The organism is Streptococcus zalophi (assembly GCF_016481285.1).
GTDB lineage: Bacteria > Bacillota > Bacilli > Lactobacillales > Streptococcaceae > Streptococcus > Streptococcus zalophi.
This window is the reverse complement of sequence record NZ_JAENBP010000002.1, coordinates 173,015-230,685: the sequence shown is the minus strand read 5'-3', so window position 1 is coordinate 230,685 and position 57,671 is coordinate 173,015. Positions and strand designations below refer to the sequence as shown.

At 33.9% G+C, this 57,671-nt stretch carries 49 protein-coding genes and 6 pseudogenes (2 of these 55 running past the window's edge); 48 read left to right on the top strand and 7 right to left on the bottom strand.

Annotation, left to right across the window (positions count from 1 at the left end):
* The 3 genes from lepB to JHK64_RS02635 all read left to right on the top strand — a co-directional run.
* Positions 1 to 70: the end of a signal peptidase I gene (lepB, locus tag JHK64_RS02645; RefSeq protein ID WP_199567455.1), read on the top strand. 488 nt of this gene lie to the left of the window's left edge; 70 of the gene's 558 nt are visible here — the last part of the coding sequence; the start codon falls outside the window, past its left edge; its stop codon occupies positions 68 to 70.
* 158 nt (positions 71 to 228) lie between these two features.
* Complete coding sequence (gene glmS, locus JHK64_RS02640) at positions 229 to 2,046, top strand: glutamine--fructose-6-phosphate transaminase (isomerizing) (RefSeq protein WP_199567454.1); 1,818 nt, start codon at positions 229 to 231, stop codon at positions 2,044 to 2,046.
* Positions 2,047 to 2,166: 120 nt separating this feature from the next.
* Positions 2,167 to 2,499, top strand: a complete 333-nt coding sequence (locus JHK64_RS02635; protein WP_199567453.1) for a zinc ribbon domain-containing protein YjdM — start codon at positions 2,167 to 2,169, stop codon at positions 2,497 to 2,499.
* 23 nt (positions 2,500 to 2,522) lie between these two features.
* Here JHK64_RS02635 and JHK64_RS02630 read toward each other — a convergent pair whose 3' ends face one another.
* Positions 2,523 to 3,722, bottom strand: coding sequence for a cation diffusion facilitator family transporter (locus tag JHK64_RS02630; protein ID WP_199567452.1), 1,200 nt, complete (start codon positions 3,720 to 3,722; stop codon positions 2,523 to 2,525).
* 202 nt (positions 3,723 to 3,924) lie between these two features.
* On the opposite strand from JHK64_RS02630, the gene pcrA reads away from it, so the two are divergent.
* From pcrA to JHK64_RS02540, 19 genes and pseudogenes are all read left to right on the top strand, one after another.
* Positions 3,925 to 6,177: a DNA helicase PcrA gene (gene pcrA / locus JHK64_RS02625; RefSeq protein ID WP_199567451.1), complete on the top strand. Its 2,253-nt coding sequence runs from the start codon at positions 3,925 to 3,927 to the stop codon at positions 6,175 to 6,177.
* A gap of 75 nt (positions 6,178 to 6,252) precedes the next feature.
* Positions 6,253 to 7,215, top strand: coding sequence for an aromatic acid exporter family protein (locus JHK64_RS02620; RefSeq protein ID WP_199567450.1), 963 nt, complete (start codon positions 6,253 to 6,255; stop codon positions 7,213 to 7,215).
* Between the two features lie 56 nt (positions 7,216 to 7,271).
* Positions 7,272 to 7,449 (top strand): annotated as a pseudogene (locus JHK64_RS07570) (DUF2130 domain-containing protein); the annotation flags it as partial.
* 173 nt (positions 7,450 to 7,622) lie between these two features.
* A pseudogene (locus JHK64_RS02615) lies at positions 7,623 to 8,522 on the top strand (DUF2130 domain-containing protein); the annotation flags it as partial.
* A 46-nt stretch (positions 8,523 to 8,568) separates the two neighbouring features.
* Positions 8,569 to 9,456, top strand: coding sequence for a tRNA pseudouridine(55) synthase TruB (truB, locus tag JHK64_RS02610; protein ID WP_199567448.1), 888 nt, complete (start codon positions 8,569 to 8,571; stop codon positions 9,454 to 9,456).
* Between the two features lie 43 nt (positions 9,457 to 9,499).
* Positions 9,500 to 10,411 (top strand): bifunctional riboflavin kinase/FAD synthetase, encoded by a 912-nt coding sequence (locus JHK64_RS02605; protein ID WP_199567447.1) that lies wholly within the window; start codon positions 9,500 to 9,502, stop codon positions 10,409 to 10,411.
* Positions 10,412 to 10,534: 123 nt separating this feature from the next.
* Positions 10,535 to 10,951, top strand: coding sequence for a Spx/MgsR family RNA polymerase-binding regulatory protein (locus JHK64_RS02600; RefSeq protein WP_199567446.1), 417 nt, complete (start codon positions 10,535 to 10,537; stop codon positions 10,949 to 10,951).
* Complete coding sequence (locus JHK64_RS02595; protein ID WP_199567445.1) at positions 10,941 to 11,225, top strand: UPF0223 family protein; 285 nt, start codon at positions 10,941 to 10,943, stop codon at positions 11,223 to 11,225. Before JHK64_RS02600 ends, JHK64_RS02595 begins: the two co-directional genes overlap by 11 nt.
* A complete protein-coding gene (locus tag JHK64_RS02590; RefSeq protein ID WP_199567444.1) occupies positions 11,209 to 11,973 on the top strand; it encodes an inositol monophosphatase family protein in 765 nt (254 codons plus the stop codon). Before JHK64_RS02595 ends, JHK64_RS02590 begins: the two co-directional genes overlap by 17 nt.
* A 76-nt stretch (positions 11,974 to 12,049) precedes the next feature.
* Positions 12,050 to 13,357, top strand: coding sequence for an RsmF rRNA methyltransferase first C-terminal domain-containing protein (locus JHK64_RS02585; protein WP_199567443.1), 1,308 nt, complete (start codon positions 12,050 to 12,052; stop codon positions 13,355 to 13,357).
* Between the two features lie 100 nt (positions 13,358 to 13,457).
* Positions 13,458 to 14,333 carry a phosphate ABC transporter substrate-binding protein PstS family protein gene (locus JHK64_RS02580; RefSeq protein ID WP_199567487.1) on the top strand — a complete coding sequence of 292 codons (876 nt, stop codon included), beginning with the start codon at positions 13,458 to 13,460 and terminating at the stop codon, positions 14,331 to 14,333.
* Positions 14,326 to 15,258: a phosphate ABC transporter permease subunit PstC gene (gene pstC, locus JHK64_RS02575; protein WP_199567442.1), complete on the top strand. Its 933-nt coding sequence runs from the start codon at positions 14,326 to 14,328 to the stop codon at positions 15,256 to 15,258. The genes JHK64_RS02580 and pstC overlap by 8 nt, the downstream gene beginning before the upstream one ends.
* The gene (pstA, locus tag JHK64_RS02570) at positions 15,248 to 16,132 is read left to right on the top strand and encodes a phosphate ABC transporter permease PstA (RefSeq protein ID WP_199567441.1); all 885 of its coding nucleotides are present in this window, start codon (positions 15,248 to 15,250) and stop codon (positions 16,130 to 16,132) included. Before pstC ends, pstA begins: the two co-directional genes overlap by 11 nt.
* 12 nt (positions 16,133 to 16,144) lie before the next feature.
* Positions 16,145 to 16,945 carry a phosphate ABC transporter ATP-binding protein PstB gene (gene pstB, locus JHK64_RS02565; protein WP_199567440.1) on the top strand — a complete coding sequence of 267 codons (801 nt, stop codon included), beginning with the start codon at positions 16,145 to 16,147 and terminating at the stop codon, positions 16,943 to 16,945.
* A gap of 16 nt (positions 16,946 to 16,961) precedes the next feature.
* Positions 16,962 to 17,720, top strand: a complete 759-nt coding sequence (pstB, locus tag JHK64_RS02560; RefSeq protein ID WP_199567439.1) for a phosphate ABC transporter ATP-binding protein PstB — start codon at positions 16,962 to 16,964, stop codon at positions 17,718 to 17,720.
* Positions 17,721 to 17,728: 8 nt separating this feature from the next.
* Positions 17,729 to 18,382 carry a phosphate signaling complex protein PhoU gene (gene phoU / locus JHK64_RS02555; RefSeq protein ID WP_199567438.1) on the top strand — a complete coding sequence of 218 codons (654 nt, stop codon included), beginning with the start codon at positions 17,729 to 17,731 and terminating at the stop codon, positions 18,380 to 18,382.
* A 44-nt stretch (positions 18,383 to 18,426) separates the two neighbouring features.
* A complete protein-coding gene (locus tag JHK64_RS02550) occupies positions 18,427 to 20,973 on the top strand; it encodes a M1 family metallopeptidase (protein WP_199567437.1) in 2,547 nt (848 codons plus the stop codon).
* A 158-nt stretch (positions 20,974 to 21,131) separates the two neighbouring features.
* The gene (locus tag JHK64_RS02545) at positions 21,132 to 21,806 is read left to right on the top strand and encodes a response regulator transcription factor (protein WP_199567436.1); all 675 of its coding nucleotides are present in this window, start codon (positions 21,132 to 21,134) and stop codon (positions 21,804 to 21,806) included.
* On the top strand, positions 21,796 to 23,094 hold the full coding sequence (locus JHK64_RS02540; protein ID WP_199567435.1) for a sensor histidine kinase: 1,299 nt from the start codon (positions 21,796 to 21,798) through the stop codon (positions 23,092 to 23,094). The genes JHK64_RS02545 and JHK64_RS02540 overlap by 11 nt, the downstream gene beginning before the upstream one ends.
* Positions 23,095 to 23,119: 25 nt before the next feature.
* Here JHK64_RS02540 and rpsT read toward each other — a convergent pair whose 3' ends face one another.
* On the bottom strand, positions 23,120 to 23,371 hold the full coding sequence (gene rpsT, locus JHK64_RS02535) for a 30S ribosomal protein S20 (RefSeq protein ID WP_199567434.1): 252 nt from the start codon (positions 23,369 to 23,371) through the stop codon (positions 23,120 to 23,122).
* A gap of 52 nt (positions 23,372 to 23,423) precedes the next feature.
* Positions 23,424 to 24,344, bottom strand: coding sequence for a type I pantothenate kinase (gene coaA / locus JHK64_RS02530; RefSeq protein WP_199567433.1), 921 nt, complete (start codon positions 24,342 to 24,344; stop codon positions 23,424 to 23,426).
* Between the two features lie 191 nt (positions 24,345 to 24,535).
* Between coaA and JHK64_RS02525 the strand changes: the two genes are divergently transcribed.
* The 9 genes from JHK64_RS02525 (at position 24,536) to nox (ending at position 33,846) form a co-directional block, all read left to right on the top strand.
* Entirely contained in the window at positions 24,536 to 25,159 is a 624-nt protein-coding gene (locus tag JHK64_RS02525) for a class I SAM-dependent methyltransferase (protein ID WP_199567432.1), read from the top strand.
* A complete protein-coding gene (locus JHK64_RS02520) occupies positions 25,146 to 26,423 on the top strand; it encodes a pyrimidine-nucleoside phosphorylase (protein ID WP_199567431.1) in 1,278 nt (425 codons plus the stop codon). The genes JHK64_RS02525 and JHK64_RS02520 overlap by 14 nt, the downstream gene beginning before the upstream one ends.
* 26 nt (positions 26,424 to 26,449) lie before the next feature.
* Positions 26,450 to 27,112: a deoxyribose-phosphate aldolase gene (gene deoC / locus JHK64_RS02515; RefSeq protein WP_199567430.1), complete on the top strand. Its 663-nt coding sequence runs from the start codon at positions 26,450 to 26,452 to the stop codon at positions 27,110 to 27,112.
* A complete protein-coding gene (locus tag JHK64_RS02510) occupies positions 27,012 to 27,488 on the top strand; it encodes a cytidine deaminase (RefSeq protein ID WP_425507303.1) in 477 nt (158 codons plus the stop codon). Before deoC ends, JHK64_RS02510 begins: the two co-directional genes overlap by 101 nt.
* A gap of 87 nt (positions 27,489 to 27,575) precedes the next feature.
* On the top strand, positions 27,576 to 28,631 hold the full coding sequence (locus JHK64_RS02505; protein ID WP_199567428.1) for a BMP family lipoprotein: 1,056 nt from the start codon (positions 27,576 to 27,578) through the stop codon (positions 28,629 to 28,631).
* 132 nt (positions 28,632 to 28,763) lie between these two features.
* Positions 28,764 to 30,296 (top strand): ABC transporter ATP-binding protein, encoded by a 1,533-nt coding sequence (locus tag JHK64_RS02500; protein WP_199567427.1) that lies wholly within the window; start codon positions 28,764 to 28,766, stop codon positions 30,294 to 30,296.
* On the top strand, positions 30,289 to 31,362 hold the full coding sequence (locus JHK64_RS02495; protein ID WP_199567426.1) for an ABC transporter permease: 1,074 nt from the start codon (positions 30,289 to 30,291) through the stop codon (positions 31,360 to 31,362). Before JHK64_RS02500 ends, JHK64_RS02495 begins: the two co-directional genes overlap by 8 nt.
* Before the next feature lies 1 nt (position 31,363).
* Positions 31,364 to 32,320, top strand: a complete 957-nt coding sequence (locus tag JHK64_RS02490) for an ABC transporter permease (RefSeq protein ID WP_199567425.1) — start codon at positions 31,364 to 31,366, stop codon at positions 32,318 to 32,320.
* A gap of 155 nt (positions 32,321 to 32,475) precedes the next feature.
* A complete protein-coding gene (nox, locus tag JHK64_RS02485) occupies positions 32,476 to 33,846 on the top strand; it encodes a H2O-forming NADH oxidase (RefSeq protein ID WP_199567424.1) in 1,371 nt (456 codons plus the stop codon).
* A 69-nt stretch (positions 33,847 to 33,915) separates the two neighbouring features.
* On the opposite strand, the gene JHK64_RS02480 is transcribed toward nox, so the two are convergent.
* The gene (locus tag JHK64_RS02480) at positions 33,916 to 34,899 is read right to left on the bottom strand and encodes an L-lactate dehydrogenase (RefSeq protein WP_199567423.1); all 984 of its coding nucleotides are present in this window, start codon (positions 34,897 to 34,899) and stop codon (positions 33,916 to 33,918) included.
* 188 nt (positions 34,900 to 35,087) lie between these two features.
* Between JHK64_RS02480 and gyrA the strand changes: the two genes are divergently transcribed.
* The 6 genes and pseudogenes from gyrA to JHK64_RS02450 all read left to right on the top strand — a co-directional run.
* Positions 35,088 to 37,559 (top strand): DNA gyrase subunit A, encoded by a 2,472-nt coding sequence (gene gyrA / locus JHK64_RS02475; protein ID WP_199567422.1) that lies wholly within the window; start codon positions 35,088 to 35,090, stop codon positions 37,557 to 37,559.
* Positions 37,552 to 38,292, top strand: a complete 741-nt coding sequence (locus JHK64_RS02470) for a class A sortase (RefSeq protein WP_199567421.1) — start codon at positions 37,552 to 37,554, stop codon at positions 38,290 to 38,292. The genes gyrA and JHK64_RS02470 overlap by 8 nt, the downstream gene beginning before the upstream one ends.
* Positions 38,293 to 38,393: 101 nt before the next feature.
* The gene (locus tag JHK64_RS02465) at positions 38,394 to 41,399 is read left to right on the top strand and encodes a GBS Bsp-like repeat-containing protein (protein WP_199567420.1); all 3,006 of its coding nucleotides are present in this window, start codon (positions 38,394 to 38,396) and stop codon (positions 41,397 to 41,399) included.
* Between the two features lie 167 nt (positions 41,400 to 41,566).
* A complete protein-coding gene (guaA, locus tag JHK64_RS02460; protein ID WP_199567419.1) occupies positions 41,567 to 43,132 on the top strand; it encodes a glutamine-hydrolyzing GMP synthase in 1,566 nt (521 codons plus the stop codon).
* Positions 43,133 to 43,391: 259 nt separating this feature from the next.
* On the top strand, positions 43,392 to 45,665 hold the full coding sequence (locus tag JHK64_RS02455; protein ID WP_199567418.1) for a hypothetical protein: 2,274 nt from the start codon (positions 43,392 to 43,394) through the stop codon (positions 45,663 to 45,665).
* Positions 45,655 to 45,882 (top strand): annotated as a pseudogene (locus tag JHK64_RS02450) (DNA alkylation repair protein); the annotation flags it as partial. The gene JHK64_RS02455 and the pseudogene JHK64_RS02450, both read left to right, overlap by 11 nt.
* A gap of 213 nt (positions 45,883 to 46,095) precedes the next feature.
* Here JHK64_RS02450 and JHK64_RS02445 read toward each other — a convergent pair.
* From JHK64_RS02445 to JHK64_RS02435, 3 genes and pseudogenes are all read right to left on the bottom strand, one after another.
* A pseudogene (locus JHK64_RS02445) lies at positions 46,096 to 46,248 on the bottom strand (ISL3 family transposase); the annotation flags it as partial.
* A gap of 1,088 nt (positions 46,249 to 47,336) precedes the next feature.
* On the bottom strand, positions 47,337 to 47,885 hold the full coding sequence (locus JHK64_RS02440; protein WP_199567416.1) for a hypothetical protein: 549 nt from the start codon (positions 47,883 to 47,885) through the stop codon (positions 47,337 to 47,339).
* 72 nt (positions 47,886 to 47,957) lie between these two features.
* Complete coding sequence (locus tag JHK64_RS02435) at positions 47,958 to 48,668, bottom strand: DUF1266 domain-containing protein (RefSeq protein ID WP_199567415.1); 711 nt, start codon at positions 48,666 to 48,668, stop codon at positions 47,958 to 47,960.
* Between the two features lie 408 nt (positions 48,669 to 49,076).
* Between JHK64_RS02435 and JHK64_RS02430 the strand changes: the two genes are divergently transcribed.
* The 11 genes and pseudogenes from JHK64_RS02430 to JHK64_RS02385 form a co-directional block, all read left to right on the top strand.
* Positions 49,077 to 49,931: a DUF4428 domain-containing protein gene (locus tag JHK64_RS02430; RefSeq protein WP_199567414.1), complete on the top strand. Its 855-nt coding sequence runs from the start codon at positions 49,077 to 49,079 to the stop codon at positions 49,929 to 49,931.
* 16 nt (positions 49,932 to 49,947) lie between these two features.
* Complete coding sequence (locus tag JHK64_RS02425) at positions 49,948 to 51,006, top strand: hypothetical protein (protein ID WP_199567413.1); 1,059 nt, start codon at positions 49,948 to 49,950, stop codon at positions 51,004 to 51,006.
* Positions 51,007 to 51,133: 127 nt separating this feature from the next.
* Complete coding sequence (locus tag JHK64_RS02420) at positions 51,134 to 52,363, top strand: SPFH domain-containing protein (protein WP_199567412.1); 1,230 nt, start codon at positions 51,134 to 51,136, stop codon at positions 52,361 to 52,363.
* Between the two features lie 101 nt (positions 52,364 to 52,464).
* Positions 52,465 to 54,039, top strand: coding sequence for a TFIIB-type zinc ribbon-containing protein (locus tag JHK64_RS02415; protein ID WP_199567411.1), 1,575 nt, complete (start codon positions 52,465 to 52,467; stop codon positions 54,037 to 54,039).
* A gap of 300 nt (positions 54,040 to 54,339) precedes the next feature.
* On the top strand, positions 54,340 to 54,891 hold the full coding sequence (locus JHK64_RS02410; protein ID WP_199567410.1) for an RDD family protein: 552 nt from the start codon (positions 54,340 to 54,342) through the stop codon (positions 54,889 to 54,891).
* 18 nt (positions 54,892 to 54,909) lie between these two features.
* Positions 54,910 to 55,533, top strand: a pseudogene (locus JHK64_RS02405) (SAP domain-containing protein).
* A gap of 380 nt (positions 55,534 to 55,913) precedes the next feature.
* Positions 55,914 to 56,123, top strand: a complete 210-nt coding sequence (locus JHK64_RS02400) for a helix-turn-helix transcriptional regulator (RefSeq protein ID WP_199567409.1) — start codon at positions 55,914 to 55,916, stop codon at positions 56,121 to 56,123.
* Positions 56,110 to 56,634 (top strand): hypothetical protein, encoded by a 525-nt coding sequence (locus tag JHK64_RS02395; protein ID WP_199567408.1) that lies wholly within the window; start codon positions 56,110 to 56,112, stop codon positions 56,632 to 56,634. Before JHK64_RS02400 ends, JHK64_RS02395 begins: the two co-directional genes overlap by 14 nt.
* 15 nt (positions 56,635 to 56,649) lie before the next feature.
* Positions 56,650 to 56,745 (top strand): annotated as a pseudogene (locus JHK64_RS07565) (type I deoxyribonuclease HsdR); the annotation flags it as partial.
* Positions 56,746 to 56,903: 158 nt separating this feature from the next.
* Entirely contained in the window at positions 56,904 to 57,527 is a 624-nt protein-coding gene (locus JHK64_RS02390) for a TetR/AcrR family transcriptional regulator (RefSeq protein ID WP_199567407.1), read from the top strand.
* Positions 57,528 to 57,544: 17 nt separating this feature from the next.
* Positions 57,545 to 57,671, top strand: partial view of an MFS transporter gene (locus JHK64_RS02385; protein WP_199567406.1) — the 5' end (the start) only. The gene runs 1,160 nt beyond the window's last position; only the first 127 of its 1,287 coding nucleotides appear in the window; its start codon is at positions 57,545 to 57,547; its stop codon lies beyond the right edge, outside the window.

Genomic DNA, 57,671 nt, shown 5'->3' with positions numbered 1-57,671 from the left:
ACAAATTAAAGGAGTAGTGAACTTCCGCATTCTTCCTTTAGATCAGTTTGGATTTATCGAAAATGAATAGGCAACTATTCATTTTTTTATTGTAATTAGACTATACCAATTATTTCTTTGACATTTAATAATTCATGTAATATACTTATATCAGTCGATTATATTGAAATAAATTAGACTATACCAATTTTAAGGAGAGTGTGGTAATCAGTTACCACCAATGAATATATGTGTGGAATAGTAGGTGTTGTTGGCAACAGAAATGCCAAAGATATTTTAATGCAAGGCTTGGAAAAACTAGAATATAGAGGTTATGATTCGTCTGGTATTTTTCTGGTAGATGGCAATAAATCAGCTAAGTTAATTAAAGCTGTTGGTAAAATAGCTTATTTGAGAGAAAAAATAGGGATTGATCTAGCTGGTGATATCGGCATTGGTCACACGAGATGGGCGACTCACGGTAAACCTAGTGTTGAAAATGCCCACCCTCACCAATCGTCAACTAAAGAACTGACCTTAGTGCATAATGGTGTGATTGAAAACTATCTTGAGATTAAAAAATCCTATCTCACTAACCACGATTTTCTAGGAAGTACCGACACAGAAATTGTTGTTCATCTCATTGAGGAGTTAATAAAGGAAGACTCCCTAACAACCTTTGAAGCCTTTAAAAAAGCTTTAACGATTATTGAAGGCTCTTATGCCTTTGCTTTAATTGATAGCAAGCAAGCTGATACTATTTATGTGGCAAAAAATAAATCGCCCCTACTTATCGGCTTGGGAGATGGCTATAACATGGTCTGCTCAGACGCGATGGCGATGATTCGTGAGACAAGTGAATTTATGGAAGTTCACGACAAGGAAATCGTAACGGTCAAAAAAGACAGTATTAGTATTGAAGATTTTGGTGGCAATACTGTTAAAAGAGAGAGCTACACAGCAAGCCTTGATTTATCAGATATCGGTAAAGGGACTTATCCTTACTACATGCTAAAAGAAATTGATGAACAGCCAAGCGTTATGCGTCGTCTTATCAAAACCTACAGTAATGATAAGCAAGAAATCGTTGTGGATGATTCTATTATTGATGCCGTTAAAGCCTCAGATCGTCTTTATATTATTGCTGCTGGAACATCCTATCATGCGGGTTATGCGGCTAAACAGTTTTTAGAACAGTTAACACAGACACCTGTTGAATTGGGGATTGCTTCTGAGTGGGGCTATGACTTGCCGTTAATGAGTGAAAAACCAATGGTGATTCTTTTAAGTCAGTCAGGGGAAACCGCTGATAGTCGACAAGTGCTTGTTAAGGCTAACGAACTTGGTATCCCAAGCTTAACTATCACAAATGTTGCTGGCTCAACCTTATCACGTGAGGCTAGCTATACCATGTTAATTCATGCGGGTCCAGAAATTGCAGTAGCTTCCACAAAAGCCTATACAGCACAAATTGCCACTCTAGCCTTTCTTGCTAAAGCAGTGGGTGATAAGATAGGAAATCCAAAATCTCTTGATTTTGATTTGATTAAAGAATTATCTATTGTGGCGCAATCCATTGAAGCCACCCTATCACAAAAAGATTTGATTGAAAAGAAAACCCAAGAATTATTAGAAACGACACGAAATGCTTTTTATATCGGACGTTCTAATGATTACTATGTTGCTATGGAAGCTAGTTTGAAATTGAAAGAAATTTCATATATCCAGTGTGAAGGCTTTGCTGCAGGTGAGTTGAAACACGGTACCATCTCTCTCATCGAAGACGGAACACCTGTGATTGCCCTATTATCAAACAATAAAGCTGTCTTATCACATACAAGAGGGAATATCTCAGAAGTTATTGCAAGAGGTGCGTCCGTTTTAACCATTGTCGAAGAAGGAGCAGACAAAGCCTCAGATGATATTGTTGTTATGGCAGTCCATCCTTACCTCTCAAGTATAGGCATGGTTGTTCCAACCCAACTGATTGCCTACTATGCCTCACTCCAAAGAGGATTAGATGTCGATAAACCACGAAATCTTGCCAAGTCAGTGACGGTTGAGTAATAATCACTTCTTAACCAGTAAATCTTTTCTTTGTCAATCTAGCAGAAAAGAAGTGAAATCATCTTGCCATCTCACCCAAGATAAAGTAGAATGGTAGTAATTGACGTAAAGGAGATAAAAATGTCACTACCAAATTGTCCAAAATGCCAATCAGAATATGTTTACGAAGATGGTGTCTTACTGGTTTGTCCAGAGTGTGCTTATGAATGGTCTTTAGAAGATGAGACTGTTGAAGAAGGTTTAGTCGTCTTAGACAGTAACGGCAATCGTTTAGCAGATGGCGATACCATCACTGTTATCAAAGATTTAAAAGTTAAAGGTGCGCCTAAAGACATTAAACAAGGAACGCGTGTTAAAAACATTCGTCTTGTTGAAGGCGATCACAATATCGACTGTAAAATTGATGGTTTTGGTGCTATGAAGTTGAAATCAGAATTCGTTAAAAAAATATAGTCATATCAAAGAAAAAACGACTCTTAAAAGAGATCGTTTTTTTTAGTAATTTGATGAAAAATCAATTGCCATTCTTCATGACGACGCCACAAGCTAGTGTGTGAACTCTCTTCAAGTTCATAAGTCACTAGCATTATTTTGGGGGTGATGGTCATCAGTTTAAAATTCTTAAAGTTGTTTGGGAAATGCTCATCTGTTGCTTGTAAGTCATTAAGAGATAGGTATTGACCGCTATTTGCAATCAAATAAAAATCATCTGCTAATAGCTTTTCATAATCAGGAATTTTTGATAAAAACAATTTTTCATTTTTATAGAGTTTCTTAAAAATAAGTTCTTTTTCTCTATCTTCTCGGATTTTAGCAGGTTCCACATGGATATCAATATCGTAAACGCCAAATTTTTGCTTTAACAAAGCTTCCACCTGTTCTGTAATGGCATGACTTTCAAAAACAGATAAATCAGGATGCATTTCTAAAACAAGATCAAGGTAAACATTACTCCCATAAGTTCTTCCCCTTTGGGATTTAACGGATAAAATTTTAGGGATTTTCAAAATTGCCACTTTATATTCAGCAAGGCGCTTGTCATCAAAGCCATCAGAAAGACTAAAGGCACTTGATTTAAAAATATCAAAAGCCGTTTTGATGATAAAAAGGCTGATAATAATGGCAACCATTTTATCAATGACAGGAAACTGCATACGACTAGCTACAATCGCAATAGTTGTTCCAAGTGAGGTGGCGATATCGGTTAAATTATCTTTAGCTGCAGCGATGAGGGCTCCAGATTTGAGCTTTCTAGCCAGTGATTGATTGAAACGATAGACCGCATAAATACAAAGAGCAGAAATCAGCCCAACCAAAGCACCCAAAGGATCAATAGGGGTATGAGTATTTGAAATCATCATTTCTACGGTTTGGACAAGGACTTGAAGACCTACGATAAACATGATAAATGACGTCAACAAGCTAGCCAAATCTTCAATCTTCCAATGACCAAACTTGTGATCGCTGTCAGCAGGTTTTCGAGCCATTCGTAAGCCAATCAATAAGGTAGCATTACCAACAATATCAGACATGTTATTAAAGCCATCAGCAATCAAGGATGAGGAATGAATCAGATAACCGACTAATAGTTTGGCTAAGGACAAGAGCAGATAAACGACAATGCTTAGAATGGGTCCTTTTTCAGCCTGCTTCAAATTTTCTGAAGGGTTGTTCATTGCAGTCTCCTTTCCTTCTTAATCATGCTATTATATCACGTTTGTGGTAAATAAAAAACTAAAATGAGAAAAAACAAGAGACTTAAACGGGTGTCTCATCAGACTTTTAAAGCCTATTAGACAATTTTTGTTAACCAATAGTCTCTTTTTTTGTCATCAAAAAAATGGTATAATTCTTGAATAGACAAGTAAGGGAGAAACAATGAATTCACTATTAAAAGGAATGAACAGTAAACAAAGTGAAGCTGTTCAAACAACCCAAGGTCCATTACTCATTATGGCGGGTGCAGGCTCTGGGAAAACTCGTGTATTAACACATCGTATTGCTTATCTGATCGATGAAAAAGGTGTTAACCCGTGGAATATTTTAGCCATCACTTTTACTAACAAAGCAGCAAGAGAAATGAAAGAAAGGGCTATGGCGTTAAATCCTGCCACACAAGATTCTTTAATTGCTACTTTTCACAGCATGTGTGTTCGCATTCTTAGAAGAGAAGCTGAATTTATCGGCTACAATCGCCAGTTTACGATTATTGATCCAGGTGAGCAAAGAACACTTATGAAACGAGTGATGAAAGAACTCAACATTGATCCAAAACAATGGAATGAACGTAGTATTTTAGGCACCATATCCAATGCCAAAAATGATTTGATTGATGCTAAGACTTATGAAAAGACAGCAAGTGATATCTATCAGCGAGTTGTTGCAAAATGTTATACCCTTTATCAATTAGAATTAAAACAAAGTCAAGCCATGGATTTTGATGATTTAATCATGATGACCTTGCGTTTATTTGACGAAAATCCACAGATCTTATCCTACTATCAACAACGTTATCAATACATCCATGTAGATGAATACCAAGACACAAATCATGCCCAGTATCAGTTGGTGAAATTATTAGCCAGTCGCTTTCATAATATTTGTGTGGTTGGCGATGCTGATCAATCCATTTATGGTTGGCGTGGGGCTGACATGCAAAATATCCTTGATTTTGAAAAAGATTACCCACATGCCAAGGTTGTTTTATTGGAAGAAAACTACCGTTCGACAAAGAGAATTTTACAGGCAGCAAATAAAGTCATTGAAAATAATAAAAATAGACGTCCCAAACGCCTATGGACTCAAAATAATGATGGCGAAGCTATTGTTTATTACCGTGCTAGCGATGAACATGATGAATCCATATTTGTTGTTAGTGAAATCGCTAAATTAATTAAAGAAACAAAAAGAAGTTATCAAGATTTTGCAGTGCTTTACCGCACAAATGCCCAGTCAAGAACGATTGAAGAAGCCCTTTTGAAGGCCAATATGCCATATACCATGGTTGGTGGGACAAAGTTCTACTCTCGTAAAGAAATTCGTGATATTATTGCATTTTTAAATGTTATCGCAAATCCAAGTGACAATATCAGTTTTGAAAGAATTATCAACGAACCAAAAAGAGGTGTGGGTCCTGGTACCATTGATAAATTACGTCAATATGCTTCATCAATTGACTTATCTCTTGTAGAAGCAGCTAGTCAGATAATGATGTCACAGATAAAAGGAAAAGCAGCTCAAGCTATTTTTGATTTATCAAACAATCTCCTTCAATTAAGAGAACAGTTGGATCACTATTCTATGACTGATTTGACTAAAAAAGTGTTAGACATCACAGATTATCTAAGAGCTCTTCAAATTCAAAACACACTTGAGAGTCAATCACGAATGGAAAACATTGAAGAGTTTCTATCAGTAACCCAGCATTTTGACGACTTAGAAAAAGAATCACAAACTGAGTCAGGACTTGATCGTCTCACACGTTTTCTTAATGATTTAGCTTTAATCAGTGATACAGATGAAGGCTCCACAGAAAATGAACAGATTACTTTGATGACCCTTCATGCTGCTAAAGGATTAGAGTTTCCAGTTGTTTTTCTTGTTGGTTTAGAAGAAAATGTCTTTCCTTTATCTAGAGCTCAAGAAGACCCTGATGAATTAGAAGAAGAGCGTCGTTTAGCTTATGTTGGTATCACTAGAGCAGAAGAAGTGCTTTATTTGACGAATGCTAATTCTCGTATGCTTTATGGTAAAACAAATTATAATTTTCCAAGTCGCTTCATTAAAGAAATTGATGATGATTTATTAGACTATCAAGGCTTTGCTAGACCAACTAATAGTTCACGCACAGCTATACCATTTTCTTCTGGTAAAAGCCTTTCCAATCGTCACAATCCTCGTTCATTCAAAAATGAAAGAGCATCTGTTAGATCATTAGCTAGTTCTAATACATCAACAAATGCAACTACCACTACTTGGGAAATTGGTGATATTGCTCTTCATAAAAAATGGGGAGAAGGAATTGTTTTAGAGATTTCAGGTAGCAAAGACTCACCAGAACTTAAAATTAAATTTCCTGAGATTGGTCTGAAGAAAGTATTGGTTAATATTGCACCCATTACAAAAAAATAAGGATTGTCAAACTGGCAAAAAGAGTGAGAATCACTCTTTTTGTGCTAATCCATCAAAGAAAGAAATGGAGTTTCCATGCCTATCTTACAACGAACAATTAAACTAGTTCTAGCAACCAGTATTGCTATTTTTTTAGCAAGCCTGTTAGGTTTATCAAATCCTACATCAGCTGGTATCATTGCCATTCTTAGTATTTTAGACACGAGACGGTCATCTTTTAAAATTGCGAAACAACGACTGTTTTCAACACTTTTAGCACTCTTTATCGGAGCATTAGTATTTGTTGTTCTTGGATTTTCCTTAATCAGTTTAGCGATTTATCTACTCATTTACGTGCCACTAGCCTATCATTTCCAACTAGAAAGTGGCATTGCACCAAGTACTGTCTTAGTAACCCATTTATTATTAGCAGAGAAAATATCGCCACCTTTTTTATTCAATGAATTTTCACTCTTTTTAATTGGGGCGGGTGTTGCGCTTGTTTTCAATCTTTATATGCCATCAAGACAAAAAGAAATTGACGCTTATCATATTAAAGTAGAAACGCTTTTAAAAAAGATTTTCTTAAAATTTGATTGTTTTTTAAGAACAGGTGATGGTAGAAATGATGCAGAACTCATCAACCAATTAGATGCTCTTTTAAAAGAAGCTTTATCCGTTGTTTATCATGATCGAAGAAATCAGTTATTTAATCAAACCAATTACCAAGTTCACTATTTTGAAATGCGAAAAGCCCAGTTGAAAATCTTAAGAGAAATGGCCAAACGCATCAATCATTTTCAACATAAAAGTGCTGAAAGTTATCTTCTTGGTCAACTCTTTGTGGAAGTGTCAGCCCAGCTCAGTGAAAAAAATTCTGCCAAGGGCTTACTAAAAGATATTAATGCCTTTTTAGAGTCCTTCAGAAAAAGAGAACTCCCTAAAACACGGCATGAGTTTGAGACACGCGCTATATTGTTTCTACTCTTATACGATGTTGAGCGGATTATCCAACTAAAAGTCGATTTTTATCATGATTATAACAATGGACAGTTTTAAAAATTGTTAACGCAGTCTAATTATTTTGATAACATAGAAAAACAATGAGGTTAGTAATGAATACAATCAAATGCCCACATTGTGGCACTACATTTACCGTCAATGAAACTGAGTATAGTGAACTCTTAGCACAAGTTCGTGGGGCAGAGTTTGAAAAAGAAATCCATGAGCGTTTGGCAAAAGAAGTTGCTTTGTTAGAAGAAAAGGCTAAAAACCAGCTTCAAAAATCCTTAAGTGAAAAAGAACAAGCAATTATCGCCTTAGAAAACCAACTTAAAACACAAGAAGAGGCAAAAAGCCTTGAAATAGAAGGGTTACTCGCTAAAAAAGAGCAAGAAATTATTACAGTTAAAAATCAACTCAATCAAGTCACGCTTGAAAAAGATTATGAGTTGAAAGAAAAACTCTCTCAGATTGAAAAAGAAAGAGACGAGGCAAAAAATGCTCTTGTTTTGCAAGAACAAAAACAAGAATTAGCTTTGAAAAATATCCAAATTGATTATGCTGCTCAATTAAAAGCAGCCAATGAACAAGTTGAATTCTATAAGAATTTCAAAGCCCAACAATCAACAAAAGCGATTGGTGAGAGTTTAGAAATATATGCAGAAACTGAGTTTAACAAAGTGAGAAATCTTGCCTTTCCTAATGCTTATTTTGAAAAGGACAATCAAGTGTCTCAAAGAGGCTCAAAAGGGGATTTTATTTATCGAGAAACCGATGACAATGGTGTTGAAATCCTTTCCATTATGTTTGAGATGAAAAATGAATCCGACGAAACAAAAACCAAGCATAAAAATGAAGATTTTTTCAAGGAACTTGATAGAGATAGAAACGAAAAAAACTGTGAGTATGCTGTCTTAGTCTCCATGCTTGAAGCAGATAATGATTACTATAATACAGGTATTGTTGATGTCAGCCATAAATATGAGAAAATGTATGTTGTCAGACCACAATTTTTCATTCAATTGATTGGTATTTTGCGTAACGCTTCGATGAATTCACTGAAGTTCAAACAAGAATTGGCTATGGTCAAGGAACAAAATATTGACATCACGCATTTTGAAGAGGATTTAGAAGTCTTTAAAAAGGCTTTTGCTAAAAATTATCAATCAGCAAGTACCAACTTTAAAAAAGCGATTGATGAGATTGACAAAGCCATTAAACGAATGGAAGCCATTAAGGCAGCATTAACAACTAGTGAAAATCAGTTAAGACTGGCAAACAATAAATTAGATGACGTGTCGGTCAAAAAATTGACAAAAAAGAATCCAACCATGAGAGAAAAGTTTGATAATCTTAAACAGTAATCAAAAATGAATCATCACAAAGAAATGGGTGTGCTATAATAAGACTATGATTTCAGGAATAATAAATTTAAAAAAAGTAGCAGGCATGACGTCTCATGATGCGGTTTTTAAACTAAGAAAAATTTTAAATGAAAAAAAGATAGGACACGGGGGGACGCTTGACCCTGATGTTACTGGTGTTCTTCCCATTGCCGTTGGTAAAGCCACCCGCGTCATTGAATTTATGACCGATTCGGGCAAAGTTTATGAAGGTGAAGTGACACTTGGTTTTTCCACCACAACTGAAGATAGTAGTGGTGATCTTGTTGATGTGTCGCCCATTCATTCTAACGAATTAACCGAAGAAAAAGTAGATATCGCTATGAAAAGCTTTATTGGTGAGATTGAACAAGTACCACCCATGTATTCTGCTGTCAAAGTAAATGGCAAAAAATTATACGAGTATGCAAGAAATGGTGAAACAGTTGAACGACCAAAACGACAAGTGACCATTTTTGAATTTGTAAGAACCAGCCCTCTAAGCTTTAAAGAGGAGACCTGCTCTTTTTCATTCAGAGTTAACTGTAGTAAAGGGACCTATGTCAGAACTCTTGCAGTCGATTTAGGAAACCAATTAGGCTATGCTAGTCATATGTCTTTTCTTACACGCACAAGTGCAGCTGGATTAAACTTTCTAGAAAGTTTAACACTTGAGGAGATTGCCGAAAAAGTGACTCAAGAAGATTATTCTTTTCTTTTGCCAATGACCTATGGTGTTTCAGATTTACCAAAGGTTGAATTGACAAAGGAGATGGTCACTGATATTTCTCATGGCCGTTTTATCCAACTTCCTCATAACAAGGAAATGGTTCTTGCTGGTTTTTATGACAATCAATTGATTGCTATTTTAGAAAGTCGAGATAATCTTTATAAACCTAGAAAGGTTCTTATTTAAATTCTTTTGTGCTGTTTCTAGCAAAGTATGATAAAATAACAATATGAAAATTTTCGAAATAACAGATTTTAATGATATCAACCAAAATGACGAAACGGTTTTAGTGCTTGGTTATTTTGATGCTTTACATAAGGGTCATCAAAAACTTTTTATAGAAGCTAGAAAACTAGCAGATAAAAATCATTCTAAGGTTGCCTTAATCACTTTTAAAGAATCACCAAAAGTCGTTTTTGCTCCTTATGAGGAAACACTTTTAAAACACGTTCATTACCCAGAAAAACGTTATGCTAAAATGGCTGAATTTGGTGTCGATTATCTTTATTTAATGGATTTCACCAGTCGTTTTTCAAAGACAAGTGCTCTTGATTTCATTAAAACTTATATTAATAAGCTAAACGCAACAGGTATTGTTGTTGGTTTTGACTATCGTTTTGGTAGTGACTTACAAGATTCGTCTTATCTACAAAGACATTTTTCTGGCCAAGTTGTCATTGTTGATCCAGTTGAAATTGAAGGTATTAAAATCAGCTCTAGTTGGATTAAAGAATTGATTGCCAGTGGTCAAGTTTCTCAGGTTAATAAACTCCTTGGTTTTCCCCTTTCAACAAGAGGTATCGTTTCTCACGGTGAAGCTAGAGGAAGAACTATCGGTTATCCAACAGCCAATCTGGCAATGATTGATAGAACATTTGTACCAACTGACGGCGTTTATGTAACAGATGTCATCGTTCAAGGAAAGAAATACCGTTCTATGACTAGTGTTGGCAAAAATATTACTTTTGATGGTCAAGAATCAACCATTGAAATTCATATCTTTGATTTTAACGGTGACATATATGGGGAACCTATTGAACTTTTCTGGCTTGAAAAAATTCGTGAAATGATTCGTTTTTCAGGCATTGATGCCTTGGTTGTGCAATTACAAATGGATGAAAAGATCGCAAAAAATTGGTAATTATTATTTAAATAGTAGCCTTTATTAGAATTATTGATAATTTTAATAATATTCGTGAAAAACATAGCAAAAGTAGTTTGTTTTTGTTATAATGAAGTAAATAAGTGTAAAGAGGTTAGTATTATGATTACCTTATTTTTATCTCCAAGTTGTACGAGTTGTCGTAAAGCAAAAGCTTGGTTAAAAAAACATGAAGTCGATTTTAAAGAGCATAACATAATCACAAGTCCTTTGAACCATGATGAGTTGATGAGTATTTTGTCATTTACTGAAAATGGTACAGATGACATTATTTCTACGCGTTCAAAAGTGTTTCAGAAATTGGATATCGATGTCGATGATTTATCCATTTCAGAGTTAATTATGTTAATTGGAGAAAATCCTAGTTTGTTAAGAAGACCGATCATCATGAATGATAAAATGATGCAAATTGGTTATAACGAAGATGAGATTAGAGCTTTTCTTTCTCGTAGTTATCGTAAACAAGAATTAAAAGACGCCACTATCAGAGCAGAAATCGAGGGAATAGATGACATCTAATTATTCTTATCCGGTAGATTTGTCTTGGAGTACTGAAGAAATGATATCAGTACTCCATTTTTTGAATCAGGTTGAGAAAGCTTATGAATCAAAAGTTGAAGTTTCACATTTATTGAAGGCTTATGACAATTTTAAGAAAATAGTAACCAGTAAAAGTCAGGAAAAACAAATTGACAAATCATTTGAAAAAGCAAGTGGCTATTCCATTTATCAAGTAATGAAACTAGCTAGAGAAAAAAAGAAGGGCGTGATTTCTTTTGGAAAAAAAATTTGAATTTGCCAAACAATTAATTTTGGAAGCTGGATTGTTTATCAAAAATAAAATGATGGAAAAAATTGAAATCCAGATGAAAGATCGTTTTGATGATCTTGTCACCAATATTGATAAAGATGTTCAAGAACTCATCATCAATCATATTAAAAAAGATTACCCTTCTGATTTTATTTTAGCCGAAGAAAACAATGTTCGACATAAATGGAATAAGGGTAATGTCTGGGTGATAGATCCTATTGATGGAACAGTTAATTTCATCGCTCAAAAAACTGATTTTGTTGTTATGATAGCTTATTTTGAAGAAGGCATTGGACGATTTGGATTAATCTATGATGTCATCAATGATGTTTTGTTTAGTGGTGGTGGTGAATTCTCTGTTTATCGCAACCAAGAACGTCTTTCTCCTTATCAACCCAAAGAACTTCATCAGATGTTAGTCATCAGCAATGCTAAAATGTTTGCTGAAAATGACCATGGAATTGCTGACTTGGTATCACATAGTTTGGGTTGTCGCAATTATGGTAGTGCTGGTTTTAGCATGAGTCGTGTTTTAAATGGACAAGCTTGGGCTTATTTTTCCTATATTTATCCTTGGGATTATGCAGCAGCAAGTATCATGGGAGAAAAACTAGGCTATCAACTCCTCACATTATCAGGTGAAAAACCTAATTTTGAAACACGACAAAAAATGATGTTCTTTCCTAAAGTTGACAAAAAAGTCATTGAACAATATATCAAAGAAACATAGAAAACCCCATCCTGTGGGTTTTTTAATTTATCGTTTCTTCTATGCGATAGTGAGTAAAGTATAGTATAATAGAAATATGAATTTACCTAAAGACTTTGTAGAAAAATATAATCAATTATTACAAGAAGAAGCACCTGCTTTTTTTGCTAGCTTTGATCAACCAGCTATTTCAGGTTTTCGAATTAATCCCTTAAAAAAACAAATACCTGTTTTTCCAGATGCTATTACTGATACACCATGGGGTCACTATGGCAAAGTATCGGGGCATTCTATAGCTCATGTGACAGGACTAGTTTATTCTCAAGAACCCGCGGCACAAATGGTTGGACAAATAGCAGCCCCTAAAAAAGGTGAACGAGTGTTAGATTTAGCTGCTGCACCAGGTGGTAAAAGCACGCACTTGCTTTCTTATCTAAATCAAACAGGCGTTTTAGTCAGCAATGATATTTCGACAAAAAGAAGTAAGATTTTAGTTGAAAATATTGAACGTTTTGGTGGTAGAAATGTTGTAGTGACTAATGAAAGCCCTCAAAAGTTAGCAACTGTTTTTAAAGATTATTTTGATGTCATTGTTTTAGATGCTCCGTGTTCAGGTGAAGGGATGTTTCGAAAAAATCCAGAAGCCACTTCTTACTGGCATGTTGATTACCCATTGGAATGTAGTTTTTTGCAAAGAGAAATCTTAGAAGAAGCTCTTAAAATGCTAGCACCCGAAGGAAGATTAATTTACTCTACCTGTACATGGTCAAAAGAAGAAAACGAAGATATCGTTTCCTGGTTATTAGAAAACTATGATTTTTTAGAATTAGCAACTATTAAAAAAATAAATGGTATGAAAGAAGGGATAGGTCTTTCTGAAACGGCAAGAATGTATCCTCATCATTTTAAAGGAGAAGGTCAATTTGTTGCTAAATTAATTGATAAAAGAGTGAAAATAAAGCGTTCTGTCAAGCCTGGTAAGTCCAATTTATCAAAAGTGCAATTTCAACTTTGGAATGACTTTCAAAAAACACATTTGAAGACATGTTTGGACGGATTGTTACAATGCTTTGGTCAGGAGTTATATCTTTTGCCACTAGATTTACCAGATTTATCAAAACTCAAAATAGCTAGAAACGGTCTTCATCTTGGTACTTTTAAGAAAAATCGCTTTGAACCAAGTTTTGCGTTAGGTTTAGCCTTAACAAGCAATGATGTTATACATACCATTGAAATTGATGACAACGATTTTAAAACATACCTTTCAGGCAACACCATTAACCTAGATAAAGAATATCCAAAAGGCTGGTATCAACTATTGGTTGGTGGAAATGGTCTTGGTTTTGTCAAAATTGTTGGGAAAACCATTAAAAACTTTTATCCAAAAGGGCTACGGCTTCCATAAAACAATCATCTTTATCAATAGATTGATAACTGATTTATTCCATAGACAAAATGTAAAAATAATTTCCTTGGTGTACAAGATGAAAGTAAAAGGTTTAAACATGAATAAAATGAAACACATTCTTAGATTAAGTTTATTAATGCTAGGAATACTATTTTTAGCTTCCTGTTCTAGTTGGATAGATAAGGGAGAATCAACAACAGCTGTTGGTTCAACCGCTCTTCAACCTCTTGTTGAAACAGCTGCAGATGAGTTTTCCAAAGAGCATATCGGTAAGTTTATCAATGTTCAAGGTGGCGGTTCTGGAACAGGCTTATCTCAAGTACAATCAGGAGCAGTAGATATCGGGAACAGTGACTTATTTGCTGAAGAAAAACAAGGTGTAGATGCTTCTATTTTAGTTGATCACCAAGTAGCAGTAGTAGGTGTAACACCTGTTGTTAATTTAGAAGTAGCTGTTGATAATTTATCCGTCGAAGACCTTAGAAAGATTTTTGCCGGAGAGATTACCAATTGGAAGGAAGTCGGTGGAAATGATTTGGAGATTGTTATCATCAATCGTGCTTCTGGCTCTGGAACAAGGACATCCTTTGATAATATTATCATGAAAGGAACACCTTCAAAGAAATCACAGGAACAAGATTCAAACGGGACAGTTAGAAGTATTGTTTCTCAGACACCAGGTGCCATATCCTATCTTTCTTTTTCCTATGTTAATGATACGGTTAAAGCTCTAAGTCTTGAGGGTTATGAACCTACCGAGGAGAATGTTCATGTGAATAACTGGCCAATCTGGTCATATGAGCACATGTATACCAAAGGTGAACCGACAGGTCTCACCAAAGAATTTTTAGACTATATGCTTAGTGATGCTGTTCAAGAAGGTATCGTTAAAGAAATTGGTTATATTTCTATCAACGATATGAAAGTAATCAAAAAAGCAGATGGGACAGTCATGGAGAAATCAAATGAATGATATTTCTAAACGTTTATTATCAAAATCCAAAAATTCTCGTCTTGAGAAAATGGGAAAGACAATCACTTTTCTTTGTCTTTTACTGATTGTTTTTGTGGTGGCTTTAATTTTACTATTTGTGGCTCAAAAAGGCTTGTCTACTTTCTTTGTTAATAAAGTCAATGTCTTTCACTTTTTGTTTGGAACAGAATGGAGTCCATCTCAAAAAGATGATAATGGTCAATATATTTTAGGGGCATTACCAATGATTTTAGGCTCTTTTATTGTTACAATCTTATCTGCCATCCTTGCCACCCCCTTTGCAATTGGTGTCGCCTTATTTATGACAGAAGTATCTCCTAAAAGAGGTGCTAAAATAATGCAGCCGGCAATAGAATTACTTGTCGGGATTCCATCTGTAGTGTACGGTTTTATCGGTTTAACCGTCATTGTGCCTACAGTTCGTTTCTTTTTTGGTGGCTCAGGATTTGGTATTTTATCAGGTGTCTTTGTTTTATTTGTCATGATTCTACCAACGGTTACATCAATGACAGTAGATACTTTAAAATCACTTCCAAGACATTACAAGGAAGCTAGTTTAGCTTTAGGAGCGACTCGTTGGCAAACCATAAGTAGAGTTCTTTTAAAAGCAGCAACTCCAGGAATTCTAACGGCCATCGTTTTTGGGATGGCAAGAGCATTTGGTGAAGCACTTGCGATTCAAATGGTTGTTGGTAATGCAGCTATCATGCCAACAAGTTTGACAACACCAGCAAGCACTCTAACATCCATTTTAACAATGGGAATTGGAAATACAGTTATGGGAACTGTTCAAAACAATGCTCTTTGGAGCCTTGCTATGATACTGCTTTTAATGAGTCTTGTTTTTAATATGTTGATGAAACTCATTACACGTCCGAGAGGAAAGAAAAACTATGCACGCTAAAAAAATTGATCAATTGGCAACCTTTATTTTATACGCCATATCAGGAATTGTTCTTCTTATCCTAATTGGTTTAATAGGCTATATTCTAGTTCAAGGACTTCCTCACATTAGCTGGCAATTTCTTGTTGGTCAGTCTAGTTCATATAAAAGTGGTGGGGGAATTGGTGTCCAACTCTACAATAGTGTCATGCTTTTAGTCATCACACTTTTAATTTCTTTTCCCATTTCCTTAGGGGCAGGTATTTATCTATCAGAATATGCAAAACCCAATCAATTAACGGCCATTATTAGAAATACTATTGAGATTTTAAGTTCTCTTCCTTCTGTAGTTGTTGGCCTCTTTGGCTTTTTAATCTTTGTTGTTCAATTTGGTTATGGTTTTTCGATTATTTCTGGTGCCATGGCATTAACGATTTTTAATTTACCGATGATGACGAGAAATGTTGAGGAAAGTTTAAAATCGGTTCATCATACCCAACGTGAAGCTGGCCTTGCCTTAGGACTTTCTCGCTGGGAAACAATTGTTCACGTTGTTGTGCCAGAAGCTTTACCAGGAATTATTACTGGTATTGTTTTAGCCAGTGGTAGAATATTTGGTGAGGCGGCTGCTCTTATCTATACAGCAGGACAATCAGCTCCTGCACTTGATTGGTCAAATTGGAATCCTCTAAGTGTCTCAAGTCCAATTTCTATCTTTAGACAGGCTGAAACCTTGTCGGTTCATATTTGGAAGGTAAATAGTGAAGGAACCTTACCAGATGCACTCGAAGTATCAGCAGGTAGTGCAGCTGTTCTAGTGATTTTTATTCTCTTATTTAATTTATCGGCTCGTTATATTGGTCGTAAAATCCATCAGAAAATGACATCAAAATAAAGGAGGGATACAGTGGAATATAATTGGAATGAAAAACATATTGTCACTTTTGACAAAGATGATATCTCTCTTGAAACAAAAGACCTTCATGTTTTTTATGGTAAAAAAGAAGCCATTAAGGGAATTGATATGCAGTTTAAAAAGAATAAAATAACTGCTTTAATTGGTCCATCTGGTTCTGGTAAATCGACTTACTTAAGAAGTCTTAATCGAATGAATGATACGATAGCGATTGCTAAAGTTACTGGTGAAATCTGGTATGAAGGTATTGATATCAATCGTCCCGAAGTAAATGTTTATGAAATGAGAAAAGAAATTGGCATGGTTTTTCAAAGACCTAATCCTTTTGCCAAATCGATTTATCGTAACATTACATTTGCCCCAGAACGGATGGGTATTAAAGATAAGAAAGTTTTGGACGAAATCGTTGAAACATCATTAAAACAAGCAGCTCTTTGGGACCAAGTGAAAGATGATCTTCATAAATCAGCGCTTTCTCTGTCAGGTGGTCAAAAACAAAGATTGTGTATTGCAAGAGCCATTGCTGTTAAGCCAAATATTTTATTAATGGATGAGCCAGCAAGTGCCCTTGATCCCATATCAACCATTCAAGTAGAAGAGACAATGATGACGTTAAAGAATAATTACACTATCATTATCGTGACTCATAATATGCAACAAGCAGCTCGTGCAAGTGATTATACCGCCTTCTTTTATGATGGTGATTTAATTGAATATGATAAAACAAAAACGATTTTTCAAAATGCTACTTTGCCATCAACATCTGATTATATTTCTGGACGTTTTGGTTAAAAGAGAAGGGAGAAAAATGGCGAAAGAAATATTACGTGTTAGTGATTTATCACTTTACTATGGTAAGAAAAAGTCTCTTAACAATGTGACAATGGATCTCTATGCTAATGAAATTACAGCCTTTATCGGTCCTTCAGGTTCTGGAAAATCAACCTTGTTAAGATGTTTTAATCGAATGAACGACCTAATTCCAGATGTGACTATTACTGGAACTATTATGTACAAGGGACATAACATATACAGTCCAAGAATGGATACTGTTGAATTAAGAAAAAATATCGGTATGGTCTTTCAACAACCCAATCCATTTCCTATGTCTATCTATGAAAATGTTATCTATGGTTTAAGATTAAATGGTATAAAAGACAAACAACTCTTAGATGAAGTGGTGGAAACTTCTCTTAAAGAGGCTTCACTCTGGGAGGAAGTTAAAGATAGATTACACGATTCTGCTCTTTCTCTATCAGGTGGACAACAACAAAGAGTATGTATTGCAAGAGTTTTAGCAACAAATCCTAATGTGATTTTGTTGGATGAACCAACAAGTGCTCTTGATCCCATCTCTTCAAGAAAAGTTGAGGAAACCTTATATGAATTGAAAAAAGAGTACACCTTGATAGTAGTCACTCATAGCATGCAACAAGCTAGTAGAATGTCTGATCGAACAGCTTTCTTTTTAGATGGAACTCTTATTGAATATGACAAAACCAAAAAAATCTTTTTGGATCCCGCAAAAAAAGAAACAGAAGACTATATTACCGGTAAGTTTGGATAGGAGAAAATATGTTTAGAACACAGTTTGAAGAAGAGTTAGAAAAACTACACAATCAATTTTATGCTATGGGAACCGAAGTCCTATCCCAAATTGGCAAGACTGTGCGTGCTTTTGTTAGTCATGATACTGATCTTGCTCAAGAAACTATTGACGAGGATAAAGTGGTTAATGACTATGAAATTAAGCTTGAAAAAAAATCATTAGAAATTATCGCACTGCAACAGCCAGTTTCTCAAGATTTAAGGATGGTGATTACCGTTTTAAAAGCCAGTAGTGATATTGAACGCATGGGAGATCACGCTGTTTCAATGGCAAGAGCTACTATTAGAACAAAAGGTCAATTGACACTAGACAATGTCGAAAATGAGATAAATGAACTTGGTCGTCAAGTTAAAATTATGGTTGAAGCTGCTCTTAACGCTTATATTAAAAGAGATGAAAAAAGAGCCAAAGAAGTCGCAAGATTGGATGACCAGATAGATGAGGATACTAAGAGAATTCGTCAATTAACTTTGGAAGAAATTCGTAATCAACCTGACGCTCTTTTGTCTGGAAAAGAATATTTCCAAGTCTTAGTTGACCTTGAAAGAATTGCTGATTATGCCACAAATCTTTGTGAGTGGGTTGTTTATTTAAAAACGGGCAAAATTATAGAATTGTGATATAATATGATAAGATAAATTTTTTATATATTTAAAGGAGAATTATGAAAACTGTTGAACATTACGTAGAAAAATTTGTACCAGAAAATTATAATATTTTTCTTGATATCAATAGAGAGAAAAAACAATTCCAAGGGAATGTCGCTATTAATGGTGAAGCACTACAACACCACATTTCATTTCATCAAAAAGACTTAACCATCAAGTCAGTTTTATTAGACAATAAACCCCTTACTTTTACAATGGATGATGACAATGAGGCCGTTCATGTTGAATTACCTGAAACAGGTGTGATGACGCTTGTCATTGAGTTTTCAGGAAAAATTACTGACAATATGACGGGTATTTATCCTTCTTATTACACTGTTGATGGTGTTAAAAAAGAAGTTATCTCTACCCAATTTGAAAGTCATTTTGCGCGTGAAGCCTTCCCAAGTATTGATGAGCCTGAAGCAAAAGCAACATTTGATTTATCTATCAAGTTTGATCAAGCTGATGATGAAATTGTTTTGTCAAATATGCCTGAAATCAATGTTGATCTTAGAAAAGAAACAGGTGTTTGGATCTTTGACACAACTCCAAGAATGTCATCATACTTATTGGCATTTGCGCTTGGTGACTTACAAGGTAAAAAAACTGAAACTAAAAATGGTACAAAAGTAGGTGTATTTGCAACAAAAGCACATTCAGACAAATCATTAGATTTTGCACTTGATATTGCTGTTAGAACAATTGAGTTCTACGAAGATTATTTTGGTGTTAAATACCCAATTCCTCATTCTTATCATGTGGCTTTACCTGATTTTTCATCAGGCGCTATGGAAAACTGGGGACTTATTACCTATCGTGAAGTTCTCTTATTAGTGGACGAAAACTCTACTGTCTCAAGTCGTCAACAAGTAGCCTTAGTTATTGCCCACGAAGTGGCTCACCAATGGTTTGGTAACCTTGTCACAATGAAATGGTGGGATGATTTATGGCTCAATGAAAGTTTTGCCAACATGATGGAATATGTTGCTATTGATACCATTGAACCATCATGGAACATTATGGAAGACTTCCAAACAGGTGGAGCTCCTTACGCTCTTAAACGCGATGCAACTGACGGTGTTCAATCTGTTCACGTTGCAGTTAACCATCCTGATGAAATCAACACCTTATTTGATCCCGCAATCGTTTATGCTAAAGGTAGCCGTTTGATGCACATGCTTCGTAGATGGTTGGGTGATAAAGCATTTGCTACAGGACTTGCAGCATACTTTGAAAAACATCAATATGGTAACACCATTGGTCGTGACTTATGGCATGCTTTATCAAAAACATCTGGAAAAGATGTTGCTAACTTTATGGATGCTTGGTTAGAACAACCAGGATACCCAGTTGTAACTGCTGAAGTAGTAGATGATACTTTAATCTTGACTCAAAAACAATTCTTTATTGGTAGTCACGAAGATAAAGATCGCTTATGGCAAGTACCATTAAATAGTAACTGGGAAGGCATTCCTGAAACACTGACTGAACGTGTGATGGAAATTCCAAATTATAGCCAATTACGTGAGAAAAATAGTGAGCCTTTACGTTTCAATACTGAAAACACAGCACACTATATTATCAATTACAAGGGAGAATTGTTAGATAATCTCGTTTCTGATATCAATAATCTTGATAATATTTCTAAATTGCAATTATTACAAGACCGTAAACTACTTGCTGAAAGTGGTGAGATTTCATACGCTGATTTAGTAACTTTAATTTCTGGATTAACGAATGAAACATCTTACTTGGTTACTGCAGCAATATCATCAATTATTGCTAGTCTTGAACGTTTTATTGATTCTGGTAGCCCGGAAGAAGCTCAATTTAAGCAATTAGTGAAGAAAATCTATCAATCAAACTATGACCGTCTTGGTTTTGAAAAAATTGCTGGTGAATCAGATGAAGATGAAATGGTTCGTGAATTAACCTTATCTTCAATGATTTATTCTGATGATGAAGCAGTTGTTCAAAAAGCAAATAGTATTTTTGATGAGTACAAAGATAATTTAGAAGCTATTCCAGCTGCTATTCGTGCCAATGTTTTAGTTAATCAAGTGAAGTCAGCTGAGACACCTGAGTTAGTATCACTTTATTTGAAACTTTATCCAGAAACAAATGACTCTAACTTTAGAAGACAATTGTCTCGTGCTTTATCACATACTAAGAATGAAGAAACAATTAAAACAGTTTTAGGTGTGCTTAAAGATAGAGATATTGTTAAACCACAAGACTTGGCTATGAGTTGGTATGCACCTTTCCTTTCCCAAAACGAGACACAAGAAGAATTTTGGACTTGGTCACGTGAAAACTGGGATTGGATCAAGAAAACTCTTGGTGGTGATATGAGTTTTGATAAATTTGTTATTTATCCAGCAGCATACTTTAAAACACCTGAAAGACTTAAAGAATACAAAGAATTCTTTGAACCTCAATTAACAGATATGGCGATTAGTCGTAACATTTCAATGGGTATCAATGAAATTGAAGCTCGCGTTTCATTAATTGAAAAAGAAAAAGCAGCTGTTCTTGAAGCTATTAAAAGCGTTATGAACTAATACATATTAATAGAAAAACAAAAAACTTGTTCTGTAAAAGAACAAGTTTTTTAGTTATGCTTAAGAAAAGAGAGATAAAATAAAAGAAAAAGTTGATTATCTATTGGATGATAGGGTTTTTAGTGATAACGTGTTATAATAATAAACGAGGTAAACAAATGATAAAAATACTATTAGTTGAAGATGATTTGAGCTTGTCAAACTCAGTTTTTGATTTTTTAGATGATTTTGCAGATGTTATGCAAGTCTTTGATGGAGATGAGGGTCTTTATGAAGCCGAAAGTGGCATTTATGATCTCATTTTATTAGATCTCATGCTCCCTGAAAAAAATGGCTTTCAAGTTCTAAAGGAACTTCGTGAAAAAGGAATTAACACGCCTGTTCTAATCATGACAGCAAAAGAAAGTCTTGATGATAAAGGGCATGGCTTTGAGTTGGGAGCAGATGATTATTTAACCAAACCCTTTTATTTGGAAGAATTAAAGATGAGAATCCAAGCCCTCTTAAAACGCTCTGGTAAAATGAGTGATAAACAACTTTCATATGCAGATTTAAGAGTGGATACAAAGACAAACACGGTTTATTATCAAGAAAAAGAAGTAGAACTACTAGGGAAAGAATTTGATGTTTTAGTTTATTTTTTGCAGAATCAAAATGTTATCCTTCCAAAGAGTCAAATTTTTGATCGTATTTGGGGATTTGATAGTGATACAACTATTTCTGTCGTGGAAGTCTATGTTTCTAAAGTGAGAAAAAAATTAAAAGAGAGCCAGTTTGCCAAAAATCTTCAAACCTTGAGAAATGTGGGGTATATCCTTAAAAATGTTGACTAAATTGAAAAACCACTCTAAAACGGATAATTTTAGTTATTTCATTCATTTTTTTGCTGTTTTTACTGGTATATTCATTGTTATGACGGTTATCATTCTTCAGGTGATGAGGTTTGGTATCTACTCCTCAATTGATGCTAGTCTTCAGTCGGCTAAAGAAAATATTGATCGTTACGTTTATTTGAGCATGACAAAGACCATTAGTGGAATCTCCCAAGATTATTTTATCAACGATAATAATCGTATTGAAAGACAAATGGTCGCTAATACTGATATTATAATATATGATAATCGTGGACGCATTATAAATGATATTGATATCTTTTCTAATCTTCACAATATTCCTTTAAAAACAGACGATAAAGGAAGTATTGTTCCTTTAAAAACAACTAATATCATTGGAGATGAAGAACTTTATCGATCCGTAACTCTAGAAATTACTAGTTTTGATTATCCAACGGTTGCTTACGCCACAGTTGTTATTAATACAACACAACTTGAAGAAATTAGTCAACGATATGTCAAAATCATTGTAACGGTAATGATCATTTTTTGGTTTATTTCAGTTGGGACAAGTCTTTACTTAGCCAAATGGAGTAGTCAACCACTGAGAGAGAGTTATGAAAAACAAAAATCATTTGTTGAAAATGCCAGCCATGAATTGAGAACACCACTTTCAGTTTTACAAAATCGTTTAGAAAATCTTTTGAGAAAACCAAATGCTACCATTTTAGAAAGCACTGAAAACCTAGCATCAAGTCTTGATGAAGTTAGAAATATGCGGATTCTAACAACTAATCTACTCCATCTAGCGAGACGTGATGAAGGGATTAAACCTGACATTAATGATATTTCTCCAGAATTTTTTGATACTCTTTTTTATAACTACCAAATTATCGCCGAAGAAAATAATCGTCTGTTTAAAGGAACGAATCGGTTGAAACAGAGTTTTAAGTCAGATGAAGCTATATTAAAACAACTGATAACAATTCTATTTGATAATGCCATTAAATACACGGAAGAATTAGGTGAAATTGCTGTTGAAGTAGTGAGTAAAGACAAGCAACTTATTATTCGTGTCTTTGATAATGGTATTGGTATTAAAGATGATGACAAACTTAAAATCTTTGATCGGTTTTATCGGGTCGATAAGGCAAGAACGAGACAAAAGGGTGGATTTGGTCTTGGACTATCATTAGCAAAACAATTAGCTAATGTATTAAAAGCAAAGATAGTAGTCAAAGATAATATTCCTAGAGGAAGTATTTTTGAAATCATAATGAACAAATAAAAAAAACCTGAGTGACAGGTTTTTTTTATTTTGCTAATTTAGTGTAAAGACGAGCTTTATCACGACTTGCTTTATTTTTGTGAATTAATCCTTTAGATTTTGCTTTATCAATGCTAGAGCTTGCTGCTTTGTAAAGTTCTTCTGTTGGATTTGCTTCAAATGCTTTAATCGTTGTACGCATAGCTGATTTTTGAGCAGCATTTCTTTCATTTTGTTTTGAAGTCAGTGCAGCACGTTTGCCAGCTGATTTGATATTTGCCAATGTTTTCACCTCCATTTATACTAACTATCATATTATATAGAAAAATCTAGCTTTTGACAAGTCTTTCTTATTTTTTAAGGTAAATTTCGTCAATAAGGTGGTTTTTTGATTTGTGCAAAATGAGTTCAGCACGATTTCTAGTAGGTTCGATATAGTTTTCCAAATTGAAAAGGTTGGTATTTTTCCAAACTTCCTTAGCAAAAGTAGTCAATTCGTCAAAAGACATCTTAGTAAAACGGTTGTAGTAATTCTGTTCATCTTTTTTTGCCATTTCCGTTAAACTATAAAAACGTTCGAGATACCATTTTTCAATATGTTGACTATCCGCATCAATATAAATAGAAAAATCAAAATAATCACTCATATAAAGACGGTTGTTTTGTTGATTTTGAAAGACATTAATTCCCTCAACTATTAAAAAATCAGGTTTTTTAATGGTTTGCATCTGATTAGGAACAATATCATAAGTTTCATGAGAATAAACTGGAATAGCAACATCATGACCGCTTTTAATATTATCTAAAAAATTTAACAAAAGTTCCATATTATAGCTTTCAGGGAATCCTTTTTTATTGAGAATATCTTTTTCTTTTAAAATAGCATTTGGATACAAAAAACCATCTGTTGTCACCATATCAACGCGACTATTTTTAAACGTTCTTGTTAATAAGAGTTTTAATAATCTACTAGTTGTTGATTTACCAACGGCCACACTACCAGAAATACCAATAATAAAGGGACGCTCTTTAATCGTTTTTTGTAGAAAAATACTCTTAGAAAAAGTTAAGTTTTCTTGAGCATTTTTATAGATTTTAATCAAATTAATAAGAGGGAGATAGACATCTAACACATCCTGCATGCTAATTTGGTCATTCAAACTTTTAATCGAGTTTAATTCTGACTCCGTTAAGAGAGGACTATCTTTTTGATACAATTGCTGCCAGTTTTGACGAGAAACTTTTTCAAAGTTAATAAATTCATTCTTCATATTTTACTCCTCAATGCATTATATCATTTTATAAAGAGAAATAAAATTTTAGCCGATAAATCAAGAACTAATTTTAGAATTTTTAATCAATTTAATAGTTGTTTATCATATCATTTCATGTAGATACTAATGAATATGATGAAACAAAAGGCATTATTGAAAACCATTACAGATTGTGATAGACTTATAGTATGAAAAGAAAAGATGAAAACTCAAAGACAACCATGTATTTTTCTGAAAATCCAGATAGTCAACATGATATTAAAGAATTGGAAACTTACCTTCTAGGAGAAGTTTTTTATTTTCAAACCGATTCAGGTGTTTTTAGTAAAAATAGGATTGATTTTGGTAGTCAAACCTTAATTAACTATGCTGACTTTGAGGCAAATAAAACACTTTTAGATATTGGCTGTGGTTATGGACCTATCGGGATTAGTCTTGCAAAAGTAAAAAAGATTATTCCAACCATGATTGATATTAACAATAGAGCGTTAGAGTTGGCCAAAATAAATGCACAAAAAAACCACGTTGAAGCAAGGATTTTCCACTCACATCTTTATAATCAAGTTGAGGGAACCTTTGACTATATTGTTAGTAATCCTCCTATTAGAGCTGGAAAAGAAGTTGTTCATGAGATTATTTCTAGAAGTATTGATCATTTAAATGAAAATGGCAGTTTAACCATAGTCATTCAAAAAAAACAAGGTGCCCCAAGTGCAAAAAGCAAGATGCAGGCTATTTTTGGTAATGTCACAGTTTTAAAAAAAGAAAAAGGGTACTATATTTTAAGGAGCTTTAAAGATGAGAACAGTTGATTTAATTCAAAAAAAGCGAGACGGAAAAGAACTTTCAACAAAAGAAATAGAATGGCTTATTTCTGGCTATGCTAGTGGAGATATACCAGACTATCAAATGTCAGCCTTAGCAATGGCTATTTACTTTAAAGGGATGTCAAAAAGAGAAACACGTGACCTAACAATGAGTATGCTAGAGACAGGCGAACAAATTGATTTGTCGGCAATTATGGGAACAAAAGTTGATAAACACTCGACCGGAGGAGTGGGTGACAAAGTCACTTTGATTTTAGCTCCACTAGTTGCTAGTTTTGGAGTGCCTGTTGCTAAAATGAGTGGTAAAGGTCTTGGTCATACAGGTGGTACTCTTGATAAATTAGAAGCGATAAAAGGCTTTCAAATCGAAAGAACACAAGAAGAGTTTATCAAACAAGTACAAGATATCAATCTATCTGTTATTGGACAATCAGATAAACTTGTTCGAGCAGATAAACTATTATACGCTCTTAGAGATGTAACTGCGACAGTTGACATCATTCCTTTAATTGCTAGTTCGGTGATGAGTAAAAAAATCGCATCGGGGGCAGATAGTATCTTACTAGATGTGACTGTAGGTGACGGTGCCTTTATGAAAACAATTGAAGATGCTGTTGAATTATCTCAAACAATGGTTGATCTTGGTAAAGCAGTCGGTAGACAAACTGTTGCAGTTATTACTAATATGAGCCAACCACTTGGTCGTGCTATTGGTAATCGCCTGGAAGTTTTAGAGGCAATTGAAATTATGCAAGGAAAAGGTCGTGAAGATATTACGCACTTTATTTGTGAATTGGCACAAATTATGCTTGAACTTGCTGGCAAGAAAGTTGATCTATCTGAGATTAGAAATCATCTCACAAATGGTCAAGCACTTAAAAAATTTGAAGAATTTATTATCTATCAAGGTGGTGACTTAGAAGATCTTTATCGTCCATCTTCAGCCAACTATATCACAGAAGTGATTTCAGATGACACTGGTATTATCCAAGAATTACCAGCTTTAGAATTTGGTCTTTTTGCCATGAGATTAGGAGCAGGAAGAGCCGTTAAATCTGATAATTTAGATTATGAAACTGGTATTGTTTTTGATAAAAAAGTTGGTGATAGGATTGAAAAAGGAGAAATAATTGCAAAAATTTATTCAAATAAAAAAATAGAGCCAAAAATGATTACAGAATTCAAAAAAAATGTTAGAATAGGTGATGAAAGCGTTGACTCAAAAGAAATATTAAAAATTATTGTCTAACGAGTCAGAAAGGATTTAGAAAAGAAATGGAAATTAATGGATATATTGATCACACACTCTTAAAAGCTGAAAGCACAGTGAAACAAATTGATAGCTTAATTGAAGAAGCTAAAAAATATCAATTTGCAAGTGTTTGCGTCAATCCAAGTCATGTCAAACATGCAGCAGAAAAATTAAAAGATAGTCCCGTTAAAGTATGTACAGTCGTTGGTTTTCCATTAGGTGCAACAACAAGTGCTACCAAAGCTTATGAAACAAAAGATGCTGTTTCAAATGGAGCCGATGAAATAGATATGGTTATCAATATCGGACAATTAAAAGCTGGTAATCTTGAATTTGTTGAAAATGATATTAAAAGTGTTGTTGATGCTAGTGGAGAAAAACTTGTTAAAGTCATTATTGAAACTGCTTTACTGACTGACGATGAAAAAATTGTAGCTTGTCAAGTAGCTGTGAAAGCAGGAGCTGATTTTGTTAAAACCTCTACTGGTTTTTCTACAGGAGGAGCAACAGTTGCTGATATTGCTTTAATGCGCCAAACAGTTGGACCAGATATTGGTGTTAAAGCTGCTGGTGGAGCTCGTTCATATGAGGATGCTAAAGCATTTATTGAAGCAGGTGCGACACGTATTGGTACATCTGCAGGAGTGGCAATTGTGGAAGGAAAAGAAGTTAATGGCGGATACTAATTTAATTAGGCTAGCAAAGACTGCTAGCAAAAACGCCTATGTTCCTTATTCACAATTTCCAGTCGGAGCAGCACTTAAGACAAAACAAGGCGATATTTTTATTGGATGCAATATTGAAAACGCTAGTTTTAGTTTGACAAATTGTGCTGAGAGAACAGCTATTTTTAAAGCCATTTCAGAAGGTCAAAAAGATTTCTCTGAAATTGCAATATACGGAGAAACCAAAGATCCAATTTCACCTTGCGGTGCCTGTCGTCAGGTTATGGCGGAATTTTTTGAACAGGATTGCAAAGTGACATTGATCGCTAAAAATGGTCAGACGGTCGAGATGACGGTCGGGGAGTTACTTCCATATTCTTTTACAGATTTATCTTAGTCTGTAAGATTTCTGCTTGAACCATGAGGTTTAAGAAACTAGCAACAGTAAGTTGCAATAAAAAATTTTTTAGGAGGGTTCATTTTTATGAACAAGAAAATTGTTGGCGTTGGTTTGGCTACTGTTGCTGTTTTAGGACTTGCAGCATGTTCAAATCGTAACTCATCTGATTCATCTGATAAAAAAGATGATTCACAACTTAATGTTGCGATGGTAACTGACACAGGTGGTGTTGATGATAAATCATTTAACCAATCAGCTTGGGAAGGTTTACAAGCTTGGGGAGAAGAAAATGGTCTCTCTAAAGGAAATGGTTTTGATTATTTCCAATCTACTAGTGAGTCAGAATATGCAACTAACCTAGATTCTGCTGTTAGTGGAAATTATAAATTAGTTTTCGGTATTGGTTTTGCTTTACGTGATGCTGTTGAAAAAGCTGCAACTGACTATACTGATACTAACTTCGTTATTATTGATGATGTTATCGAAGATCTTGATAACGTAGCAAGTGTTACTTTTGCTGACCATGAGGCAGCTTATCTTGCAGGTATTGCTGCTGCAAAAACAACAAAAACTAAGAGTGTTGGTTTTGTAGGAGGTATGGAAGGTACAGTTATTACTCGCTTTGAAAAAGGATTTGAAGCAGGTGTTAAATCTGTAGACCCAACAATCAAAATTACTGTTAACTATGCAGGTTCTTTTGCTGACGCTGCTAAAGGTAAAACAATTGCTGCTGCACAATATGCTGGTGGCGCTGATGTCATCTACCAAGCTGCTGGTGGAACTGGAGCAGGTGTCTTCAATGAAGCAAAAGCAATTAACGAAACTCGTGATGAGAGTGAAAAAGTTTGGGTTATCGGTGTAGACCGCGACCAAGAAGCAGAAGGTAACTACACTTCTAAAGATGGTAAAGAATCAAACTTTGTTTTAGCATCAACTCTTAAACAAGTTGGTAATGCTCTTAAATTAATTTCTACCGATACTCAAAAAGGTAACTTCCCAGGTGGTAAATTAACTGTTTATGGTCTTAAAGATGGTGGTGTAGATCTTGCTACAACAAACCTTTCTGATGAAGCTGTACAAGAAATTAAAGAAGTTAAAGAAAAAATTATCTCTGGCGATATCGTTGTCCCAGAAAAATAATAAATGTTTGAAAGAGCGATCTTAATCGGTCGCTTTTTCTAACTCTGAGATAGTTTATATCTCAGTAAAGCTTGTCATTTTTGACAAGCTTTTCTGAAATATAAAGCCAATGAAGAAAGGATAATAGTCGCCATGACAGAACATGTCATTGAAATGAGAGAAATTACTAAAGTTTTTGGTGATTTTGTGGCAAACGACCATATCAATCTCAATGTGAAAAAGGCTGAGATTCATGCTCTTCTTGGAGAAAACGGTGCAGGTAAGTCGACCTTGATGAATATGTTAGCTGGATTGTTGATTCCAACAAGCGGTGAGATTTTACTCAATGGTCAAGTCGTCAACATTGATTCTCCAACAGCATCATCACGCCTAGGAATTGGAATGGTCCATCAACATTTTATGTTGGTTGATGCCTTTACTGTTGCTGAAAATATTATTTTAGGTAACGAAATTGTTAAGAATGGCTCACTTGATATGAAAAAAGCCATTGCAGAAATTCAATCCTTATCAGAAAAATATGGTCTTTCTATTGATCCTACAGCAAAAATTTCTGATATTTCAGTTGGTGCTCAACAACGTGTTGAAATTTTAAAAACATTATACCGTGGTGCTGATATCCTTATTTTTGATGAGCCAACTGCTGTTTTAACCCCATCAGAAATTCAAGAATTGATGGAAATTATGAGGAATCTGACAAAAGAAGGTAAGTCTATTATTCTGATTACTCACAAGTTGGATGAAATTAGAGCCGTTGCTGATCGTGTTACAGTTATAAGACGTGGTAAAAGTATCCAAACGGTTGATGTTGCTGGAGCAACTTCAAAAGATTTAGCAGAGATGATGGTTGGACGTTCCGTCTCTTTCAAAACTGAGAAATCACCATCTCAACCGACTGATGTTATTTTATCTATTAAAGATCTTGTGGTCAATGAAAATAGAGGTGTTCCAGCAGTTAAAGGATTATCACTAGATGTTAGACGTGGTGAGATTGTTGGGATAGCTGGCATTGATGGAAATGGTCAAAGTGAATTAGTTCAAGCCATTACAGGTCTTAGAAGAGCCAAATCAGGAACCATTACAATTAAAGATACTGATGTTACTAAGTTTCATTCCCGTAAAATAACTGAATTAAGTGTCGGTCATGTTCCTGAAGATAGACACCGTGACGGACTGATTCTAGAAATGACTTTAGCTGAAAACACTGCTCTACAAACTTATTACAAAGAACCTTTAAGTAAAAACGGTGTTTTAAATTATAACGAAATCAATAGTTATGCTCGTCATCTGATGGAAGAATTTGATGTTCGTGGTGCTAGTGAGCTTGTTCCAGCAAAAGGTTTTTCTGGTGGTAATCAACAAAAAGCGATTATTGCAAGAGAAGTCGATAGAAATCCAGATTTATTAATTGTTAGTCAGCCAACTCGAGGTCTTGATGTTGGTGCGATTGAATATATTCATAGCCGTCTTATCCAAGAACGTGATAAAGGGAAAGCGGTATTAGTTGTTAGCTTTGAACTTGATGAAATTTTAAATCTATCAGATAGAATCGCTGTTATTCATGATGGTAAAATTCAAGGAATTGTTCTTCCTGATGAAACCAACAAACAAGAACTTGGTATTTTAATGGCTGGTGGAACTGTTGAAAAGGAGGAAACTCATGTCTAAAAGGACACAGCAAATAGCCGTCCCTTTATTATCTGTTTTATTCGGATTACTTCTAGGTGCGATTGCTATGCTTATATTTGGTTATGATCCTGTTTGGGGCTATGAGGGTCTTTTTCAAACTGCCTTTGGTAGCGTTCGTAACATTGGAGAAATTCTACGTTCGATGGCACCTCTCATTTTAATTGCTCTTGGTTTTACAGTTGCTAGCCGAGCTGGGTTTTTCAATATCGGATTATCTGGTCAGGCAATGGCGGGATGGTTTGCGTCAGGATGGTTTGCTTTAATGAATCCTGATATGCCAAGACCATTAATGATTTTGATGACTGTTCTTATTGGATTGGTTGTAGGAGGTCTAGTTGGGGCTGTTCCTGGTGTCTTAAGAGCATATCTAGGAACTAGTGAAGTTATTGTGACCATCATGATGAACTATATCATTTTGTATATTGGTAATTCACTTGTTCAAAATGTTTTTGATGATAGTATTAAAAGAAGTATTGACTCAAGCTTACAAGTGGGAAGTAACGCCTCTTATCGTTCAGAATTTCTTTCTGCACTAACAAACAATTCACGTATCAATATTGGTATTTTCTTTGCCATTATCGCGATTGCTGTTATTTGGTTTTTACTAAATAAAACAACACTAGGTTTTGAAATTAGATCGGTAGGACTTAATCCTTTTGCAAGTGAATATGCTGGTATGGCTTCTAAAAGAACTATTGTTTTATCAATGATTATATCAGGAGCTTTAGCAGGACTTGGTGGCGTTGTTGAGGGACTTGGTACCTTTGAAAATGTCTTTGTTCAAGGAAGTTCACTATCTGTAGGTTTTGATGGTATGGCGGTTAGTCTTCTTGCTGCAAACTCGCCCATTGGTATTTTCTTTGCATCATTCTTATTTGGTATCTTAAATGTGGGAGCACCTGGAATGAATGCAGCTGGAATTCCACCTGAAGTGATTAAAGTTGTGACGGCTTCTATCATTTTCTTTGTTGGAGCTCACTATATTATTGATCGCTTTATTAAAACTAAAAAGTCTACTAAAAAAGTAGTGAAAGGAGGAAAGTAGTATGAATTTGGTTACAACACTAAGTTTATTAATTTCTTCCATGCTGATTTATGCAACACCTTTAATTTTAACTAGTATCGGAGGTACTTTTTCTGAGCGTTCTGGTGTCGTTAATGTCGGTTTAGAAGGTATCATGGTTATGGGTGCATTCTCTGGAGTTATCTTTAATTTAGAATTTGCAGAAACATTTGGTGATGCCACACCTTGGTTGGGCGTTCTAGTTGGTGGTATTATTGGCTTAATTTTTTCACTATTACATGCTTTAGCAACAATCAATTTTAGAGCTGATCATATTGTTAGTGGTACTGTTTTAAATCTTTTAGCACCATCTCTTGCTATTTTTCTTGTTAAAGTTTTTTATGGTAAGGGACAAACTGATAATATCTCTGAATCTTTTGGAAAATTTAATTTTCCCATTTTGTCTGATATACCAGTAATTGGACAAATTTTCTTTAGAAATACATCTCTTGTTGCTTACTTAGCTATCATCTTTTCGTTTGTCGCTTGGTATGTTCTTTATAAAACAAGATTTGGCCTACGTCTTCGCTCTGTTGGTGAACATCCCCAGGCAGCGGATACATTAGGTGTTAATGTTTATCAAATGAAATACTTTGGTGTGATGATTTCTGGTTTTCTAGGAGGAATGGGTGGTGCTATTTATGCGCAATCTATTTCTGTTAATTTCTCATCAACAACCATTCTAGGACCTGGTTTTATTGCTCTTGCTGCAATGATTTTTGGGAAATGGAATCCCATTGGTGCCATGCTTTCAAGTCTTTTCTTTGGTCTTTCTCAAAGCTTAGCGGTTATTGGTAGTCAGTTAGAATTTCTTTCTAAAATTCCAACGGTTTATCTTCAAATTGCACCTTACGTATTAACTGTTGTGGTTCTTGCAATCTTCTTTGGAAAAGCAGTTGGTCCTAAAGCAAATGGTGTTAATTACATTAAGTCTAAATAAAAAATTACTATAAATATTATCAAGTGGTATTAATTGTCTAATACCACTTTTTAACAATTTCATTGTAAAATTATTTGAAAGCGCATTAAACTTATGTTATACTGGAAAGACAAGTCATAACATATTATGATTAATAATTATAAAGAGGTAACTATATGAGTAAAATAGTTGTAGTTGGAGCTAACCATGCAGGTACGTCTGCTATTAAGGCGATGTTGAGCAATTATGGTGATGAAAATGAAATTGTGGTTTTTGACCAAAATTCAAATATTTCTTTCTTAGGATGTGGTATGGCATTATGGATTGGTAAACAAATTGCTGGACCTGAAGGGCTTTTCTATTCAAATAAAGAGCAATTAGAAGAAGCTGGTGCCAAGGTTTACATGAATTCTCCAGTCGAGTTTATCGACTACGATAAAAAAGAAGTACATGTTCTTATTGATGGTGAAACAAAGCATGTTGAATCTTATGAAAAATTAATTTTAGCAACAGGATCAGAACCAATCATTCCTCCAATTAAAGGAGTAGAATTACAAGAGGGATCATTAGAGTTCAAAGCAACTCTTGAAAATGTACAATTTGTTAAGTTATATCAAAATTCACAAGAAGTGATTGAAAAACTTAAAGGTGAAAACATTCAACGTGTTGCTGTTGTAGGTGCTGGATATATTGGTGTTGAATTGGTCGAAGCATTTGAACGTCTTGGAAAAAAAGTTGTTCTTATCGATGTTGCTGATACTTGTTTAGGTGGCTATTATGATCGTGATTTAACTGATATGATGAGTAAAAATCTTGAAGATCACGGTATTGAATTGGCTTTTGGTCAAACTGTGACGGCAGTTGAAGGTGATGGTAAAGTAGAACGTGTTATCACTGATAAAGCAAGCTTTGATGTTGATATGGTTATCATGGCTGTTGGCTTCCGTCCAAATACTGGATTAGGTAATGGTAAACTTGAATTGTTTAGAAACGGTGCTTTCCTCGTTAATAAAAAACAAGAAACTAGCCTTCCAGGAGTTTATGCTATTGGTGACTGCGCAACTGTTTATGATAACTCATTAAATGACGTTAACTATATTGCTCTGGCTTCAAATGCTGTGCGTTCAGGACTTGTTGCAGCCCACAATGCTTGTGGTCATGAAATTGAATCTGTAGGTGTTCAAGGATCAAATGGTATTTCTATTTATGGTCTTAAAATGGTTTCAACAGGTTTAACTTTAGAAAAAGCAAAACGTGCTGGCTACAATGCTACAATGACTGAGTTTAGTGATCTTCAAAAACCTGCCTTTATTGAACATGACAACTATAAAGTTACCTTAAAAATTGTTTATGATAAAGACACTCGTGTTGTTTTAGGGGCACAAATGGCTTCAGAAGAAGATATGTCAATGGCTATTCACATGTTCTCTCTAGCGATTCAAGAAAAAGTAACTATCGAACGTTTAGCACTTCTAGATATTTTCTTCTTACCACACTTTAACCAGCCTTATAACTATATTACAATGGCTGCTTTAACAGCAAAATAATAAAAAGAACTTAGGCTTTCTTAGCCTAAGTTGTTAACATAAAAAAACCTCCATTTTGGAGGTTTTTTATTAATTTTTAGCTGCACTTGAAAATTCTTCTTTTTCAAATGCTTCATCAATAATATCTTTTAATTGTTTTGCTGAAGCTTGCATTTGTTGTAATTCTCTATCATTTAAAGGAATATTAACAGGTCTAACAACACCATCAGCACCAATAATTGCTGGTTGACCAATAAAGACATCTTCAACACCTTCATATTGTCCTTGTTGATAAACAGAAAGTGGTAACACAGCATTTTCATCATCTAGGATAGCTCTTGTAATACGCGCTAAGGCAACAGCAATCCCATAGAATGTTGCACCTTTTTTGTTGATGATAGAATAGGCAGCATCTCTAACAGATATAAAAAGGTCAACCAAGCCTTGCTCATCAACATCGCGATTATCTTGAAGCCACTGTTCAAGTTTTACTCCAGCAACGTTAGCGTGTGACCAAACAGCAAACTCTGAGTCGCCATGTTCACCCATAATATAGGCGTGAACTGATCTTGCATCAACACCAATTTTGTCAGAAAGTGCTTGACGGAATCTAGCAGAGTCAAGTGAAGTTCCTGAACCGATAACACGTTCTTTAGGGAAACCAGAGAACTTCCATGTTGAGTAAGTTAAAATATCAACTGGATTAGCTGCCACTAGGAAAATCCCTTTAAAACCAGAATCAACAATTTTTGTAACCACTTCTTTATTAATACGAAGATTTTTTTCAACTAAGTCAAGACGTGTTTCACCTGGCTTTTGTGGTGCTCCAGCTGTAAGAACTACAAGATCTGCATCATGAGCATCCTCATAGTTAGCAGAGTAAATCTTTTTAGGTGATGTAAAAGCAAGAGCATGGCTTAAGTCTTCAGCATCTCCTTGCGTTTTTTCTTGGAAAATATCAATAATACCTAATTCTTGAGCAATACCTTGGTTAACTAGCGCAAAAGCATAAGATGAACCAACAGCACCATCACCGATAAGAATTACTTTTTTTCGTTGCTTTGTTGAAATCATTATAAAAAATCTCCTTAATATTTTTACTATGTCAGTACATGCTATATTTTAGCACTTTGTAGTACTTTTGTCATGGTTTTTAGGCAAATTAATACCAAATGTTTTCAGAAAACGGTTCCAAAGATGAGAAAATAGGCATTTTATGGTATAATAATTAAGACTTTTAACAAAGGAAAGAGGCATTTTTAATGCAAGACAGAAATCTAATAAATGTTAATTTAACCAGTGAAATGAAAAATAGTTTCATTGATTATGCAATGAGTGTTATTGTAGCAAGAGCTCTTCCAGATGTTCGTGATGGTTTAAAACCTGTTCACCGTCGTATTTTATATGGGATGAATGAACTTGGTGTTACCCCTGATAAACCCCATAAAAAATCTGCACGTATCACTGGTGATGTTATGGGTAAATACCATCCCCATGGTGATTCTTCTATCTATGAAGCAATGGTTAGAATGGCTCAGTGGTGGAGTTATCGTCATCTTTTAGTAGATGGTCATGGGAACTTCGGATCAATGGATGGGGACGGTGCTGCTGCTCAACGTTACACAGAAGCTCGTATGAGTAAAATAGCGTTAGAAATGCTTCGTGATATCAATAAAAACACTGTTGACTTTATTGATAACTATGATGGTAGTGAAAGAGAACCAGTTGTTTTACCAGCCCGCTTTCCTAATCTTCTTGTTAATGGTGCTACTGGAATTGCAGTTGGTATGGCAACAAATATTCCACCACATAATCTTGGTGAGACGATTGAAGCAGTAAAACTGGTTATGGACAATCCAGAAGTTACGACCAAAGAATTGATGGAAGTGATTCCAGGACCAGATTTTCCAACAGGCGCTTTAGTGATGGGTCGAAGTGGGATTCATAAAGCCTATGAAACTGGTCGTGGTTCCATTGTTTTACGTGCTAAAACTGAAATTGAAACCCTAAAATCAGGTCGTGAACGTATTGTTGTCACTGAATTTCCTTACATGGTTAATAAGACAAAAATCCATGAGCATATTGTTAAGCTGGCTCAAGAAAAACGTATTGACGGCATTACTGCCGTTCGTGATGAATCAAACAGAGAAGGTGTGCGTTTTGTTATTGAAGTAAGACGTGATACCAGTGCTAACGTGATTTTGAATAACCTCTTCAAATTAACCAGCTTACAGACTAATTTTAGTTTTAATATGCTAGCCATTGAAAAAGGTGTGCCAAAAATTTTATCACTTCGTCGAATCCTTGATAACTATATAGATCATCAAAAAGAAGTGGTTGTCAGAAGAACCCAATTTGATAAGGATAAGGCTGAATCAAAAGCTCATATCTTAGAAGGGTTACTAATTGCTTTAGATCACATTGATGAAGTGATTAAAGTGATCAGAAATAGTGAAACTGATGCCATTGCTAAAGCTGAGTTGATAAGTCGTTTCAAACTATCTGATCGTCAGAGTGTTGCTATTTTAGACATGCGTCTACGTCGTTTAACAGGTTTAGAACGTGATAAAATTCAAAAAGAATTTGATGATCTTGTCGCATTAATTGCTGATTTGACTGATATTCTCAATAAACCTCATAGAGTTTTAACGATTATCAAAGAAGAGTTGGATGAGGTCAAGCGTAAGTACGATGACAAACGTCGTACAGAATTAATGGTTGGAGAAATTCTTAGTCTTGAAGATGAAGACTTGATTGAAGAAACAGATGTTTTAATCACTCTCTCAAATAAGGGCTATATTAAACGTTTATCTCAAGATGAATTCCGCTCACAACGCCGTGGTGGCCGTGGTGTACAGGGAACTGGTGTTAATGATGATGATTTTGTGAGAGAACTTATTTCAACTAGTACACATGATACCATGCTCTTTTTCACAAATCTTGGACGTGTCTACCGCTTAAAAGGCTATGAAATTCCAGAGTATGGACGGACAGCTAAAGGTCTTCCCGTTGTTAATCTTTTAAAATTAGATGAAAATGAAAGAATTCAAACAATTATTAATGTTAAGACAGAGGACTTTGAGAACAAATATTTGTTCTTCGCTACACGATATGGTATGATTAAGCGTGTCAGTGTATCTGCCTTTAAAAATATCAGAAAAAATGGTCTGATTGCTTTAAACCTTAAAGAAAACGATCAACTAATTAATGTGTTACTGACTGATGGTGATAATGATATCATCATGGGGACACAAAAAGGTTATTCTGTTCGTTTCAAGGAAACCGATTCTAGAAGTATGGGAAGAAATGCAACAGGCGTTAAAGGAATTAATCTAAGAGATGGAGATGTTGTTGTTGGTGCTTCTTCGATTCATGATGAACAAGAAGTACTCATTATCACCGAAAAAGGTTACGGAAAACGAACCAGTGCCACTGAATATCCTACGAAACATCGTGGTGGTAAAGGAATGAAGACTGCTAATATCACAGAAAAAAATGGTATTCTTGCTGGTCTAACAACGGTTGATGGTCATGAAGATATTGTTATTATTACTGATACTGGTGTTATCATCAGAACAAGTATTGACAGTATTTCTCAAACTGGTCGCTCCACTCAAGGTGTTAAAGTCATGCGACTTGATGATAATGCCAAAATTATGACATTTGCTTTAGTTGATTCTGAAGAAACTGATGAAATTTTAGAAGAAGGGAATGAGACAGTAAGAAATGAATAGAAATAAAAAACATTCTAAGATAAAAAGGATTCTAGTCAATACACTTGTTTTCCTCCTCTTTCTAGTTGGTTTAGCACTTATTTTCAATAAACCAATCAGAAACACTCTTATTGCTTGGAACACCAATAAATACCAGGTTACCAAAGTTGATAAAAAAGATATTGATAAAAATAAGAAAGCTAAATCAACCTTTAAATTTGAGGATGTTGAATCTTTAAATGTTGAAGCAGTCCTTGCTGCACAAATGAATGCACAGGATTTACCTGTTATTGGTGGTATTGCAATTCCTGATTTAGAACTTAATCTTCCAATCTTTAAAGGACTGGATAACATCGCACTAAGTTATGGTGCTGGAACCATGAAAGAAGATCAAGTGATGGGGCAAGGCAATTATGCGCTTGCTAGTCATCATGTGTTTGGTTTAACAGGGTCTTCGCAGATGCTCTTTTCTCCTTTGGATAATGCCAAAGAAGGCATGAAGATATATCTGACAGATAAAGAAAAAGTGTATGTCTACACTATTAACATGGTAGAGCAAGTGACTCCTGATAGGGTCGATGTGGTCTATGATGTTGAAGGAAAAAATCAGATTACTCTTGTTACCTGTACGGATGCTGAGGCAACTTATCGTACCATTGTTTATGGTGAATTAACAGAAGAGATTGCTTTTGATGATGCTGATCAATCAATCTTAAAAGCTTTTGAAAAACAATACAATCAAATTTCGTTATAAATCTAAAGAGAGGTGCCTAGCATCTCTCTTTTTATATTTATTTGCCAAATACTCTCAGCAGTAGTATAATGATTTTAGAATCATATCTTGGAGGTAATATTATGCAGTGTAAAAGGATTAAATCCTATTTATACATTTCATTAATAATTTCTATGATTATGTTTGCTCCATCTGTTATGGCCGATGATGCTACAGGTGAAAGCAATATAAATACTGAATCACCAATAGAATTAATTGATGAAACGTTAGATAATTCTCAGACAGTTTTTGATAATAATATAAAACAAGAAGAGACAGTCTTAGAGGAAGTAGAAACTAACACTCATGAGAATGACAGAGAAGAAAGTGAAGAATCTGCCATTAACACTAATGAAAATCCTAATTCAAACAGTTCATCTCTTGATGAACTACATTCTATTTCTGATGTTACTGAAGAAGCTCTTGATAAATCTGATAATCAAACAATAGAAGAACAAGTTGAGCATTCAACTAAGGGAGATGGTGCTTTTAGATCCAGCAATCAATCATCTGAAGTTAATGTAATCACAGATGTAACCATCGGTTCTAATGGTTTAAGAATTCAGTATCAACCTCAAATACCTGATAATACACTGATTAAATTTGCTGTTTGGTCAGATAGTAAAGGACAAGATGATTTGGTCTGGTACACAGCTGGAACTGGTGGTGTTTCTTATGCTGATTTTTCTAATCATCGTTCTTATGGGCTTTATCATATTCACACTTATTCCAACACAAACGGTGTAATAAAAGGTTTAAATGCAAGAACCATTACGATTGATTTTCCAAAAGTTGATGCTACCATTGAAACACTTAATGATCGTCAATATAAGATTAATGTGACAAATGTTTCACAACAACTGACAGAAATTATTATTCCTATCTGGTCTAATCAAAATGGTCAAGATGATTTAAAATGGTATAAGGCTTCTAAGGTATCACCTTCTACATACAGTCTTGTGCTTGATTTAGCTAATCATCAATTCGTAACGGGACACTATAGTGTTCATTTATATGCCCACAGTCAGGTGACAAAATCAATGATTGGAATAAAGACGACTGAGGGATTTGACTATCATCCTAAAACACTTTATAATGCCAAAATAAAAATTGAAAACTACGATAAGTACAAACCTACCTTTGATGTTGTTATTGATGCCAGTGAGTCTATAAAAAACGTTAACCAAGTACGCATAGCTGTTTGGTCAGATAATAAGGGACAAGATGATTTGAAGTGGTATCAACCTCATCTTACAAATAGTAAAGCTAAGGTAAGTATCTCAATTCTTGATCATAGTAATAGTAGTGATAACTACAATGTTCATGTCTATACAACTTATAATGATAATAAAACTTTTGGTAGCAACCTTGGCAAGCTTTTAATCGATAAATCAAAGATTAAAAATGATGTTGATGTCAAAATGACACCAAATGGTTTATCTCTTTCTTTATCATCAAATATTGTTTCTGATTTAGGAAAAGTTTTCTATGCCGTTTGGTCTGACGATAAAGGACAAGATGATCTCAAATGGTATCAAGCTAACCAAAGTGGAAATGCCTTAGCAAGTTATACTAATCACAAGGGATATGGTACTTATCACATTCACACTTACTATAATAATGGTCGTTTTCAAGGCTTAACAGGTAGACAGTATACTATTGAAAAACCTTCTGTAACAACAGAAATTGTTAAAAATGCTGATGCCAACTATACAGTTACTGTTAGTGAGGTACCTTATTATATCAATCAAATTATTGTTCCAGTTTGGTCAGCAAATAAAGGACAAGATGATTTGAAGTGGTACAAAACAACAAAACTTTCTGATACAAAATATCAAGTGATTGTTTCAATCAAAAATCATCATTTTGACTCAGGTCACTATAATGTCCATATCTATGGTAAAAGCCAGTTAGAACAAAATCGTTTGGTTGGTCTTGCTGATGCGAAAGGTTTTAATGCTGGTGATGTTAGACCTTCTAATCCAATGGTTATTGTTAAAAATCATAAGCCTAATCAGGCATCACTTGATGTTGTGATTACTATTCCTGATGATTCTTATGATGTGACAATATTTAAAGTGGCTGCTTGGTCAGAAAAAAATCAAGAAAATATTCACTGGTATGTCTTAAGACCAACAGGTGCAAACCAAGTGACTATTCCGGTTAGTGGTAAATATCATCATAATGTCGTTGGTGATTACACGGTTCATACTTATCTAACTTTGAGTAATGGTAAACAAATTGGTTATGATTTAGGGAAATACCATTTTGAAAAAGGTGTTAATCCAAGTAAAGCCAGTGTAAACTATCTTGGCACTGGTGTTCATCAACTAAAAGTAGATAATCTTTATTCAGATGGTGATGTTGTCTATGCTGTCTGGTCAGAAAAAAATGGTCAAAATGACTTGAGATGGTATAGTGCTTCTAAAGAGTATCTCCAAGCCAATGGCATGTTTAATGTTGTTAATCATTCAGATACTGGAACTTATCATATCCATGTTTATCAAAAACAAAATGGCAAGATGTATTTTGTCACAGCTACCACACAAACGGTTAAAAGGACAGACTATAACAATATGCCTTATTATCTTCAATGGGATTCTAGATGGAGTGGTAAATACTATGGTGGCCAAAGCCTGGGTGTAACAGGCTGTGTCCCAACAGCTTTAAGCATGGTTTATTCTGCTTTAAGTGGTAAGGATATTAAACCGTATAATGTCGCGGACTACTTATACAACCAAACACAAGAATTTAACCGCAAATTTGCTGGAACGTCTGCTCTTGGTATTTTGCAAGCTAATAAGGCTTACGGCTTTAAATCAGCTGTTCTAGGCTCACAAAAACAATTAGAGGACAATCTTAAAACAGGACATTATGTTCTTGCTGCTGTCCAAAATAATAAATTTGTCAGCAATGGTTCACATGAACTTGTTTTAAAAGGCTATCAAAATGGTATGACTTACGTCACAGATCCTTGGAGTCGTCAAAATACAGGTTGGTATCCAACAGCTAGGTTGTTTGCTGAACGTAGTCATGCACCAGAAGATGTTCAAGGTGTGGGAGTTCCTTTCATCAAAATTACAGACTAAAAAGGAGTCGGCTTTTAGCTGACTCTTTTTATTGTAAAAAGTTAAATTTTATATCTTATTAAAGAAGTGTCAAATATAAAAAAGATTATATTTTACAGTGTGTAATACTTAAAAATATGGTAAAATATCAAAAAAGGTTGTTTTTAACAACAAGAGAAAGGGAACCCATGAGCACAGTTGCTAGTATGTTAAATGATGTTGAAAAAATTATTGTCCTAGATTACGGTAGTCAGTATAATCAGTTGATTACACGTCGTATCCGTGAGTTAGGCATTTTTTCTGAGTTGATGAGCCACAAGATTTCTGCAGAAGAAGTGCGCGCCATTAACCCGATTGGTATTGTCCTATCTGGAGGACCTAATTCAGTTTATGAAGAAGATAGTTTTAAAATTGACCCAGAAATTTTAGAGTTGGGAATTCCAGTTCTTGGGATTTGTTATGGGATGCAGTTAATCACTCACACACTTGGTGGAAAAGTGGTACCAGCTGGAACAGCAGGGAATCGTGAGTATGGTCAATCACAATTGAATCTGACACAAGCCTCTCAATTATTTGAAAACACACCACAAGAACAAATTGTTCTTATGAGTCATGGTGATGCGGTCACAGAAATTCCTCATGGATTTGTAAAGACTGGTGAATCACTTGATTGTCCTTTTGCAGCTATTGAAAACACTGAAAAACACCTCTATGGTATTCAATTCCATCCAGAAGTGCGTCATTCTGTATACGGCAATGACATTCTTAAAAACTTTGCTGTCACAATCTGCGGTGCATCACGTAGCTGGTCTATGGATAATTTCATCGACCTTGAAATCCAAAAAATCCGTGAAAAAGTTGGAGATAAAAAAGTCCTTCTTGGTCTTTCTGGTGGTGTGGACTCGTCAGTTGTCGGTGTTCTTCTTCAAAAAGCAATTGGTGACCAATTGACATCTATCTTTGTTGACCATGGCTTACTTCGTAAAGGCGAAGCTGAGCAAGTCATGGAGATGCTTGGTGGCAAGTTTGGCCTTAACATCATTAAAGTGGATGCACAAAAACGTTTCCTTGATAAACTAGCAGGGGTTGATGATCCTGAAAAAAAACGTAAAATCATTGGTAACGAGTTTGTCTATGTCTTTGATGATGAGGCAAGTAAACTTAAAGACGTGAGCTTCCTTGCACAAGGGACTCTTTATACTGATATTATCGAGTCAGGTACAGAGACAGCGCAAACCATCAAGTCACACCACAATGTTGGTGGACTGCCTGAAGACATGCAATTTGAACTAATTGAGCCCTTAAACACGCTCTTTAAAGATGAAGTACGTGCGCTTGGAACGGCACTTGGTATGCCTGATGAGATTGTTTGGCGCCAACCATTCCCAGGACCAGGATTAGCCATTCGTGTCATTGGTGAAATCACTGAAGAACGCTTAAAAACCGTTCGTGAATCAGATGCTATTTTGCGTGAAGAAATAGCAGCAGCAGGACTTGACCGTGACATCTGGCAATACTTCACCGTTAATACCGGTGTACGCTCAGTTGGAGTTATGGGAGATGGTCGTACCTACGACTATACCATTGCAATTAGAGCCATCACATCAGTTGATGGGATGACAGCAGACTTTGCTAAAATCCCTTGGGATGTTCTTCAAAAAATTTCAGTCCGTATCGTTAATGAAGTAGACCACGTTAACCGCATCGTCTATGATATTACCAGTAAACCACCAGCAACAGTAGAGTGGGAGTAGGGGAGAATCATAGAGGTGGCTTAATATAAAGATTTTTGCCCCATTGAATTAAACGGCCGGGACAAAATTTGGTGAAGAAGTTAAAAGAATAATTTGAGGAATACTTCTTAGTGGTTTAGAAAAGTGTTATAGCCCTAGTCTTTTGACTAGGGTAATTGTGTTTTAGTAAAAGATTTATCAGTTTAATTAAAAAGCTATATACTATTTTTAAAAGTTAGTGAATAAAAAGAAATTTTTCAGTAGTTAGGAGGATATATAATTGTCAAATATTAAGCATAAAAATTATTTAGAACATGAAATACATGTTAAGTTTGTAGATGGTATCTTAGAGCACAGTCAAGAATGGCAATGGCTTATTGACTATTTTGAAGATAACTTTGAATTATCTGATATTAAGTCTTTTTCTGAATTTCAAAATAGAAGTAATCCTCTGATCCGAATCATGACTTATTTTCTTAAGATTTTAGATGTATGCAATAAGGACTTTCATTTTGATATATTATTACTTCGAGAAATATATTTAATATCAAAATATTATGTTGGAGCAGTGGAAAGAGAAAGCGGTTCCTTAAAAATTAAAACAGATTTTTGTAAGATTTTATTTTTAATAGTATGGCTCACAAAATTAGAAAACTCAGGGAATAACTCAAATTACACAGTTGATAATAGGTTTATAAATCAAAGAAATTTTCATCAAGCAATTAATATGGAAGCTTTTGATTATGAGAAAGAAGACATTTTATTATATTTAAATCAAATCAGTATACTTGGTTTTGAGCAAGCTAAACAGAATATAGAAGATAACTTGAATAAAGTTGTTTATGATGTCTCGGATGATTTTTTCGAAAAATACGGAGAGAATTTATTATCTGCTAATTGCTTTGGTTTTCAATCTCTTGATAGAGATATAAACTTGACATGGCAGGAGAACACTCTATTGGATACACTTCAAATTTCGATTAGAGATGGTGAAATATTACCTATGTTTTCTGGTGGTGGCAGTGCAATACCGGATTATTCTCTGTGGACACATCCGTTGCTTAAGCAGATAAAAAGCTATTTTAATCATTGGATTTCAGATTTTGTCATAGAGTCTATAGATTTCTTGTTAAATAAAGAAACTCCTAGTTTAGAAACTATTGAAAAACACTGCAACTTGTTAACAGAACTTATCAAAAATGGAGATGATTATGAAATATATTCTTCATCAACATATGAAATTCTAGCTTTACTGTATAAAGAGAGAATTATGGATAAGGTAGAAAAGACTGAGGTGATAAGAGCTTTTTACAAAACTATTCATTCCATCACATCAATAGATTTACTATTAATATTTCGACTATCTTTTCCTATGAGCAAAGAACAAATAAGTAGTGTAAAAGATTACATTGAAAATCAATACAAAAGCATATCATCAGTCAATGATATCAATATATTAACACAATACTTAGAAAATTCAGATATAGCTAGGTATATTAGTCAAAAGTATTACGAAAAAACAAAGAATAAGTTTTTTGATTTGATTAAAGGGATTAATGATATATCAGTTGCCAATTTATTCTACCAGGCAATGTTGTTTTTTTTAGAGGTCAATCAAACTAATCAAAAGGTTGATAAAAGAATTGTGAAACAAGATATGATTTATCTTCAGGAATATTGGCAGACAGGTGTATATCATGAACAAGTAGAAAGTTTACATGAATTTACACATAGCATAGAAGTTCCTACAGAAGAAGTTGAGAAGTTTAATAAGAGTGTAATGAACAATCCAATTATTTTGGCAAATAATTGTGTTATTTCAAAAGTCGAAGATATGGTATCTGTTATGAAAGAGGTTTCAAAGTCTGCTTTGATACATATGGTTAGTAGAATTACAATTAGTCCGATATTTCCAATGAAAGATACTGGAATAAATTTTGATAAACATGAAACAGATATTATACTGAAAACTCAAGTGGAAAAAATTGTACAAAAATACGGCTATAAATTTCTAAATACTTTAGATATAGAAGTCTATGTTTCAGCTATACACAAGCGATATAAAGATAATACAAACTTGTGTATTACAATTTTTAATAAAGAAAAAGAATTGTATGCTTTACTGGAAGATCTTCTAGAAGTTTCATTAATTCCATATGAAAAAAATATTTCACTAGGTCACATAACGCAGCTATTTCCATTATTAGAGACAGAAATCAGACAATTAGGTAAACTGTTTGGAATAGTTCCGTTTAAGGAAAGTTTAAATGATTTTATGAAATTTAAAGACCCAAGTTCAATTTTACGAGAGTTAATTAATAATCTCTATCTGGAATTAGACGGTTTTGAAAGAATTCCAGATTTATTGTTTGTATATCACTTTATGTATAATAGTAATTCTTTGAATATAAGAAATGAATGTATACATGGCAGAGATTATATTGAGGGCTGTTCGCTAAAATTTGGGTTTAAGGTCACATTAATGGCTCTTTATATGGTTAGATATAGAATTAACGTAATCTTAACCAATTTATCAAAAATGAAAGATGATTAATATTGTTCTAGATAACTTTGATCAGTATTATAAGATTTTAACAAACTTAAAAGATGATAAAGACAAGTATATTCAAAAAAGTGTTGCCAATAATCTCAATGACTTATATAAGGAAGATGAAGAAAAGTTTTATTTTATTATTAACAATTGGGAAAAAGGCGAAGTGAGTAAAGAATGTCAGTGGGTCATTAAACATGGTTCACGCAATGTCAAGTGAAGTTAGATTTTCATTCAAGAATTTTAGATTCAATGGAAAAATTGAATTTTATCTATGTCGCACTTATCGCTGATTATTTCAAGATCATAAGAATTTATTTATAAAGTAATATTAAACTATAAAAAGAAATTAAAAGATTTTAGTATTATGAGTTGCACCCCAAAAGTTAGACACAAAATCGTCTCATTGTCAACTATAGTGGGTGATTAGTCATCAAGTTCGGGAGAGAATCAAATTGATTCTCTCCCTTTTAATGTTCAAAGCGATAAGAATTTTTGTTTTAAAATTGTTAAAGTTTCTAAAATCAAATGCTTGTCTTTTGATATCTTTGATTAATTTATTTAGTCTATTGGTATGAGCTTGTGTTATTCTTTTCCATACAGGCTCAGACTAATGAGTGGTTTTGTCGCTTTTCATTATAAGTCATATGGGACTTTTTGTCTGTATTAAAAAAGCCATATAATATCTGTGTGGAGTTACCCACTACAGATATTATAGAGCCAGAGAAAAGCAAAAGCCAATAGATTATTAAATCTGTTGGCTTTTAATTTTTTATTCATAGTATATTGCGATAGGATGAATGATTTTAACTTCATCTTTATTTATAATTTCATGGATGAATCAATTAAAAAATTTATAAAATTTTCATCAGTAGACAACTCTTTGTAATATAAGAAATCGAGAATGTGAAAGGAATTGAAAATTTCTATGAATTGACCTATAATTCCGTCTTTTAAATCTACATGTTTACTTCTATGGTTAATCAATAAATGAAAAGCATTGTCATGTAACATTTTTGTTTCAACTTTGTTAATCAATGTATTATTTTTGTTTGCCCTTAAGCTTTTAAGGATATATTCAATTTTCCCTTAAAAGAATATATATCCGATTATCAAGTGAGTACGATGCTGGAGCAACAGGTAGATTTGTACAGTTTCATTAAGGACGAGAACATCAAATATTCAGTTCCGAACTATTTAATAGGAACAACTGTAACCATGAGACGCTTACCTGAAGAGATCTAAATCTATTCAAATAATAAATTGGTATGCACGACCATGAAAAAAGGTGGTTTTGGTGAAATAAGTATTGATATTATACATTACTTAAATACCTTATCTAAAAAGCCATGAGACACCAAAAATTACCTCGCCTTAAAGAGTATTCCTATGTTCAAAACCATCTATGAGATTCATTATACACAAAAACCTAAAGAATGCATAGACTTACTTAAGGTAAACAAAGATAAAAGTATGTAAGAGATTTGTAAAATTTTAAAGAATTACGCTAAAACAAAATAATGGATTTAGAGAAACTTGTAAGTGTTAGTAGCTTAGAAAATAAAATAAAACATCTATAGCTTAAATTATGGATAAATGTTGGTTTTCCGTGTCATTAAGGAATAATTGGAATCCATCTTCATCCACATTTAATATCTTATACTATAAAGATTTTTACATACTGCCTACAGCTTCTAATGTACTTAGAAAACTCTCAACAACAGCACTTTGTTCTGCGCCAAAACAATCTTTGTTTTGATACTTAAATCTTTTTGTTGTATCACCGACTCTTATACTTATTTTTTGTTTATCCTTATCTATTGTAGTTTCTGTAATAGCAGAAAAAGGTATATAATCGAGTTCTTCAGAGCTACTTCCTGAAAACATTTTAGTTGCAACTTGTTTCTTTAAGTCAAAAACCGGTGTCAAATTCTCATAACGTTTTATAGTTCTACTTAGCGGATTTGATAAAGATGGAATTAAAAACATACCATCTTTATTGTAAGCTACAACCCATATATGCTGAGTATTAATAGCATCATCTAATATATTTAGAACATTAAATTCCGTATTTCTAAAACTAGGTACTTGTTCTAAAACATAATCTTTCATAACATTTTGTGCAAGTCCATTTGAATTTTTTGCTCTTGCATTTAGACTTATCATAACTACAATTCCAATAATAACAATTCCTACCGGAACTAGAAGCAACATAGGATTCATAATAACTTTACCTCCATAATTTTTGATTTTCAATCTATTATTAGATTACTTTAAACTAATATACTAAATATATCAGTTTTGCAATAAATATAAAAGCCAAGGGCTATTTTTATCTTTTAAAAGCTCCTTTGCAATATATATTATACCATTGAGCATTACGCCCTCACCACCAGCCATAGCACGACCAATTATATATGATCTAGATAATTCTTCCCAGTTTAAGTACTGACTCCTAGACTTCTCATAAGCATCAAGAATATATGCCCATGCCTCATCCTCGTCTATGTAATTCGCATCATAACAAAATCTGGACAAAAGAATTAATCTTCCCATATCCCAAGAAAGAATAGATACATTGTTTAATTCATTCATACTACTCAGCTGTCCATATTTTATTAAATCTTCACCAGATGATTGTAAATTTTTAATAAAATAATAGTTTTTTTCTTTTTCTTCATCGTTTAAATCCCTCTCATCCAGTGATGGTGATAGTCCTGCAAGGAAGGCTTTTATAGCATCAAAAGAAAGTCGATGACCTCTTTCTTTAAGCCAGTCAAGAATTTCAACAGCAGATTCTCTATCTACTATATCAAAGTAGTCAGCCAGTTTGATTTTTATCTCTCCAAGTTTAAGACCTGTTTCTAAGCTATCATAATAGCATGAATTTTGCTCAGCAATTATGGCTCCAATACTTAGTGCAGTACATTTTTTTGCAGATAAAATTTTAGGGTTAGGATTTTTTCTATACTTCTTACTTTGAAATAATTTTGAAAAAAATGACATTAAATATTCCTCCTTTCGTTCATGCAAAGTATACAATAAAATATAATGATTTTCAACTGGTTCTTACACCATCAGACCCATAATACTACAACTTGACATATATCCTATCTTATAACATCCCGTCCTTGACACTTAGTTAAGAAAAAAACATATATTTTTTAGTTGATAAATTTGATAAGTTATCTTCTATAAAACATATGATTAGCAATAAAACAATTTTTTAAGCACTTTAAAATAGCTTAAAAGGATGGTTGTAATAACCATTCTTTTATTTTTATTGTTTAAATTGATAATTAGAATCATTATTACTATAAATGCTTAGATATCAATAGTGTAAGCGCTTGCAAATTTCTAAAAAAAGTTTTATAATTCAAATAAAAGAAGAAAAAATTAAAGGAGGAGGAGTCTATGGGTTTATTTGAAAAATTTAAAAAGCAAACCTGTGCTTTTTGTGGTGGTAAAGCTGATCTTTTAAAACGTAAAAAGTTAAAAGATGATAACTATATATGCGCAGAGTGTCAGAAAAAAACAAGTGGTTTTTTAGTCTTTGAAAAGCTTGATAAAGCTTCGGTTGATGAACATATGTTGTACATGATGAAACAAAATGCTTTATATGAACAAGAATTTTTAAACACTGATATCACATTTGCTGGCAATACAAGAAACCGAATTGAATTTTCAAATGATATTGGTATGTTTCATATTATTAGTCGTGAAACAAGAACTAGAGACTATCAAGAATTGTTTCGTTATGATGCTGTAAGAGATTATTCGCCTTATTTAAAAGAACATCATGCTATTAGAGATGATGATACGGTTGCATATGATTATATGGGTGTAAAAATAATTCTTTTCTGTAAAAATCCTGATATTGTTGATGTTAGTGCCAATCTTTCAGAAAGTAGTTCTGCTCATCCTTTTTTACAAGAGGTTTTTATTAAGACAAAGCTCAATGTTGATCGTGAGGATGTTCATGAAGTGATGGAAGAAATTGATAGTATTATTAGAAAATTTGATTATCTTTTTGGGAAAATTGATGTTAAAAGAACTTTTGGATTAAGTTCATCAGAAAAACGTGACATCGAAGGGGCTACTTCATTAGTAAAAGGTGCTTCAGAGTTTATTAAGGCATTCTCAAAAAATGAAGACACCATGGATGCAAAGCATCAAATGGTTGATAGTTCAATGGATTTACTAACTAAAAATCGTACAAAATATGGTCGATTGGCAGATAAGGCTGAAAAGCGTGTTGGTTTAAGATAAATGAAAGGAGATGGCTATGCGTAAACAATGGTTAAGTATATTAGTTGTCTTTACAGTACTAATTGGTTTGGTTGCTTGTGGCACAAATCAAGATCAAGGTAGTAAAAGTTCAAGCAATAATTCTAATAATCCCAATATTGTTCACTATGATTTAGAAGGTGAGAATTTAGGTTTTACAATGGTTATTCCTGAAGAAAGCGGTATAAAGTTTGAAACCACAGGTGATAATAAATTATTACCTCAGTTTTTACTCACTAAAGAAGAAAAAGGTGAAGAAATTTTTACAATTACTGGTAAAGTAATGTCAGGTTTTACTGAAAACTGGAATAACGCCATTGAAGAAGAAAAAGATAGAGATGATTACCAAATCATTGAAAAAAGTGATACCCAAAATTTGGAAGGTTATGCTTTTTCTAAGATTAATAAAAGATACTTTGTCTATCTAAAATTTGATGAAAAAAGAGATAAAACGCATTATTTAGAAATATTAATTAAATCAAATAATGATACGTCTCCTTTTGACATTTACCAAAATGAAGACGTTAACAAAATTCTTGGTTCAATAAAAGTTAATCCTGATTACAAAGCACCAGAACATGATTATGTATCAGATAGCAGAGATATTCTTAGAATGAATCAGTTTGAGTCTCCAGATGATAATTACGATCTAAGAATTGAAAATCCTGACGGAAGTATCTATGTTAACCTTTTTGATAAAAATGAGAACTTAGAGACTCCTGATGTTAGTTATAATATTAGCGTTAGTCAGGTGACATCTAACAAATCGTTGGAAGAAGTGATTGCAGATGACTATCTTGTTAAAGAAGGTAAGCGGACTTATTCAAAGGGTGATTTTGTAGATAACGTTTCAGTCTTCCAATCTGAACCTTATGAAGTAAATGTTCTTGGTCATAAAACTCAAGCGATTAGTTTTTATTTCGAAAAAGATGATATTATTTATAGTGCTAGTATTGATTTTGGGCCAGACAAAGAAGATCTTGCTAAAAAATTAATGACAGCATCTATTGATAATATGACGATTAACGAAGAAGAATTAAAAAATCATTTTGAGTAATTAATTTAGTCTTTATTTAATTCTTATCTTATGGTTTTTATGATTAGTGTTTATGACTTAATAGTTTATGGTTGTTAATAGTTAAAAACTTTTTTTAAACATTTACAAAATAGAAAGAGAGAACATTATGGGTTTTATTAAAGCATTTACAGGAGCACTTAGTGGTACTTTAGCAGATCAATGGAAAGATTTTTATGTTCCAAAATCAAACGTTTCTGCAACTGCTGCCGTATTTCCAGCAGTTCCTCAAGGGACTAATCGTTCAAGAGGTGAAAACACAAAAGGAAATGACAATATTATTAGTAATGGCAGTAAAATTATCGTTCCAGAAGGAACGGCTCTTGTTACCATGCAAGATGGTGCTATTACTGGTATTGTAGCAGAACCAGGTGGCTTTATCTTTTCATCTGATGACGTAAACTCACAATCCATTTTTGCTGGTGATAACATTTTAAGTACTGCTATTCATGCCACTTGGGAAAAAGTGAAATTTGGTGGTCAACCAGGCTCACAACAATTAGCTTTCTATGTCAATTTAAAAGAAATTCCAAATAATAAATTTGGTACTCAGTCAGAAATCTATTGGGATGATGCTTTCTTTGCGACACAAGTTGGCGCTATTACTAGAGGAACATATAGTTTAAAAATCATTGATCCCCTACTATTTATGAAAAATTTTGTTCCTGCAAAATACCTTATTGCAGATGCACCGGTATTTGATTTTGCTGATATGGATAATGATGCAGGCGCTCAACTTTTTAACGAAGTTGTAGGTTCTCTATCAGCCGCATTTTCAATTTATACTAATGATCCTACTAAGGGAAATAGAATGACTAGAATCCAAGGAGATCAAATTGGTTTTGCTAAAGCAATGGGACAAGCTGTTGAAGAAGCTTATCAATGGAAAAGTGATCGTGGCTTAGAAATCGTTAAGACAGCTATCTTGGCTATTGAGTATGATGATGATACTAAGGAAATGATGAAAGATGTTAAGAGAGCCGATGCTTTATCAGGTTCTCGTGGTAATTCTTTTATGCAACAATCAGTTGCGCGTGGAATGCAAGCTGCAGGTGAAACAGGTGGTGGTGCCAATATGGCCTTTATGGGTATGGGCATGAATGCTTCTGGAAATGTTATGGGTGGTATGCAACAACCTAATACTGAAAGTACTTACCAACCAGGCTTTGGTAAGCAACAACAAGAAACTCAAAATGTATCATCTGGTACTGAAGCGCCTCAACAACCAAAGCAAGAAGATATTACAACTAAACTACTTGAAATGAAAAAATTACTTGATGCTGGAGTCTTATCTCAAGAAGAATTTGATCAGATAAAAAAGAAACTCTTAGGATTATAATACACTTCTATGAAAACTCTTATAGGTATTTTTGTGATGCTAATAGAATTTATTGTTCAGTTAGTTTATTGAAATGAAACTATGGAAGGAGTGTATGTTAAGTGGAGAGTAAAGAAGATAGACATGATAAAATAAAATCTGTTCCAGAAACTTTTATTACAGAAGATACTTCAGAAAATGAAACAATCGTAGTTGATACCAGCTCAGAACTAGAAGATGGTCAAGAAAAATGTCCTCGTTGTGGTTCAACGGACATTTCAATAAATCCAAACACAGGAAAATTGAGATGTCATTTTTGTCGCTTTGAATTTGAACCACAAAAGTTGGATGACATGGAAACAGACATCTCAAAGTTAAAAGGGAAAGTCATTGGTTCTGGCGCTCAAAATATTATTGCTGATACCAAAGACATGATAACACTCAAGTGTCAAAGTTGTGGTGCTGAAGTCGTTATTGATACGATGGAAGCTGCCCAATCAAGATGTCACTGGTGCCGAAATACTTTATCTATTAATCAACAAATCCCAAATGGTACTATCCCAGATGTTGTTCTTCCTTTTAGAATTAAAAAAGAAGAAGCAGAAAACGCTATTAAAAAATTTGTTGGAGAAAGACAATTTTTTATCAATCCCATCTTTAAAAAAGAATTTACTACTGAGAACATTATGGGTGTTTATTTTCCTTACATGCTAGTTGATATCAATGGTCATGGTTATTTAGAAGGTGTTGGCGAACAAGAAATAAGAGCTTATAATGCAGTTGTTGGTAGTAAGACAAAAAAAAGATATGATGTGGATGTCTATAAAGTTAGTCGAAAATTTGATATTACTATCAATGAATTATCCATCGAATCAAGTTCGGATAGATTAAATAAAACGTCAAAAGAAAAAACGAATAATATTATTAATGCCATTATGCCATTTGATACAGAAAATTGTGTTAAATGGAATGCTAACTACATTAAAGGCTACACTTCAGAAAAAAGAGACACTAATATAGAGCAGTTAGAAAGTATTGTGCAAGCACAATCACGTGATATTGCAAAGTTTAAAATGAACGACACATTAAAAAAATATGATCGAGGAGTTCGTTGGGATACTAATCAACTTGATACCGAAGGTCAGCAATGGAAAGCCGCCTATCTTCCAGTCTGGTTGTATAGTTATCAGCAAAGAAAAGGCAACAAAAGTTTGCTCCATTATGTTGCAGTCAATGCTAGAACAAAAGAAACAATGGGAAGTGTTCCTATTAATATGCCAAGATTAATTGCAGTATCTACCGTCATTGAGATTTTAAGTATCATCATCATGTTATTTGTTGATTTTGGAAGACAATCTAATATGAAATGGTTCTTACTGTTGCCTGGTATAATATTTTTTAGTGCCATATACTCAATATATCGTAATGCAGGAGCTAGGCACTCTTATGAACTTGAGACACGTGTTTTGATTGATAATTTGGTTTCTAACGATATCTATATACGCACAAACAAAGAAGTGAAAGAAGCAAAAATGGAAGATGCTAATAATAAAACATTGGAGGGAGATACAATACCTAAAGATATTTTTGATTCTCTAACTAACATTAAAGTGCCTAAAAAAGGATTAGATTCTCTTGACAAGGATAGCGAGGTTTCAAAATTTTTAAAAGACAGTATTGACAAATTCTCTAAATAAATGTTTCTACGGAAAACATAAAAATGATTTTCTTAAGAAATGAGATAGTAATGTTTATAAAATGAAAGGCTACTAGGTTACTACCTAGTGGCCTTTTTATAAAGAAAAATATTAAAAATTATGAATGGTTGTCATCATTCGTTTAATTGTTACTATAACTTGTTTAAACTGCCAAGTATGTTACAATAAAGATAAGAATAAACATAAAAGAAATAAATTTTTTTAGTGTTTTTCATCACTAATGTGAATGATTATCACTCTTGTAGAACAGTGATTAGACGTTTAAGAAAGAGGTATGAAATGATAAAAAATAATGACATCCCACTCAAAACAAGATTAAAAGAATTGTTTATAGACTGGCTAGTGATTGTTGCCTACCTCTTTTTGTTATTTCTAGTAGCGACCTTATTTTATCAACTGGTTTTTGGTGGAATACCTCTTTTTTCAGAGGTTACGTCACAACTAATAGCTACAATGACATCTGTTGTTCCAATTGTTTTGTTGTTTTCTTACCTTGATTGGCGTGGTGGTAGTATTGGTAAGAAGAAAACAGGGTTAAGAATTCATTTCAAGAAAAAACAGTTTCGTTTTGCTCTCATTAGAAATGTGATTAAATTTTTGCCTTGGCAGTTGGGGCATATGGCTACCATTCACGGCATTTACCATGATTTTGATACCATTAGCCTTGTCTTGCAAATTCTAAGTATTGGTCTTATGTTGGATATGTTTGCCATGGGAATTCTTAGAAAAGATAAACGACACTTTGCTGATTTTTTAGCTGGTTCTCAGGTGCAAGCACCACATTCTTCACAGTTAAATCGTGTTGTCATTGATTCTATGGATGATAAGTAATAGTGAGGAGAGTTGATGGTGATAGAAAATAGACCTAATTTTAAAAGCATTAAATCTTTTGACGAATTTGAAAAATATTATTGGTATCGTAAAGAATTGGCAGAAATTTGTAAGTCTCTGGACTTGGAATATCGTGGGACCAAGAAAGAGTTAAATCAGATTATCAAAGCTTACTTTGATGGGGATTTGATTAGAAAATCGAACAAACAAGTTCCCAAAAAACGAGTTGAAGAGATAAGTCTTGATACACCATTACTGACCTGAGGATTTTCTTTTAATACCACATTTAGAGAGTATTTTGCTGATTTGACTGGTGTTTCTCCTTTTAAATTCACGGCAGACATGGCAACAACATGGCGTAAGGTCAAAAGAGAACAGGATTTTAACTTTACCATTGCTGATATGCTCAGCATTTACCGTGGGGACTCCGATTATGTTAAATACGACCATTCAACAAGTCAGTGGAATCACTTTTTAAAGGATTTTCATGCAGATGACATCAGCCAAGAATACACTAATAAGCTAAAAGTGGCAGCTATTTTGTGGAATATTGTTAAGAACAGCAAAGGAGAGAAGAACTTTCGTAGAGCAGTTGTCGAAGAAAATCGTGACAAAATTAAGCAATACTTGAAGCAAAAATAATAACCAAAGAAAATGAAACATTAAAAGAACTTCAGGAGAAGTAATATGGGATTGTTGGATATTTTTAAGATTATTTATAAGTCCAGTAGTTCAATTAAATAGAATTTTACTGAGTAGTTGAGAAAATCTTAACTGCTTTTTTTATTATTCTAACAGACAACTGTAAATAAGGTAGTATAAGTATCAGAAACGTTTATAATGTTTTGAAGAATGTGTTTCTGAAATCATGCTACTATTTGAAAGATTACCACCCAATGAGTAAGCTTATCCTTAGTAAATTTATTTTTCAATGACAGAAAAAATTAAATTTTTGAGAAAATGCAATATATATTTGTCATTCTGCAACTAATATATTACAATATATTTAGAGGTAATTCGCTATGAAAAATAATAAATTGAAAGTAGCTCGAGCAGAATGCAATTTATCTCAAGAAGAGCTAGCAAAAATTGTTGGTGTTACTAGACAAACAATTGGATTAATTGAAAATCGCAATTATAATCCGACATTGCATTTATGTATTGCGGTATGTAAAGCAACAAATAAAACTTTGGACGACTTATTTTGGGAGGAAGATGATGATGAAAAATAAACATTCAAATCATAGTAACAATTATCCAGTGATTGATGAAAGACTAAAAAAATCTATTGGTGATGTATCAACAATTATTGTAGTTGTCACAATTATTTATTTACTTGTTGAGGCTTTCTATAAATATGTGACAACAAAAAATATCTTAACAACAACTTGGGAAATAGCACTGCTTTTACTAATTGTTGCAATATTTTTAATTGGCATCAAATCAAATAAAGAAATGACTTTACCAACTAGTTTCTTAGGTAAGCAGCTTCCTACTAGTCAATCAATTGAAGCAAAAAGAAATAGAATAAAAGCTTACTTGATTGAGTCAGTAGTTACGAGTGCAGTAATTACTGGATTGACTTTCTTTTTTGAATTTATTGGAATAGAAGTGAAATTAAGTTTAAGTGAATATATAGCTAGCTTTTTGGGATTAATGGTTGTTTACTTAATTTTGAGCTATCTTTTGGGTGAGCATAACATCAAAAAATATAATAAATATATGGAAGAATTAGAAAAATAAAATTTCTTTTTTGGTCCTCTAAATCCTAACTACCTGACTAAAAAACAATCAGTCTTTCAAAAACTATCAGCCTTTGTTGAGAAATATAAAGGTGTTGGTGGTCAACTGTAATTAAAAAACCTCACATTAAGTGAGGTTTTTCTTTTTCCTTTAATCCCAGATAAAATATAGTAGACCGATGGTCTAAAATTCTTGACAAATGAGTTTAAGAGGATTATACTGTATTTGTAGACCGATGGTCGACAACTTTAAGTAAAGAAGGTTAGCTTATGGATTCTAGTAAGGATTATTTTGTTAAACGGCATGACATTCTTCGGGAAGCTCAGGTCTTATTTGCTCAGAATGGGTATGAAAAAACCAGTGTTAATGCCATTTTAAATCGTGTTGGTATCGCCAAAGGAACATTTTATTATTATTTCAACTCTAAAGAAGAGGTGCTTGATGCGATTATCGAGGAGATTACGGATATAGCTGTTGCTCGAGCAAGACAAGTGGCTAGCGATGCGTCCTTGTCAGCTATTGATAAATTCCTCAAAGTCTTTTTAGTGATGAATGTTGAAGAAGAAGTGGATAGTCGCTTGAAAGAGACTGTTCACCACTCGCAACACGGTATTTTCTATCAAAAATCTCTGGTGCAAGCTATTGAAAAACTAACACCAATTCTTGAAACGATTGTCAGTGAAGGGATTGAACAAGGAATTTTTCAAGCTGATTTTCCCAAACAATACATCCAAATTTTTCTCACGTCAGCATTGTCACTTTTTGATGGTGAGGTGATTGTGATGACCCCTACTGAAAAGCAAGAAATGACTCGGGCACTCTTACGTTTGGGCGAAAAAATGTTTGACCTACCTGCTGGGAGTTTTTCTTTGGCTGATAAAATCTCTCGTTAATTGTCAAGGAGCTTGCCATGAAACATTTTATGAAAATCTGGATAGGGCAACTCATTTCAAACATTGGCAGTGGTATGACTGCCTTTGCCTTATCTGTCTACGTTTATCAATTAACTGGTAGTGTGGCTTCTGTGTCTCTTGTTA

Coding starts and splice junctions, on each gene's coding strand:
- JHK64_RS02540 (WP_199567435.1), top strand. CDS start 21,796: ATGTTGACTAAATTGAAAAACCACTCTAAAACGGATAATTTTAGTTAT.
- JHK64_RS02500 (WP_199567427.1), top strand. CDS start 28,764: ATGACAGAACATGTCATTGAAATGAGAGAAATTACTAAAGTTTTTGGT.
- JHK64_RS02440 (WP_199567416.1), bottom strand. CDS start 47,885: ATGAATCCTATGTTGCTTCTAGTTCCGGTAGGAATTGTTATTATTGGA.
- JHK64_RS02510 (WP_425507303.1), top strand. CDS start 27,012: ATGAGGATGCTAAAGCATTTATTGAAGCAGGTGCGACACGTATTGGTA.
- JHK64_RS02390 (WP_199567407.1), top strand. CDS start 56,904: ATGGATTCTAGTAAGGATTATTTTGTTAAACGGCATGACATTCTTCGG.
- JHK64_RS02420 (WP_199567412.1), top strand. CDS start 51,134: ATGGGTTTTATTAAAGCATTTACAGGAGCACTTAGTGGTACTTTAGCA.
- JHK64_RS02525 (WP_199567432.1), top strand. CDS start 24,536: ATGAAAAGAAAAGATGAAAACTCAAAGACAACCATGTATTTTTCTGAA.
- JHK64_RS02580 (WP_199567487.1), top strand. CDS start 13,458: ATGAATAAAATGAAACACATTCTTAGATTAAGTTTATTAATGCTAGGA.
- JHK64_RS02635 (WP_199567453.1), top strand. CDS start 2,167: ATGTCACTACCAAATTGTCCAAAATGCCAATCAGAATATGTTTACGAA.
- JHK64_RS02395 (WP_199567408.1), top strand. CDS start 56,110: ATGATGAAAAATAAACATTCAAATCATAGTAACAATTATCCAGTGATT.
- pstB (WP_199567439.1), top strand. CDS start 16,962: ATGGCGAAAGAAATATTACGTGTTAGTGATTTATCACTTTACTATGGT.
- JHK64_RS02600 (WP_199567446.1), top strand. CDS start 10,535: ATGATTACCTTATTTTTATCTCCAAGTTGTACGAGTTGTCGTAAAGCA.
- JHK64_RS02430 (WP_199567414.1), top strand. CDS start 49,077: ATGGGTTTATTTGAAAAATTTAAAAAGCAAACCTGTGCTTTTTGTGGT.
- JHK64_RS02585 (WP_199567443.1), top strand. CDS start 12,050: ATGAATTTACCTAAAGACTTTGTAGAAAAATATAATCAATTATTACAA.
- JHK64_RS02630 (WP_199567452.1), bottom strand. CDS start 3,722: ATGAACAACCCTTCAGAAAATTTGAAGCAGGCTGAAAAAGGACCCATT.
- JHK64_RS02505 (WP_199567428.1), top strand. CDS start 27,576: ATGAACAAGAAAATTGTTGGCGTTGGTTTGGCTACTGTTGCTGTTTTA.
- JHK64_RS02545 (WP_199567436.1), top strand. CDS start 21,132: ATGATAAAAATACTATTAGTTGAAGATGATTTGAGCTTGTCAAACTCA.
- pstC (WP_199567442.1), top strand. CDS start 14,326: ATGAATGATATTTCTAAACGTTTATTATCAAAATCCAAAAATTCTCGT.
- coaA (WP_199567433.1), bottom strand. CDS start 24,344: ATGAAGAATGAATTTATTAACTTTGAAAAAGTTTCTCGTCAAAACTGG.
- JHK64_RS02435 (WP_199567415.1), bottom strand. CDS start 48,668: ATGTCATTTTTTTCAAAATTATTTCAAAGTAAGAAGTATAGAAAAAAT.
- JHK64_RS02410 (WP_199567410.1), top strand. CDS start 54,340: ATGATAAAAAATAATGACATCCCACTCAAAACAAGATTAAAAGAATTG.
- rpsT (WP_199567434.1), bottom strand. CDS start 23,371: ATGGAGGTGAAAACATTGGCAAATATCAAATCAGCTGGCAAACGTGCT.
- JHK64_RS02465 (WP_199567420.1), top strand. CDS start 38,394: ATGCAGTGTAAAAGGATTAAATCCTATTTATACATTTCATTAATAATT.
- truB (WP_199567448.1), top strand. CDS start 8,569: ATGATTTCAGGAATAATAAATTTAAAAAAAGTAGCAGGCATGACGTCT.
- JHK64_RS02490 (WP_199567425.1), top strand. CDS start 31,364: ATGAATTTGGTTACAACACTAAGTTTATTAATTTCTTCCATGCTGATT.
- gyrA (WP_199567422.1), top strand. CDS start 35,088: ATGCAAGACAGAAATCTAATAAATGTTAATTTAACCAGTGAAATGAAA.
- JHK64_RS02470 (WP_199567421.1), top strand. CDS start 37,552: ATGAATAGAAATAAAAAACATTCTAAGATAAAAAGGATTCTAGTCAAT.
- JHK64_RS02520 (WP_199567431.1), top strand. CDS start 25,146: ATGAGAACAGTTGATTTAATTCAAAAAAAGCGAGACGGAAAAGAACTT.
- nox (WP_199567424.1), top strand. CDS start 32,476: ATGAGTAAAATAGTTGTAGTTGGAGCTAACCATGCAGGTACGTCTGCT.
- phoU (WP_199567438.1), top strand. CDS start 17,729: ATGTTTAGAACACAGTTTGAAGAAGAGTTAGAAAAACTACACAATCAA.
- JHK64_RS02595 (WP_199567445.1), top strand. CDS start 10,941: ATGACATCTAATTATTCTTATCCGGTAGATTTGTCTTGGAGTACTGAA.
- JHK64_RS02480 (WP_199567423.1), bottom strand. CDS start 34,899: ATGATTTCAACAAAGCAACGAAAAAAAGTAATTCTTATCGGTGATGGT.
- JHK64_RS02550 (WP_199567437.1), top strand. CDS start 18,427: ATGAAAACTGTTGAACATTACGTAGAAAAATTTGTACCAGAAAATTAT.
- JHK64_RS02400 (WP_199567409.1), top strand. CDS start 55,914: ATGAAAAATAATAAATTGAAAGTAGCTCGAGCAGAATGCAATTTATCT.
- JHK64_RS02425 (WP_199567413.1), top strand. CDS start 49,948: ATGCGTAAACAATGGTTAAGTATATTAGTTGTCTTTACAGTACTAATT.
- JHK64_RS02605 (WP_199567447.1), top strand. CDS start 9,500: ATGAAAATTTTCGAAATAACAGATTTTAATGATATCAACCAAAATGAC.
- pstA (WP_199567441.1), top strand. CDS start 15,248: ATGCACGCTAAAAAAATTGATCAATTGGCAACCTTTATTTTATACGCC.
- guaA (WP_199567419.1), top strand. CDS start 41,567: ATGAGCACAGTTGCTAGTATGTTAAATGATGTTGAAAAAATTATTGTC.
- pcrA (WP_199567451.1), top strand. CDS start 3,925: ATGAATTCACTATTAAAAGGAATGAACAGTAAACAAAGTGAAGCTGTT.
- JHK64_RS02620 (WP_199567450.1), top strand. CDS start 6,253: ATGCCTATCTTACAACGAACAATTAAACTAGTTCTAGCAACCAGTATT.
- deoC (WP_199567430.1), top strand. CDS start 26,450: ATGGAAATTAATGGATATATTGATCACACACTCTTAAAAGCTGAAAGC.
- glmS (WP_199567454.1), top strand. CDS start 229: ATGTGTGGAATAGTAGGTGTTGTTGGCAACAGAAATGCCAAAGATATT.
- JHK64_RS02495 (WP_199567426.1), top strand. CDS start 30,289: ATGTCTAAAAGGACACAGCAAATAGCCGTCCCTTTATTATCTGTTTTA.